The organism is Halococcus sp. IIIV-5B (assembly GCF_003602035.1).
Lineage (GTDB): Archaea > Halobacteriota > Halobacteria > Halobacteriales > Halococcaceae > Halococcus > Halococcus salsus.
Map to the genome: position 1 here is coordinate 1 of NZ_QZWE01000019.1, position 57,671 is coordinate 57,671.

49 protein-coding genes (1 of these 49 running past the window's edge) are annotated in these 57,671 nt (G+C 67.1%); 28 read left to right on the forward strand and 21 right to left on the reverse strand.

Features of this window, described 5'->3' with window-relative positions:
* From D3261_RS12970 to D3261_RS12990, 5 genes are all read left to right on the forward strand, one after another.
* A partial coding sequence (locus D3261_RS12970) for a PH domain-containing protein (RefSeq protein WP_120073026.1) occupies positions 1-1,416 on the forward strand: 1,416 nt, incomplete at its 5' end.
* A gap of 107 nt (positions 1,417-1,523) precedes the next feature.
* A complete protein-coding gene (locus D3261_RS12975; RefSeq protein WP_120073028.1) occupies positions 1,524-3,107 on the forward strand; it encodes an ABC transporter permease in 1,584 nt (527 codons plus the stop codon).
* A 58-nt stretch (positions 3,108-3,165) separates the two neighbouring features.
* A complete protein-coding gene (locus tag D3261_RS12980; protein ID WP_120073030.1) occupies positions 3,166-3,345 on the forward strand; it encodes a hypothetical protein in 180 nt (59 codons plus the stop codon).
* On the forward strand, positions 3,332-4,258 hold the full coding sequence (locus tag D3261_RS12985) for a hypothetical protein (RefSeq protein ID WP_120073032.1): 927 nt from the start codon (positions 3,332-3,334) through the stop codon (positions 4,256-4,258). Before D3261_RS12980 ends, D3261_RS12985 begins: the two co-directional genes overlap by 14 nt.
* A complete protein-coding gene (locus D3261_RS12990) occupies positions 4,255-5,685 on the forward strand; it encodes an RtcB family protein (RefSeq protein ID WP_120073034.1) in 1,431 nt (476 codons plus the stop codon). The genes D3261_RS12985 and D3261_RS12990 overlap by 4 nt, the downstream gene beginning before the upstream one ends.
* Positions 5,686-5,692: 7 nt before the next feature.
* On the opposite strand, the gene D3261_RS12995 is transcribed toward D3261_RS12990, so the two are convergent.
* Both D3261_RS12995 and D3261_RS13000 read right to left on the reverse strand, forming a co-directional pair.
* A complete protein-coding gene (locus tag D3261_RS12995; protein WP_120073035.1) occupies positions 5,693-5,977 on the reverse strand; it encodes a hypothetical protein in 285 nt (94 codons plus the stop codon).
* A gap of 66 nt (positions 5,978-6,043) precedes the next feature.
* A complete protein-coding gene (locus D3261_RS13000; RefSeq protein WP_120073037.1) occupies positions 6,044-7,081 on the reverse strand; it encodes an LLM class flavin-dependent oxidoreductase in 1,038 nt (345 codons plus the stop codon).
* Positions 7,082-7,472: 391 nt separating this feature from the next.
* On the opposite strand from D3261_RS13000, the gene D3261_RS19785 reads away from it, so the two are divergent.
* Positions 7,473-8,093, forward strand: a complete 621-nt coding sequence (locus D3261_RS19785; protein WP_147464976.1) for a hypothetical protein — start codon at positions 7,473-7,475, stop codon at positions 8,091-8,093.
* A 103-nt stretch (positions 8,094-8,196) separates the two neighbouring features.
* Here the strand turns inward: D3261_RS19785 and D3261_RS13010 are convergent, their stop codons facing one another.
* A complete protein-coding gene (locus D3261_RS13010) occupies positions 8,197-10,008 on the reverse strand; it encodes a glycoside hydrolase family 15 protein (protein ID WP_120073143.1) in 1,812 nt (603 codons plus the stop codon).
* A 493-nt stretch (positions 10,009-10,501) separates the two neighbouring features.
* Positions 10,502-11,656, reverse strand: a complete 1,155-nt coding sequence (locus D3261_RS13015) for an NAD(P)/FAD-dependent oxidoreductase (RefSeq protein ID WP_120073041.1) — start codon at positions 11,654-11,656, stop codon at positions 10,502-10,504.
* A 174-nt stretch (positions 11,657-11,830) separates the two neighbouring features.
* Between D3261_RS13015 and D3261_RS13020 the strand changes: the two genes are divergently transcribed.
* From D3261_RS13020 to D3261_RS13065, 10 genes are all read left to right on the forward strand, one after another.
* Positions 11,831-13,348, forward strand: a complete 1,518-nt coding sequence (locus tag D3261_RS13020; RefSeq protein WP_120073043.1) for a DHH family phosphoesterase — start codon at positions 11,831-11,833, stop codon at positions 13,346-13,348.
* Positions 13,349-13,386: 38 nt separating this feature from the next.
* Complete coding sequence (locus tag D3261_RS13025) at positions 13,387-14,193, forward strand: CBS domain-containing protein (RefSeq protein WP_120073045.1); 807 nt, start codon at positions 13,387-13,389, stop codon at positions 14,191-14,193.
* 54 nt (positions 14,194-14,247) lie between these two features.
* The gene (locus tag D3261_RS13030; protein WP_120073047.1) at positions 14,248-15,948 is read left to right on the forward strand and encodes a methylmalonyl-CoA mutase family protein; all 1,701 of its coding nucleotides are present in this window, start codon (positions 14,248-14,250) and stop codon (positions 15,946-15,948) included.
* A gap of 62 nt (positions 15,949-16,010) precedes the next feature.
* Positions 16,011-17,918: an acetate--CoA ligase gene (locus D3261_RS13035; RefSeq protein ID WP_120073049.1), complete on the forward strand. Its 1,908-nt coding sequence runs from the start codon at positions 16,011-16,013 to the stop codon at positions 17,916-17,918.
* Between the two features lie 123 nt (positions 17,919-18,041).
* Complete coding sequence (locus tag D3261_RS13040; protein WP_120073144.1) at positions 18,042-19,691, forward strand: bacterio-opsin activator domain-containing protein; 1,650 nt, start codon at positions 18,042-18,044, stop codon at positions 19,689-19,691.
* A 149-nt stretch (positions 19,692-19,840) separates the two neighbouring features.
* Positions 19,841-21,817 carry an acetate--CoA ligase gene (gene acs, locus D3261_RS13045; protein ID WP_120073051.1) on the forward strand — a complete coding sequence of 659 codons (1,977 nt, stop codon included), beginning with the start codon at positions 19,841-19,843 and terminating at the stop codon, positions 21,815-21,817.
* Positions 21,818-21,830: 13 nt separating this feature from the next.
* Entirely contained in the window at positions 21,831-22,442 is a 612-nt protein-coding gene (locus D3261_RS13050) for an acetate uptake transporter (RefSeq protein ID WP_120073053.1), read from the forward strand.
* A 228-nt stretch (positions 22,443-22,670) separates the two neighbouring features.
* Entirely contained in the window at positions 22,671-22,982 is a 312-nt protein-coding gene (locus D3261_RS13055; RefSeq protein ID WP_120073055.1) for a DUF4212 domain-containing protein, read from the forward strand.
* Positions 22,983-24,842, forward strand: a complete 1,860-nt coding sequence (locus D3261_RS13060) for a sodium:solute symporter family protein (protein ID WP_120073057.1) — start codon at positions 22,983-22,985, stop codon at positions 24,840-24,842.
* A gap of 24 nt (positions 24,843-24,866) precedes the next feature.
* A complete protein-coding gene (locus D3261_RS13065) occupies positions 24,867-25,304 on the forward strand; it encodes a hypothetical protein (RefSeq protein WP_120073059.1) in 438 nt (145 codons plus the stop codon).
* Positions 25,305-25,347: 43 nt separating this feature from the next.
* On the opposite strand, the gene D3261_RS13070 is transcribed toward D3261_RS13065, so the two are convergent.
* The 6 genes from D3261_RS13070 to D3261_RS13095 all read right to left on the reverse strand — a co-directional run bounded on the left by D3261_RS13070 (position 25,348) and on the right by D3261_RS13095 (position 29,531).
* Positions 25,348-25,782 carry a universal stress protein gene (locus tag D3261_RS13070; RefSeq protein WP_120073061.1) on the reverse strand — a complete coding sequence of 145 codons (435 nt, stop codon included), beginning with the start codon at positions 25,780-25,782 and terminating at the stop codon, positions 25,348-25,350.
* A gap of 114 nt (positions 25,783-25,896) precedes the next feature.
* Complete coding sequence (locus D3261_RS13075) at positions 25,897-26,277, reverse strand: universal stress protein (protein WP_120073063.1); 381 nt, start codon at positions 26,275-26,277, stop codon at positions 25,897-25,899.
* Positions 26,278-26,308: 31 nt separating this feature from the next.
* The gene (locus tag D3261_RS13080; RefSeq protein WP_120073065.1) at positions 26,309-26,584 is read right to left on the reverse strand and encodes a cox cluster protein; all 276 of its coding nucleotides are present in this window, start codon (positions 26,582-26,584) and stop codon (positions 26,309-26,311) included.
* A gap of 176 nt (positions 26,585-26,760) precedes the next feature.
* Positions 26,761-28,542 (reverse strand): cbb3-type cytochrome c oxidase subunit I, encoded by a 1,782-nt coding sequence (locus D3261_RS13085; protein ID WP_120073067.1) that lies wholly within the window; start codon positions 28,540-28,542, stop codon positions 26,761-26,763.
* A 150-nt stretch (positions 28,543-28,692) separates the two neighbouring features.
* Complete coding sequence (locus tag D3261_RS13090) at positions 28,693-29,061, reverse strand: DUF6684 family protein (protein WP_120073069.1); 369 nt, start codon at positions 29,059-29,061, stop codon at positions 28,693-28,695.
* A 65-nt stretch (positions 29,062-29,126) separates the two neighbouring features.
* Positions 29,127-29,531 carry a cox cluster protein gene (locus tag D3261_RS13095; protein WP_120073070.1) on the reverse strand — a complete coding sequence of 135 codons (405 nt, stop codon included), beginning with the start codon at positions 29,529-29,531 and terminating at the stop codon, positions 29,127-29,129.
* Positions 29,532-29,664: 133 nt separating this feature from the next.
* Here D3261_RS13095 and D3261_RS13100 point away from each other — a divergent pair, with 133 nt between their 5' ends.
* Complete coding sequence (locus tag D3261_RS13100; RefSeq protein WP_120073072.1) at positions 29,665-30,525, forward strand: heme-copper oxidase subunit III; 861 nt, start codon at positions 29,665-29,667, stop codon at positions 30,523-30,525.
* Between the two features lie 36 nt (positions 30,526-30,561).
* Here D3261_RS13100 and D3261_RS13105 read toward each other — a convergent pair whose 3' ends face one another.
* A complete protein-coding gene (locus tag D3261_RS13105) occupies positions 30,562-31,707 on the reverse strand; it encodes a CBS domain-containing protein (protein WP_120073074.1) in 1,146 nt (381 codons plus the stop codon).
* A gap of 94 nt (positions 31,708-31,801) precedes the next feature.
* Between D3261_RS13105 and D3261_RS13110 the strand changes: the two genes are divergently transcribed.
* Positions 31,802-32,110, forward strand: a complete 309-nt coding sequence (locus tag D3261_RS13110; protein WP_120073076.1) for a lycopene cyclase domain-containing protein — start codon at positions 31,802-31,804, stop codon at positions 32,108-32,110.
* Here D3261_RS13110 and D3261_RS13115 read toward each other — a convergent pair.
* The 5 genes from D3261_RS13115 to D3261_RS13135 all read right to left on the reverse strand — a co-directional run bounded on the left by D3261_RS13115 (position 32,107) and on the right by D3261_RS13135 (position 41,824).
* On the reverse strand, positions 32,107-32,520 hold the full coding sequence (locus tag D3261_RS13115; RefSeq protein ID WP_120073077.1) for a Rieske (2Fe-2S) protein: 414 nt from the start codon (positions 32,518-32,520) through the stop codon (positions 32,107-32,109). The two genes, D3261_RS13110 and D3261_RS13115, sit on opposite strands and share 4 nt — an antisense overlap.
* Positions 32,521-33,555: 1,035 nt before the next feature.
* Entirely contained in the window at positions 33,556-34,695 is a 1,140-nt protein-coding gene (locus tag D3261_RS13120) for a pyridoxal phosphate-dependent aminotransferase (RefSeq protein WP_120073146.1), read from the reverse strand.
* Positions 34,696-34,750: 55 nt separating this feature from the next.
* Positions 34,751-35,239 carry an Lrp/AsnC family transcriptional regulator gene (locus D3261_RS13125; protein WP_120073079.1) on the reverse strand — a complete coding sequence of 163 codons (489 nt, stop codon included), beginning with the start codon at positions 35,237-35,239 and terminating at the stop codon, positions 34,751-34,753.
* Between the two features lie 79 nt (positions 35,240-35,318).
* Positions 35,319-36,929, reverse strand: a complete 1,611-nt coding sequence (locus tag D3261_RS13130; protein ID WP_120073081.1) for a bacterio-opsin activator domain-containing protein — start codon at positions 36,927-36,929, stop codon at positions 35,319-35,321.
* 74 nt (positions 36,930-37,003) lie between these two features.
* On the reverse strand, positions 37,004-41,824 hold the full coding sequence (locus tag D3261_RS13135) for a PAS domain S-box protein (RefSeq protein ID WP_120073082.1): 4,821 nt from the start codon (positions 41,822-41,824) through the stop codon (positions 37,004-37,006).
* An 83-nt stretch (positions 41,825-41,907) separates the two neighbouring features.
* Here D3261_RS13135 and D3261_RS13140 point away from each other — a divergent pair, with 83 nt between their 5' ends.
* The 5 genes from D3261_RS13140 (at position 41,908) to D3261_RS13160 (ending at position 47,683) form a co-directional block, all read left to right on the forward strand.
* Positions 41,908-42,474, forward strand: coding sequence for a thioredoxin family protein (locus tag D3261_RS13140; RefSeq protein ID WP_120073084.1), 567 nt, complete (start codon positions 41,908-41,910; stop codon positions 42,472-42,474).
* A 72-nt stretch (positions 42,475-42,546) separates the two neighbouring features.
* A complete protein-coding gene (locus tag D3261_RS13145) occupies positions 42,547-43,845 on the forward strand; it encodes an ABC transporter substrate-binding protein (RefSeq protein ID WP_120073086.1) in 1,299 nt (432 codons plus the stop codon).
* Complete coding sequence (locus D3261_RS13150) at positions 43,842-44,744, forward strand: FAD-dependent oxidoreductase (RefSeq protein ID WP_120073088.1); 903 nt, start codon at positions 43,842-43,844, stop codon at positions 44,742-44,744. The genes D3261_RS13145 and D3261_RS13150 overlap by 4 nt, the downstream gene beginning before the upstream one ends.
* A 64-nt stretch (positions 44,745-44,808) precedes the next feature.
* Complete coding sequence (locus D3261_RS13155; protein ID WP_120073090.1) at positions 44,809-46,458, forward strand: long-chain fatty acid--CoA ligase; 1,650 nt, start codon at positions 44,809-44,811, stop codon at positions 46,456-46,458.
* A gap of 73 nt (positions 46,459-46,531) precedes the next feature.
* Positions 46,532-47,683: an acyl-CoA dehydrogenase family protein gene (locus tag D3261_RS13160; RefSeq protein WP_120073092.1), complete on the forward strand. Its 1,152-nt coding sequence runs from the start codon at positions 46,532-46,534 to the stop codon at positions 47,681-47,683.
* Between the two features lie 18 nt (positions 47,684-47,701).
* Here the strand turns inward: D3261_RS13160 and eis are convergent, their stop codons facing one another.
* Both eis and D3261_RS13170 read right to left on the reverse strand, forming a co-directional pair.
* A complete protein-coding gene (gene eis / locus D3261_RS13165; protein ID WP_120073094.1) occupies positions 47,702-48,892 on the reverse strand; it encodes an enhanced intracellular survival protein Eis in 1,191 nt (396 codons plus the stop codon).
* A 39-nt stretch (positions 48,893-48,931) separates the two neighbouring features.
* The gene (locus D3261_RS13170; protein WP_120073096.1) at positions 48,932-49,747 is read right to left on the reverse strand and encodes an undecaprenyl-diphosphate phosphatase; all 816 of its coding nucleotides are present in this window, start codon (positions 49,745-49,747) and stop codon (positions 48,932-48,934) included.
* Positions 49,748-49,867: 120 nt separating this feature from the next.
* Between D3261_RS13170 and D3261_RS13175 the strand changes: the two genes are divergently transcribed.
* Genes D3261_RS13175 through D3261_RS13185 form a run of 3 tightly spaced genes read left to right on the forward strand, consistent with a single transcriptional unit; the run spans position 49,868 to position 54,039 of the window.
* A complete protein-coding gene (locus D3261_RS13175; RefSeq protein ID WP_120073098.1) occupies positions 49,868-51,421 on the forward strand; it encodes an O-antigen ligase in 1,554 nt (517 codons plus the stop codon).
* 57 nt (positions 51,422-51,478) lie between these two features.
* Entirely contained in the window at positions 51,479-52,654 is a 1,176-nt protein-coding gene (locus D3261_RS13180) for a beta-ketoacyl synthase N-terminal-like domain-containing protein (RefSeq protein WP_120073100.1), read from the forward strand.
* The gene (locus D3261_RS13185) at positions 52,654-54,039 is read left to right on the forward strand and encodes a zinc ribbon domain-containing protein (RefSeq protein ID WP_120073102.1); all 1,386 of its coding nucleotides are present in this window, start codon (positions 52,654-52,656) and stop codon (positions 54,037-54,039) included. Before D3261_RS13180 ends, D3261_RS13185 begins: the two co-directional genes overlap by 1 nt.
* Before the next feature lie 43 nt (positions 54,040-54,082).
* Here the strand turns inward: D3261_RS13185 and D3261_RS13190 are convergent, their stop codons facing one another.
* On the reverse strand, positions 54,083-54,292 hold the full coding sequence (locus D3261_RS13190) for a hypothetical protein (RefSeq protein ID WP_120073103.1): 210 nt from the start codon (positions 54,290-54,292) through the stop codon (positions 54,083-54,085).
* Between the two features lie 82 nt (positions 54,293-54,374).
* On the opposite strand from D3261_RS13190, the gene D3261_RS13195 reads away from it, so the two are divergent.
* Positions 54,375-54,749 (forward strand): cupin domain-containing protein, encoded by a 375-nt coding sequence (locus tag D3261_RS13195; protein WP_120073105.1) that lies wholly within the window; start codon positions 54,375-54,377, stop codon positions 54,747-54,749.
* Entirely contained in the window at positions 54,742-55,365 is a 624-nt protein-coding gene (locus D3261_RS13200; RefSeq protein ID WP_120073107.1) for a hypothetical protein, read from the forward strand. Before D3261_RS13195 ends, D3261_RS13200 begins: the two co-directional genes overlap by 8 nt.
* A gap of 33 nt (positions 55,366-55,398) precedes the next feature.
* On the opposite strand, the gene D3261_RS13205 is transcribed toward D3261_RS13200, so the two are convergent.
* Both D3261_RS13205 and D3261_RS13210 read right to left on the reverse strand, forming a co-directional pair.
* A complete protein-coding gene (locus D3261_RS13205; protein ID WP_120073109.1) occupies positions 55,399-57,126 on the reverse strand; it encodes a carbon starvation protein A in 1,728 nt (575 codons plus the stop codon).
* A 104-nt stretch (positions 57,127-57,230) separates the two neighbouring features.
* On the reverse strand, positions 57,231-57,671 hold the 3' portion of the coding sequence (locus tag D3261_RS13210) for a TRC40/GET3/ArsA family transport-energizing ATPase (protein WP_120073111.1). It continues 522 nt past the right edge of the window; the window shows 441 of its 963 coding nt (coding positions 523-963); its start codon lies off the right edge, out of view — the gene reads right to left on this strand; it ends in the stop codon at positions 57,231-57,233.

The following is a 57,671-nucleotide window of genomic DNA, read 5'->3' on the forward strand; positions in this document are numbered from 1 at the left end:
GGGATGGGGGGCGGCATCGTCACCGGGCTCGCCATCGTCCTCGTGCTGTTCGTCGTCCAACTAGGGTGGGAGATACTCTACGTCCAGCGGTTCGCCTACCGGCTCACCGACGACAGCCTCGACATCGACTCCGGGGTGCTCTCGCGACGCGAACGATCCATCCCGATCCAGCGGGTCCAGAACGTCGACATCACCCGGGACCCGTTCGCACGGCTCGCGGGGCTCGCGGCGGTGGCGTTCGAGACCGCCGGCGGGGGCGACGACGCCGAGGGCGAGATCCGCTACGTCACCACGACGGAGGCCGAACGCCTCCGGAACGAGATCCAGCGGCTGAAGCGCGCGAACACCGGGAGCGGGTCGAGCGAAACGACCGATTCGATCGACGAGAACCGGACGGAAACGACGGACGAGGACCGAGAGGAACTGTTCGTCCTCTCGACCCGCGACCTCCTGGCGGCGAGCGCGCTCTCGCTCGACCTCAGACCGCTCCTGCCGGTGGCGCTGCTGGTCTTCGAGGGGACGCGGTATCTCCCGAACGGGGTCGCGAGCGCCGTGGTCGGCAGCCCGAGGCTCGGTGTGGTGCTGACCGCCGCCGGGTCGTTCCTCGCGGGCGCGGCCGTGACCTTCGCGCGGTTCTACGGTTTCCGGCTCTGGCGGTCGGGCGACGAACTCCGTTACGAGCGCGGGCTGGTGAGCCGGTACACGGGGTCGATACCGTTCGAGAAGATCCAGCACCTCGTCGTGAGCGAGAACGTCCTCCTGCGCCGGTTCGGCTACGCGGCGCTCGACGTCGAGACCGCGGGCTACGGGAGCCAGAGTGCGGCCACTCGGGGCTCGGAGTCGGTCGTGCCGTTCGCCGAGCGCGGGGCGGTGCTGGCGCTCGCGCGCTCGATAGACGGGTTCGAGTTCGACACGCCCACCTTCTCCCAGCCGCCGAAACGCGCCCGACGGCGCTACGCCGGCCGGTACGCCATCGCGGTCCTACTAGTGACCGGCGGGCTGTTCGTCGCGAACCGACTGCTCGCGTTCGACCCGCTCCGGTGGTGGTTCGCACCGCTCGCGCTCCTGATCGCCGTGCCGTTCGCGGCCCACTACACCTGGCTCCATCGCGGCGTGGCGACCGACGAGGGGTTCGTGCTGACCCGCAACGGCTTCTGGCGACGGACCACCGAGGTGGTCCCCTACTATCGCGTTCAGACCGTGAACGAGGACCACACGCTCTTCCAGCGCCGGTGGAACCTCGCCACGGTCGTGGTCGACACCGCGGGGACGGGAAGCCTGGGTCGCGAGGGCGCACGCGCCGTGGATTTCGACCGACGCGAGGCCGACGCGCTTCGCGAGACCGTTCGACGACGGCTTCGACGAAGCGTGATCGAGCGCCGGGTGGAGCGCCGCCGCCGGTCCAGCGGCTCGTGACGACCCGGTGCGAACGGCTGGCCGCGAAAGTATTGGAGACTCGTATCGGAGAACCGGCATGTTGAAGGTGGTTCCGTCGGCACGAACGGTGAAATGAGGGAGCAGGCGTGAACACGCGGCGGGCGGTCGGCGGAGTCGTCGGGCTGGCGATCCTCCTGGGCGTGGCGTACGTGGCCAGACCCTGGCTCCAGTGGCTGGTCTACGGGCTCTACACGACACCGATCGCGTGGGTGTTCGTTCCGGTCGGGCTCGTCGCCGTGGCCTACTTCGGGGTCTCGTTCGAGTCACGCGAGGCGAACCGGCCGCTCGGGATCGCGCTCGGCCTCGTGGTCGTGGCGGTGATCGTGCTGACCTCGGTCGGCGGGCTCTACGCACAGACGACGCTCGCCGACCGGACGATGGCCGGCGCGACGCCGACCCAGGAGCTCTCGCCCGCCGACGCCGACCACCCGCGGGTCGTCACCCGGAACGTCTCGGACAACTACGCCGCCAACACCCTCCAGCTCTCGCGCTATCGGGTCTCGAACCCGGACGTCACCTTCCGGAACGGCACCCCGTACTGGTCGTACGCGCTCTCGCCGGACGGGGTCCGGAACCACTTCGCACTGAAACAGGACGGGACGGTGCTCGTCAACATGAGCGCCCAGAACGCGAAGGTCGAGACCGTCAGGGGCGAACTCGACGCGGGCATCGGCACCGCGTGGTACAACAACTACCGGTGGAGCGTGCTCAAACAGGGGCAGTACCTCGTCGACTACGGCGACCCGTTCATGGTTCCCCATCGGAACGAGTCGTACATCGCGGTGCCGTACACCAAACCCAGTTTCCACGTTCGGGCGCTCCCGGTCCCGCTACCCTACACCGTGCCGGAGTGGGGTGGCGTGGCGCTGGTCGCGCCGGACGGCAGCGTGACCGACCTCTCGCCCGCGGAGGCCCGCTCGAATCCCGTGCTTCGGGGGCAGAAGCTCGTCCCCTTCGACCTCACGCGTGAGCGAGTGACCGCCACGAAGTACCGCAACGGCATCCTCAACACCCTCCCCGTGGTCGGCTCGCACACCGACGAGATCGAGGTGGCCGCCATGCCCGGCGGCGGCAACGAGCAGCCGTATCTCGTGCCCACGGCGGACGGCACGAAGTACGTGGTCGCGGTCGAGCCGTTCGGGAACGCACAGGGTCTCCGGGAGGTCTGGGAGATCGACGGCCGGACCGGCGAGGCCTCGGTCTATCGCAGCCCTTCAGGCGAGTCACTGTTCGGTCCCCGGAAGGCCGCCGACTACGTTCGGCAGGCGAGCCGAACCACCGACTGGAACCGGTTCTCGCCGGCCGAGCCGCTGCCGGTGGCGGTCGACGACCGGCTCTACTGGATGGTGAAGGTCGTCCCCGAGGGCGGGTCCGGGATCTCGTACGTGGCGTTCGTGAACGCCGAGTCCTCGAACGTGCAGGAGACCGCCCCGACCGCCGCGGTCGAGGAGTTCCTCCGTGGGAATCGGTCGGCGGCGCAGTCGGTGCACGATGGCGGGCCGAACGCCTCGACGAGCGGGCCGCGGAACGCAACGTCGGCCGGCGGAAACGTCAGTCTCGTTGTCGAGAAGCGCGCGCCGAACGGGTCGGTGGTGGCGACCATGGCGGTCTACGAGAACGAGTCGGTCTCGATCGAACCCGCACGGAACGACACGACTGCGGTGGGATAACGGTCGGACGGGCGATGGACGAAGGGCATTAATCGGCTGCCCGGCAAACCAGTTCATCATGACCACGACGATCACCGGCGAACACACGACCGCCGAGGTCTTCCTCGACGAGGTCGACCTCGAAGGCCTCACGCGCGACCAGATCCAGGAGATGGTGGACCACGAGGCGTTCACCGGGCTCGCGTGTGGGTACGCCACGGATTCGCCAGTGAGGGAGATCGAGCGTGCCCGACCGTGACAGTGAGTCCGGTAGATTTCAACCGGACACCGAATGGACGCGTACCGAGCTACTGGAACAGCTCAGGGCGTGTATGGTCGAACACGGACGAGTGACACGCCAGCTAGTCGTTGGCGATCCCACGAACGCAAGTCGAGAGGCGTTCGACAGGGAGTTTGGAACGTTCAGCAACGCCAAGGCGATCGCTGTCGATACTCCCGGTCAGCTGATACTCACGGACGGAGAACGTAGCCACATCGACGACGAACTACGAACTGATGACTACCGGAAGGACCTCCTCATCGGTTTACTTCTCGGCGATGGCCACACGGAACGTCGTGGCGAACGAGCGGTCTTTCGTGTTGGGATGATCAATCGGCGGTTTCTCAAATGGCTCGCGGACGAACTCGGAGACGTGACGGCAAGCGTCCGACTCCGAAATACTGCCGCTGAGTCCGCCTCAAGCGCACGATCGTCGGGTTTCAGACCGGGAGCGAAGGCCGAGAACTACCACGATTTTCATGTTCTCACGACCGTCACACTACCGTGGCTCGGCGAACTCGCCGAACGATTCAGTGGCGCTCCGAAGCGCTTTCCCGATGACCTTCAACTCACACCGACGCGAGCGAAGATGTGGTATGTAGCCGACGGTGGACTCACATCAACGGCGACGCATCAGTACCGCTCCTCGTGTTTCATCAAGTCGAAAAACGAGCGAGAGCGTCCCGAATATCTGAAACAACTGTTCGAACGTTTCGGGTTCGGTCCAGTCTTCCACGCGTCTCACTCGAACGTATCGTTCTCCGTGGAAGATTCACAAGACCTCCTACAGTGGATGGGCCGTGCGCCGCCAGGATTCGCGTACAAGTGGGAAACGGAATCCCACCACCGATACCAAGAACTGAAACGACGAGCATACGAGACTGGATCATGACCGAGGGAAGCGAAGCGAACAGGACAACGATCGAAGGGGAGTACACGACGGCAACGGTCATGCTCGCGCGTGAGAACATCGAAGATCTGACTTTCGATCAGATCGAGGAGATAACGAATCATCCGGCATTCGAAAACGAGATCGTGGTGCAACCGGATTGCCACCCCGGCGCGGGTTGTGTGATCGGATTCACGATGCCGCTCGCCGACCGGGTGGTGCCGAACGTAGTGGGGGTCGACATCGGATGTGGCATGCTCGCGGTCGAGCTCGATTCGAAACCGGACCTCACCGAGGCGGCGATCGACGACCGGATCCGCGAGACGATCCCGATGGGGTGGCACGCACACGACGACCAGACCTACCACGTGGGTGAGGACTTCCCGTGGGCGGAGACGACGGCGAAGGTCGAACGGCTGCAGGCGGGTCGCGACACCGACTTCGCGTTCGACGGCTACGACCTCGAGTACTTCAAAGATCTCTGTGAGAAGGCCGGCGTCGACCTCAACAAGGCCATCGACCAGGTGGGCACCCTCGGCGGCGGTAACCACTTCATCGAGGTCGCCGAATCCGACCGGACCGGGAACTGGTGGCTGGTGTTCCACAGCGGGAGCCGCGCGCTCGGCAACTCCGTGGCCGACTACTGGCAGACCGAGGCGACCGAGCGGCGGAACGCGACCGCGATCGATCCGGTCACCGCCGAGGACCTCCCCGAGGAGGTCCGGGACGCGGGCGGGACGCCCGCGGACGTCACGGACGAGACCGGCCGCCGGATCGACATGGACCGAGTGGCGGCGTTCTGCCGCGAACGCTTCGAGGGGAGCGAGATCGAGGCCAACGTCAATCGACTCAGGCAGGTGCACCACGACCGTCAGGAGGCGTTCGAGGCCGACCGGAACACCGACCTCGACTACCTGGAGGGCGAGGCCGCCCACGGCTACCTCGTCGACATGGCGTTCTGTCAGACCTACGCCTGGGAGAACCGTCGGTGGATGGCCCACCTCGTGACCGACGCGCTCGGGGTCGAGGTCGCCGACTCGATCCACTCGCCGCACAACCTCATCGACTTCGAGGACCTCATGATCCGAAAGGGCGCGACCCGCGCCCACGAGGGCGAGCGGCTCATCGTGCCGTACAACATGGGCGAGGGCTCGGTCGTCCTTCGAGGAAAGGGCAACCCCGAGTGGAACCGGAGCGCCCCCCACGGAACGGGCCGGAGCGGGAGTCGCCGGTGGGCGAAGAAGGAGTTCACGATGGAGGAGTTCGAGGCCGCGATGGACGGCGTGTTCTCGACCTCGGTGAACAAGAACACCATCGACGAGAGCCCGATGGCGTACAAGGACCCCGCGCTCGTCGAGTCCCGGATCGACGAGACCGGCGAGGTCGTCGACCGGCTCCGACCCGTGATCAACTGCAAAGCCGACTGGTAGGCGGCGTTCAGATCGCGTCGTCCGGGTCGTGTTTCTCGGCCATCCGGCTCGCCTCGGCGGCGTAGCGCTCCCTGCGTTCCGGGTCCTCGACCGGCCCGACACTGCCGGGGTCGGCGTCGATCGCCGCGGTGGTCTCGCGAACGTCGGTGAAGGAGGTGAGCGCACGCTCCTTTCTGGAGTAGCGCGTCCCGTCGGTGGTGGCGTAGGTCAGGATCACGAGGTTCTGCTCGTCGTCGGAGTAGGTCCGTTCGACCAGCCAGACGCGTGTCGGTTCGGTCGTGGAATCGGACATGACGGGTCGTAGCCCGCTCGGGGATAAATGGTCGCGGGTGGTGCGGTCGTGCGGCGGTTCGTGCGGCTATCGCGGCGAGAGGTCGAAGGCGTCGGCGAGGAGTGCGTGGGATTCGAGGACGTTCTCGGGGTCGGCGATCTGGTTCTGGATCACGACGTCGTCGACCCCGATCTGGTCGGTCATCGTCTCCAGGATCTCGCGCACCGTCGAGGGACTCCCCGAGATCGCGCGCGGCCACGCACCCGGATCGACCTCGGTCGGGGTCGGCTCGGGGACCCCGCCGAGCTCCTCGACCGCCTCGTCGGCCGACCGGATCGGCGGCCGGTCGATGTCGCCCTGCCGGAGCCGTCGCCGGGAGGCCTCGGTGGTCGCGCGTCGCCGTGCGGCTTCCTCGTCGGTCTCGGCGCAGGTGACGTTCGTCGCGAGCATCCCCCGGGGTTCGTCGGGCCCCGCGCCGAACGGCGAGGGCTCGAAGCGCTCGCGGTAGACCTCGAAGGCTCTGACCGCGGGTTCGGGTCGGATGAACGCCGCGAAGCAGTACTGGAGCCCGAGCTCCCCGGCGACCGCGGCGCTCGACGGACTCGACCCGAGCACCCACATCTCGGGGGCGGTGTCGGCCGCCTGCGGCACGTCGAGCTGGCCGAACTGGTTGTCGTCGTCGAAGCCGTCGTGGAGGTGGGCCGCGACCTCGTGGATCTTTTCCTTGTGGTCGTTCGCCCCGCGGCGCTGCTGGCTTCGGTCGGGCTGGAGCGCGAAGTCGGAGAGCGGGGAGCCGTTCGCCCGGCCGAGCCCACAGTCGATCCGGCCGGGCGCGAGCGAGTCGAGCACGCCGAAGGTCTCAGCCACCTTGTAGGGGCTGTAGTGGTTGAGGAGAACGGTACCGGATCCGACTCGGATGTCGTCGGTCTTGGCCGCGATGTGGGGGATCAGGACCTCGGGCGTGGTGCTGGCGAGCCGGTCGGTGAAGTCGTGGTGTTCGGCCACCCAGAAGCGGTCGTAGCCAAGCTGCTCGGCGTGCTGGGCGCGCTCGACGGTGTTCTCGAAGGCTTCGGTCGCGGATCCACCCTCGGGAACCGGCGCGAGGTCGACGATCGAGAGGTTCACACGAAAAGAAACGTCCGACAGAGGGAAATAGTGAACTATCTGTGAGCGCTCGCATATGGTACTGGCCCCACAATGATGAGCAGAGTGAACTACCTGTTGTCAAATATTCATTAGTTTTCTAGTCGGTGATTTTTAATGATGTCCGCGAGTGTCGAAATTGTGTATTTCTCAGAAGAGGCGTGCGCATGATACGAGACGAAGACCGAAGAGTCATGTTTTTAATAATCGTGATACACGTAACGGCTGTTCTATTGGCAATATGTTATCCATTTGATCTTCCGAATAACTCTAATTTTTGCTATTCAGCACGATTTCGCAATCAATTGCAGCACTTTTTGGATTTACCTTTGCTGGATATGCCTTCTTTCGATCAGAGGCTACTCTGGACGATATGGACGATCCAGAAGCAGACGAAATTTTGAGCCGGCTACATTCAAAAGCACATAGTCGTCTAATAAATTCATCAATACCATCTGGCCTCGCAATTGTCGGAGGTTTGAGTATTATTGCACTGACCAGAGTAAATGCTATTCCTGGTCTCGGGAATGTACAGCGGATCGTGCTAGTCGCCGGAACATTTACATTTTATCAAGCGATACTTGCTGTAATCTTCAGCATGATGTTTGTAACACACGTATCAAGGCCAAACAGAGCACGTAGAGTAGTTATGGAAATTCTCAAAGAAGAATCAATGTCGGGCAAAGACATAGATATCGGAGAATTTATTGAAGTTTTTATCGGCCTTGAAGAAATGCTAAGAAACATCTATTACGACTACGGTGGAACAAAAGAAAGAGTCTCTGCTGGACAAATTATTGAATACTTGTCAAACACCGGCGCATTGGAAGACATTGATACAGGTATGCTTAGAGAAATAACGAGATATCGGAATCTTGTGGTTCACGGCGAGGTTGAGTCTGTAGATCAAGAAGCAATGAACGAACTCCAGAACATGACGGACAGAGTAGAAATGCTTCATGAAGAGGTAGGGCCCCAAGCAGAGCCTGAGTAGTGCTGGAACCGATTCAAAGCTTCTCTAGTATACTAACCAATTGCATCCCCTCTATTTTAATATTGTTCACTCAAAACTAAGCACGATCCACGGTCGCTACAATCTATTTGCCGTCCGTGGCCTCGTTGAGGTAGAGCACGGCGTTGACCAGCCCGATGTGGCTGAACGCCTGGGGGAAGTTGCCGAGGTGCTCGCCGGTCTCGGGGTCGACCTCCTCGGCGAACAGCCCGAGCGGGCTGATGTACTCCATCACGCCCTCGAAGACCTCGTGGGCCTCCTCGACACGGTCCGAGCGCGCGAGACACTCGACCAGCCAGAACGAACAGAGCACGAACGCGCCCTCCTCACCGGGCAGCCCGTCGTCGCCCTCGTAGCGATGGACCAGCCCGTCGTCGGTCATCAGGTGCTCCATCACGGCGTCGATGGTCGCCTGGAAGCGGTCATCGTCGAACGGCAGGAAACCGACGCTCCCGAGCCGGAGCGCGGCGGCGTCGACGGTCTCGCCCGCGAAGGTCTGGGTGAAACAGTCGAGGTCGTCGTCGTAGCCCTCTTCGAGCACGACCTCGCGGATCGTCTCGCGGTTGCCGCGCCAGCGTTCGAGAGGGGCGTCGAAGCCGTGTTCCTCGGCGATCTCGATCCCGCGGTCGAGCGCGGCCCAGCAGAGCACCTTCGAGTGGACGATGTGGCTGGGCTCGCTTCTGACCTCCCAGATCCCGTTGTCCTTCCGGTCCCAGACCCCCGAGACGTACTCGATCATCTCCTTCAGGACCTCCCAGTCGCCCTCGTAGATATCGGCCCCGTAGTCGCTAGCGGTGTAGATGGCGGTCATGAGCTCGCCGTAGGTGTCGAGCTGTTCCTGGTCGCCCGCGGCGTTGCCGACCCGAACGGGCTGTGAGCCCCGGTAGCCCGAGAGGTGGTCGAGCTCCTCTTCGACCATCTCGGGTTCGTAGTGGAGGCCGTAGAGCGGGTGGCCGATCTCGCCGGGGTCGTCCTTGTGACACATCGTGAGACACCAGTCGAAGCCGTTGCGCGCCTCGCGCTCGTGGCCGAGCTCGTGGAGCGCCTGGATGGTGTAGGAGACGTCGCGGATCCACGCGTAGCGGTAGTCCCAGTTACGGATCCCGCCGATCTCCTCGGGGAGCGAGGTGGTCGGCGCGGCGGCGATGGCGTGGGTCTGCGGGTTCATCAGCAATCGGAGCACGAGCTCCGAGCGAACCACGTAGTCGTGGTACGGTCCCTCGAACGCACAGCCCGACTCGTCGGGGCACTGGTGGGTCCAGTCCTGCCAGAAGTCGATCGTCTCGCGCAACAGCCCGGCGCAGTCGGCGGCGTCGATCGGTTCCCGGTCGTTGTACTGGAGCACGAACCAGTCGGTCTCGTCCGTGTCGAGGGTCTCGGTGGCGGTGGCGTACTCGATCGTCCCCTCGGTGGTCTCGAACGGCGCTCCGCCCCAGAGGTAGCACTGCTCGCCGTTGCCACGCCCGAGGACACCCTCACTCGTCGTCTCGACGGTGGTCCCCACCCGATCGTAGTCGAACCGGGGGTCGAACTCCAACTCGAACTCGACGGACCCCTCGACGCAGGTGACCTTCCGGTAGATCGCGCTCACGGTGTGGCCGAGCTCCATGCCGTCGACCACGGGCATGAAGTCGGTGACAACCATCGTCCCCGAGTCGGTCTCGAAGGTGGTCCGGAGCACGTTGGTCCGGGTGATGTAGGACTGTTCTGACGTGTACTCCTCGGCGGGCTGGATGCTGAAGTGCCCGCCACCGTCGTCGTCGAGCAACGCGGCGAAGACGCTCGACGACTCGATGTGCGGAAAGCAACACCAGTCGATCGAGCCCTCCTCGGAGACCAGCGGACAGGTTTCGAGGTTGCCGATGACTCCGTAGCCCTCGATCGGTGTGAATTCCATACGAAACTCACGACGGACCCCCATATAGTACCCCGTACCCTGGAGCCGCTTACCGATCCACTACCGGAGGGTTGGCGGTCGCGGCCGGTGCGCCGCGGTGGTAGTGGTGGTGCGGCTGCGGCGGCGGTGGCGGTAGCTGTGGCGGTGGCGGTAGCTGTAGCGGTGCGGTGTCTCGGCGAACGACAGTGAGCCGAGACGGGCGGTTGCGGGGCGGTAGCGGTATAGTCCCTGGCGTCTCGGCGAGCGGAAGCGAGCCGAGGCTCAGGAGAGCTGCGCTCTCCTGGCGGATGAAGGGCGAGGATGCGACGCATCCGAGGGCTTCGGCGGTGCGGGACAGAGGCAGTGCTGTGCGGTTGCGGGATGTGAAGGAGTCGTACCGTGAGCGAGTGAAACGAGCGAGCGGGCCGACGATTGACCGAAGGGAAAGAGGAGGCTTTTGATCCACATTTTGCCAGGGAGGCCGCTTCGCGGCCGACCGCAGCAAAAGGTGGGTTTACATATCGGACCAGGCCCGCGCCGCCCGCCCCGGCCCCGTAACGTCGTTGATCCAGCGCGCGGCGATGGCCTTCTTGATGAAAACCGCGGCGGGGCCGCTGAAGGTGTTGAGCGGGATGCCGACCACGTCGTGGGCCACCGCCTTCTCGCCGATCGAAACGAGGGTGCCCTTGTCCTCGTGGGTCCAGCTGTCGAGGGGCTGGCCGTGGAGCGCGCGCGCGACGTTCTCGCCCGCGACCTCGGCGGCCTGCCAGGCGGCCTGTGCGGTCGGCGGTGCGGGCCCGTCGGGCTGGTCGACGATCGCCGAGTCGCCGAGCGCGAACACGCGGTCGTCGTTGGTCTCGAAGGTAGCCTCGGCGTTGACCCGGTTGTGTTCGTTGTCGAGGCCCGAGTCGTCGATCGCGTCCTGGCCCGTGATGCCGCCGGTCCAGACGAACACGTCGTGTTCGAGCGTGTCGCCCGAGTCGAAGTGGATCGCGCCCGCTTCGGCCTCGGTGATCGGGTCGTTCGTCGAGATCTCGATGTCGCGCTCTTCGAGCCGCTTTCTGAGCGCGCCCTGGAGTTCGGGGTCCATCCCCGGGAAGACGTTGTCGAGCGCCTCGACCAGCGTGATATCGATCGGCGCGTGGTGCATGTCGCGGAACTCGGCGATCTCACCGGCGCTCTGGATACCCGAGAGCCCGGCCCCGCCGATGGCGACGTGGGCGGGGTCGTCGGCCGTGGCCTCGCGCGCGGCTTCCTTGACCTGGTCGTGGATCGTGAGCGCGTCGTCGAGGCTCTTGAGGGTGAGCGAGTGCTCCTCGAGCCCGTCGATCCCGTAGTAGGCGGTCTGGGAACCGAGGGTCACGAGGAGGTAGTCGTAGGAGACCGTCGAGCCGTCCGCGAGTTCGACCGCCCGGTCGTCGCAGTCGAGCCCCGAGACCTCGCCCTGGATGAACCGCGTGCCCGGCGATTTGATCTCGTCGACCGGGATCGTGACCTTGTCCTGAACGCTCGGGTCGCGGATACACCGATGGGACTCGTGGAGCACGAGGTGGTGGTCGTGGTCCGAGACCCACGTGATGTCGGCTTCGTCGCCGAGCGTCTCCTCCAGTTTCTTGATTGCGCCCGCCCCGGCGTAGCCCGCACCGAGAACGACGACAGTCTCCGTCATAGGCGCACGTGTGTGGGCAGGCGTTACAAAGGCTTTGAAACGATATCGGATGTGAAACCGACGAGTTCGGCCGGGAGTCGCCGATACGGTGGCGCTTCGGCTCGTTCGGCGTCGCCCGGTTCGGGCGGGAGCCGACGCGCGGGGTTTTAATTCCCGTGGAGCCAACCCGACTCCATGGTTTCGCGGTTGGTGTTGGGCTGTGGGTCGGTCGGGCGGACCATCGTGAGCGCGCTCGCCGACCGGCCGGGCGACGTCCTCGTGGTCTGTGACAACGAACACCGGATCGAGACCCTCCGGAGCGACCGCATCGACACCCACCGCGCCGACCCGACCGACCCCGCGACGTTGGACGAGGTCGACCGGCCGATCGACGTGCTCGTGGTCGCGAGCGACGACCCCGACATCAACCGGGCCGCGACCGAAACCGCCCGGGAGGCCTACCCCGAGGCGTTCGTGCTGGCCTACACCGGCAAGGAACCCTCGATCGAGTGTCGGCTCGACATCGAGGCGAACGCCGACCGGGTCGTCGAGTCCGCCGGCACCGCCGCCGACGACCTGATCGAGCGTATCGGCGAGGAGAGCATGCGCCCGCGGCGGCTCTGGCGCGTCCTCCGGTCGATCGCGGGTCGGCTCGCGGTCGTGACCCACGACAACCCCGACCCCGACGCGATCGCGAGCGCGTTCGCGCTGAAGAAGATCGCCACCGCCGCGGGCTGTGAGACGGACATCTGCTACTACGGCACGATCACCCACCAGCAGAACCGCGCGATGGTCAACCTCCTCGACCTCGAGATGCGCCAGCTGGAGGGCGACGAGACCGAGGAGTACGACGGGATCGCGCTCGTCGACCACTCCCGACCGGGCGTCAACGACCAGCTCCCCGAGGAAACCCCCGTGGACGTCCTGATCGACCACCACCCGCCGCGCGCACCGGTCGAGGCCCGGTTCGTCGACCTCCGGAGCGACGTCGGCGCGACCTCGACCCTCCTCGTGGAGTACCTCCGCCAGCTCGGTATCCGGGCCGACGAGACCGTCGCGACCGCGCTGCTCTACGGTATCCGAGTCGACACCAAGGACTTCCGGCGCGAGGTTTCGACGGTCGACTTCGAGGCCGCCGCGTACCTCCTGCCGTTCGTGAAGGATTCGGTGCTCGAACAGGTCGAGACCCCGAGCATGAGCGCCGAGACCATCGAGACGATGGCGCGGGCGATCCGGAACCGGGAGGTCCAGGGTTCGGTGCTCGTGAGCTACATCGACGACCTCCACGAGCGCGACGCGCTGGCCCAGTCGGCCGACCAGCTCCTCGACATCGAGGGCGTCAGAACCACGCTGGTCTACGGGATCATCGACGGCACCGTCTACTGCTCGGGTCGGACCCGGGGGACGAACCTCGACCTCGGCGAAGCCCTCCGGGACGCCTTCGAGCAGATCGGGAGCGCCGGCGGCCACGCCGACATGGCGGGCGCACAGATCCCGCTGGGGCTCCTCGGGGACTCCGACGAGTCCGAACTCTCGAACATCGTCCACGACGTCATGGCCGACCGGTTCTACGGCGCGCTCGAAACCCGGGACGAGGGCCGACCCGCGCCGGTCGAGACCGACGGTGGCGAGGGCGAGAGCGGTGACGGGACGCCGTCCACGGAATCGGCCGATGCCGACCCCGGAACCGACGAATCGGAGCTGGACGGCTGAACGAGGGGTTTTTGTTCCGGGCTGCCGACCCGTTCCCAATGGCCACCGAGAACGAGAAGCCCCGGGTTTCGGAGTACATGACCCCGGACGTCGTGACGGTCTCGCCCGACGACACGGTGGCGTCGGTCGCCGAACTCGTCGCCGAGAACGACGCCCACAGCGGGTTCCCCGTCTGTGAGGGTCGCCACTGCGAGGGGTTCGTCACCGCCCGCGACCTCCTGCTCGCCGACACCGACGACGCGTTGGTCTTCACCGTCATGTCCGAGGACCTCGTCGTCGCCCACCCCGAGATGGCGATCTCGGACGCCTCGCGCGTCATCCTCCGGTCGGGGATCCAACAGCTCCCGGTGGTCGACGACGCCGGCAAACTCGTCGGGATCATCTCGAACACCGACATCGTCCGGAGCCAGATCGAACGCGCCACGCCGGGGAAAGTCGCCAAGCTCTCGCGCACGCTCGAGAACATCCACGACGTCGAGACCCGCGAGGAGCGCCGGTCGGTGGCGCTCGCCGACCTCACGCCCACCCAGTCGAAGGTCTACGCCGACGAACTCGAAGGCCGGCGCTACGAACTCGAACGTGGCCTCGCCGAGCCGCTCGTGGTGATCGACACCAAGGACGAGAAGCTCCTGCTCGCCGACGGCCACCACCGGGTGAAGGCCGCCGCACGCGCCGGGATCGAGGCGATGGACGCCTACGTCATCGCGATCGACGAGCCGATAGAGCTCGGGATGGCCGAGACCGCCCGCAAGGAGGGGCTCGCCACCATCGACGACATCACGGTCGTGGACTACGCCCACCACCCGCTGGTCGAGACGATCGAGCGGCTCCAGGACCCCGACTGAACCCACGATCGGGGCGTCGGAACCTTCATTGACGACCGTCGCAAAAGTTGCCCGATGTACGACGCCGACGACCTCGACGCCATCCGGGAGGGAAAGGAGCGCTGGGCCGACGACACCCTCGACCCGGTGCGCTCGCGCCACGGCGAACGCAAGGACCGCTTCGCCACGGTCTCGAACCACGAGGTCGATAGGGTGTACACCCCCGCCGACGTCGCCGACCTCGACTACGAGGCGGACCTCGGCTTCCCCGGCGAGGAACCCTACACCCGCGGGGTCTATCCCACGATGTACCGCGGCCGGACGTGGACGATGCGCCAGTTCGCGGGCTTTGGCACCGCCGAGGAGACCAACCAGCGGTTCAAGTATCTCGTCGAGGAGGGCCAGACGGGGCTCTCGACCGCGTTCGACATGCCGACCCTGATGGGGATCGACTCGGACGATACGATGGCGATGGGCGAGGTAGGGAAGGAAGGCGTCGCGGTCGACACCCTCCGCGATATGGAGGTCCTCTTCGACGGCATCGACCTCGAAGCCGTCTCGACCTCGTTCACGATCAACCCGAGCGCCCCAGTGATATTCGCGATGTACGTCGCGCTCGCCGACCAGCGGGGCGTCCCACGCGAGAAGCTCCGGGGGACGATGCAGAACGACATGCTGAAGGAGTTCATCGCGCAGAAGGAGTGGGTAATTCCCCCGGAAGCGTCGCTCGACCTGGTGACGGATACAGTAGAATTCGCGGTCGAGGAGACCCCGAAGATCAAACCCATCTCGGTGTCGGGCTATCACATCCGTGAAGCCGGCTCGACCGCGATACAGGAACTCGCGTTCACGCTGGCCGACGGCTTCGCCTACGTCGAGGACGCCATCGAGCGCGGTCTGGCGGTCGACGAGTTCGCGCCACAGCTCTCCTTTTTCTTCAACTCCCACAACTCGATCTTCGAGGAGGTCGCGAAGTTCCGGGCCGCCCGCCGGATCTACGCCCGGGTGATGGACGAGTGGTACGACGCGGAGAGTCCGAAATCGAAACAGCTCAAGTTCCACACCCAGACCGCGGGCCAATCCCTCACCGCCCAGCAGCCGCTCAACAACGTCGCGCGGGTCACGATCCAGGCACTCGCCGGCGTGCTCGGGGGGACCCAGAGCCTCCACACCAACTCCTACGACGAGGCGCACGCGCTGCCCTCCGAGGACGCGGTGCGGGTCGCGCTCCGAACCCAGCAGGTCATCGCCGAGGAGTCGGGCGCGGCCGACATCGTCGACCCGCTGGGGGGGAGCTTCGCGGTCGAGGCGCTCACCGACGAGACCGAAGAGGAGGCGATGGAATACATCGAGGAGATCCGCGAGATGGGCGAGGGGTCGGTCCGCGACGGCGTGCTCTCCGGGATCGAGGACGGCTACTTCCACCGCGAGATCCAGGACGCCGCCTTCGAGTACCAACAGCGCGTCGAGCGCGACGAGGAGACGGTGGTCGGCGTGAACAAGTACGCCAACGAGGCCGACACCAGCCCCGACCTCCTCCACGTCGACGAGACGGCGGAGGAACACCAACGCGAACGGCTCGAATCGGTGAAGGCCGACCGCGACGACCGGGCGGTGCGCGAGGCGCTGTCGGAACTCGAAACCGTCGTCGAGGCTGGTGAGAACACCATGCCGGCCATCGTCGAGGCGGTAAAGGTCGGGACCACGATGGGCGAGGTCATGCAGGTGTTCGAGACGCGCCACGGCTCCTACCGCGAGACGGTGACCCTCGCGTAACGGCGGATCCCCCGTTCGGTGAGGCGAACCCTTTTCTCCGCAACCGACGGAGCTTCGAGGCGATGGAGGGCGACGACGTGGTCGAGCCGAGCCCGGCGTTCCGCGACCGTGCGAACTGCCGGACCGACCCCCGCGACCGGTTCGCCGACGACTGGCCCGGTTCCTGGGCCGCCGCCGGCGACCTGCTCGACTGGGTCGAACCCTACGAGTCGGTGCTCGCCGGCGACCGACCGCCGTTCGAGTGGTTCGCCGGCGGAACGCTCAACGCCTGTCACGAGTGTCTCGACCGCCACCTCGCCGAACGCAAGAACCACCTCGCGCTCCGGTGGGAGGGCCAGCTCGGCGAGCGCCGGAGCCTCACCTACCTCGACCTCTACCACGAGGTCAACGCGTTCGCGGCCGCGCTCCGGGACCTGGGTGTAGAGGAGGGCGAGGTCGTCACCCTCTACATGCCGGTCATCCCCGAACTCGTCGTGGCGATGCTGGCGTGTGCCCGCCTCGGCGCGCCGCACTCGGTGGTGTTCGCGGGCTTCTCGGCCGACGCGCTCGCTGACCGGATGGACCGTGCCGACTCCCGGTACCTGATCACCTGTGACGGCTACTACCGCCGCGGCGACGCGATCAACCAGAAACGCCGGGCGGACAACGCCCGGCTCGCCATCGACCACGCACTGGCGGCGACCGTCGTGGTCGAACGGCTCGGCGGCGCGCGGCTCGGGGCCGACCAGCACGACTACCATGCGCTGGTCGACGACCACGTTGGTAGGGAGATCGCCCCGGTCGCCCGCGACGCCGGCGACGTCCTCTTTCTGATCCACACCTCCGGTACCACGGGCCGACCGAAGTCCGTCGCCCACACGACCGGGGGCTACCTCGCTCAGGTCGCCTGGACCGCCCGGAACGTGCTCGACATCACCCCCGGCGACACCTACTGGTGTTCGGCCGACATCGGCTGGGTGACGGGCCACTCCTACATCGTCTACGGGCCGCTCGCGCTCGGCACGACCACGATGCTCTACGAGGGGACCGCCGACCACCCCGAGAAGGACCGGATCTTCTCGCTGATCGAGCGCAACGCCGTCGACGTGTTCTACACCGCCCCCACGACGATCCGGTCGTTCATGAAGTGGGGCCCGGAGTATCCCGCACGTCACGACCTCTCGAGCCTCCGCCTACTGGGGACCGTCGGCAAGCCGATCGACCCCGAGGCGTGGCACTGGTACCACGACCACGTCGGCGGCGGCTCGTGTCCGGTGGTCGATACCTGGTGGCAGACCGAGACGGGCGCGATCCTCGTCTCGACCCTGCCGGGCGTGGACGGGATGAAACCCGGCGCGGCGGGACCGCCCTTACCGGGCATCGACGCCGCCGTTCTCGCGCCGGACGGCACCGAGTGTCCGACCGGCGAGGTGGGGACGCTCGCAATCCGGTCGCCGTGGCCGGCGATGCCGCGCGAGCTCGCGACCGGGACCGACTGGGGGAGCGCCGCCGTCAGCGACGACTGGCAGTACCGCTCGGGTGACAAGGCGGTCGTCGACGCCGACGGCTACATCCGGGTGCTCGGGCGGGCGGACGACGCGATCACCGTCCCGGGTCGGCGGGTCGGCGCGGCGGAGATCGAGGGCGCGGTGGTCGGGGTCGACGGCGTCGCCGAGGCCGCCGTCGTCGGTGTGGAGCATCCGACGCGGGGAACGGCGGTCCACGCCTACGTCAGCCCCGAAGCCACCCGGACGGCCGACGACGCGCTTCGCGAGGCGGTGCTCGCGGCGGTCGAGACCGCCATCGGGCCGATGGTTCGACCCGAACGGGTGGTGTTCACGCCCGAACTCCCGAAGACCCGCTCGGGCAAGATCATGCGCCGGCTCCTGAAGGACGTCGCCAACGGCGAACCCTACGGCGACATCAGCGCGCTCCGCAACCCCGAGGTCGTCGGCGAGCTCGAATCCGGCGACGGTGTTTCGGAAGAATAGAGAATTCCGAAACGCTGTCACCGGTCCAGGGCGGTGGTTTCGGTCGTCGTTCGGGAGGTTCGGTCGGTTCGGTCTGTACGGACGGAAGAGCTATTTCGGAAGAGCGGATACGAACGAAACGAGATGGGGGAGATGGCCGCGTTTCTCTGCGAGCGGGGGTACGAGGGGCTCCGCCGGGCGACCCGGACCCACCGGGCCGACCTCGTCGTTCGACTCTGTGGTGAGGTGGGACTCCGGCCGAGCGAAATCGTCGCGGTCGGGATCGACGACCTCCACGAGGTCGACTCGGTCGAGTTTCTCGCCGTCGACGGGCGCGAGGCGTTCGTTCCGGAGGCGGTGGGCCACGCTCTCCGGAAGTACGCCAGCACCGTCGACGACGGCCCCCTGATCGACGTCTCGCCGCGCCGGGTGCAGATGCTGGTTCGGGAGACCGGCGAGCGGGCGGCCGAGGCGACCGGCGACGACCGGTTTCGCGGGGTGTCGACGCGCGACCTCCGGGCCGCCCACGCGCGTCGGCTCCTATCCGACGGGACCGACCCCCGGGTCGTGCTCGCGGTGACCGCCTACGAACGGCTGTCGGCGCTCGAACCCCACCTCGCGGCCCCCGACCACGAGGCGGTCGCCGCGGCGTTCGCCGACGACGGGAGCCGGGCCGAGCGCCCACCGGCACGGCTCCAGCGGGCGGTGACGGTCGCGGCCGACGTGGGCGAGGCGCTCGCCGCCGCTACCGAGCCGTCGGCGATCCACGAGACCGTCTGCGCCCGGCTGGCCGACACCGACGGCTACCGGTTCGCGTGGACCGCGACGGTGACCGGGGACGACACCGCGGTCCACGCGCACGCGGGCGTGGCGGCCGACACCGTCGAACGGACCCTCCTCGACCGGACGGAGCTCGTGGAGGAGGCGCTCGACGACCGAACGGTCCGGACCGAGGCGGGCGAGTCGTCCACGCTCGTCGTCGTCCCGCTCGTGAGCCAGGAACCCACCCGGAGCGTGCTGGGACTCGGGGTCGCGAGCGGGGCGGTCGTCCCGCTCGAACGCGATCTCCTCCAAGTGCTCGGCACACAGGTCGGCCACGCGCTGGCGGCGGTCGAACGCAGGCGGCTCCTGCTCGCCGACAGCGTGACCGAACTCCGTTTCGACGTCGACACCGAAGCGGCCGTTCTCCCGCGGATCGCGGCCGGGCTCGACTGTACCTTCGAGCTGGTGGGGGTCGTCCCCACGGACGAGGGGTTGTTGTGTTACGTCGCGGTCCGGAACGCAACCCCGGACGCCGTCCTCGAACGGGCGACGGCCACCGACGCGGTCGGGGACGTCCGGTTCGTCGGCGACGACGAGGACGGGGTGGTGCTCGAAGTCACGCTCCATCGCTCCCCCCTCCGGACCTTCGTGACGGCGGGCGGCTACGCCCGGTCGTACGAGGTCGACGCCGGTGGCGGGACGATCGTCGGCGAACTCGCCCCCGACACCGACGTTCGTGGCGTCGTCGAGGCCGTGGCCGACGCGTTCCCCGGCGTCCACCTCGCGGCGAAGCGGAAGGCCGACCACGAGGTCGCGACCGGCGGGGGCTTCCGGGGACCGCTCGCCGACGACCTCACCGACCGCCAGGCCGCGGTGCTCCGGGCGGCGTTCTTCGGCGGCTACTTCGAGTGGCCGCGCGACTCCACCGCCGAGGAACTGGCCGACTCGCTCGACGTCTCGCCGCCGACCCTCCACCACCACCTCCGGGTCGCCCAACAGAAGCTCCTCCGGGCCTTCCTCGACGACACGTGACCGGCGACGACCGGCCTCGGTCGGTTTCGGCCGGACCGTCCACTCCGCGAAACCCGGTGACGGCACGCGGTTCGCACCGCGTCACGGGCGGTCGTTACGATAATTAGCTAGTTGGCTTATGAAGAATGGTGTAGAACGTGGGGTCGGGTATGAGTGACCAAGACATCGAACTCGAATCCCGACTGACCGAACAGGAGTACTTCGAGCCACCGGAGGAGTTCGTCGAGCAGGCGAACGTCTCGGACCCGGCGGTCTACGACCGCTTCGACGAGTTCCCGGAGGGGTTCGAGGAGTACGCCGAGATGCTCGATTGGGACGAGGAGTGGGACACCGTCCTCGACGACTCGAACCCGCCGTTCTACGAGTGGTTCGTCGGGGGCGAGCTCAACGCCTCCGCCAACTGTATCGACCGCCACCTCGACGACCGCGGCGACGAGACCGCCATCCTCTGGGAGGGCGAGGAGGGTGAGACCCGACACATCTCCTATCGCGAACTCCACGAGGAGGTCAACGAGATGGCGGCCGCGCTCCGGGCGTCGGGCGTCGAGGAGGACGAGGTCGTCACGATCCACATGCCGATGGTCCCGGCGCTCCCGGTCACGATGCTGGCGTGTGCCCGGATCGGCGCACCGCACTCGGTGGTGTTCGCGGGCTTCTCGGCCACCGCGCTCTCCGACCGGGTCAACAGCGCCGACTCCGACCACGTCGTCACCATCGACGGCTACTACCGGCGGGGTGACTTCCTGAACCACATCGAGAAGGCCGACGAGGCGATGGGGAACGTCGACCACGACCCCGAAGTACTCGTCTGGACGCGCCACGACGAACCCGAGGTCGACGTCAGCGACGACTACACCCTCGTCTCGGACCTCCTCGCCGAGCACGAGGGCGAGGAGGTCGAGCCGGTATCCCGGGACGCCGAGGACCCGCTGTTCCTGATGTACACCTCGGGCACGACGGGCCAGCCCAAGGGCTGTCAGCACCGGACGGGTGGCTACCTCGCCTACGCGGCGGGGACCTGTAACTACGTCGAGGACATCAAACCCGAGGACACCTACTGGTGTTCGGCCGACATCGGCTGGATCACCGGCCACACCTACATCGTCTACGGCCCGCTCGCGCTCGGGACTACTACTGTCATGTACGAGGGCGCGCCGGACTACCCGGACAAGAGCCGGACCTGGGAGATCGCGGAGGCCTACGACGTCGACATCTTCCACACCTCCCCCACTGCAGTGCGCCAGTTCATGAAGTGGGGCACCGAGCACATCGAGGGCTACGACTTCGACTTCCGGCACATGACCACCGTGGGCGAGCCGATCCAGCCCGAGGCGTGGCTCTGGTACTACAAACACATCGGCGACGAGGACGCGGTGATCGTCGACACCTGGTGGCAGACCGAGACCGGCGGCCACCTGATCACCAACCTGCCGGCGATCCAGGACATGAAACCCGGGAGCGCGGGGAAGCCCGCACCCGGCATCCAGCCCGCGATCTACGACGACGACGGCGAGCCGGTCGACGCCGAAACCGGGCAGGCCGGCAACCTCGTGATCGAGCGACCGTGGCCCGGCATGCTTCAAACCGTCTACGGCGACGACGAGCGGTTCATCGCCGAGTACTGGGAGCGCTTCTCGGACACCGACTCGAACGACTCCGAGGACTGGGTCTACGAGGCGGGCGACGGTGCAGTCCAGGCCACCGACGGCTACTACCGTATCCTCGGGCGGCTCGACGACGTGATGAACGTCGCCGGCCACCGGCTCGGCACCATGGAGCTCGAGTCCGCGGTCTCAGAGGTCGACTCGGTCGCCGAGTCCGCGGTGGCCTCGCGTGAGGACGCCGAGAAGGGCGAGGTGCCCGACGTCTACGTCACCCTCAGGGAGGGTGTCGAGGAGTCCGAGGAGGTCCGCCAGGAGATCGTCGAGTCGATCGAGGAGGGGATCGGGAAGTTCGCCAGACCCAACGAGGTGATCTTCGTCGACGACCTCCCGAAGACCCGCTCGGGCAAGATCATGCGCCGGCTGCTGGAGAACATCTCGAACGGCGAGGAGCTCGGCAACACCACGACGCTCCGGGACCCGAGCGTCGCCGAACGCATTCGCGACCAGATCCACGCGAACTGAGGAGACCCCCAACATGCCACTCGACACCGACATCGGCGATCCCGCACCGCTCGGTCTCGTGAGTTTCGGGCTCACCACCGTCCTGCTGAGCCTCGTCAACGCCGGCCTCCTGCCGAGCGCCGGCGAGGCGGTCGTGTTACCGCTGGCGCTCGTGTTCGGCGGAACCGGACAGCTCGTCGCGGGCGTCCTCGAATTCCGTACTGGGAACACCTTCGGCCAGACCGCCTTCTTCAGCTACGGGGCGTTCTGGTGGTGGTTCGGCCTGCTCCTGCTCTTCGACGGCAACGGCTGGCTCTCGATCCACACCCAGACCCTCGGGGCGGCGCTGCTCCTCTGGGGCGTGTTCACGTTCTACATGTGGATCAGCACGTTCGCGCTCAACTGGGGGCTCTGGAGCGTGTTCCTCACGCTGTGGGTCACGTTCGCGCTCCTCGGGTTCGGCGACCTCCTGGGCATCGACCTCCTCCTGATACTCGGCGGCTACGTCGGCATCCTCTCGGGCGCGCTCGCGATGTACGTCAGCTTCGCCGAGGTGGCGAACTGGTCGTTCGGCCACACGGTCGCCCCGCTCGGCGACGCGCCGATGGGGAGTAGCTCGACCACCACCGCCGACACCGCCGACTGACCGCCACGACCACGCGCCTCACCCCGTGCGCCCGTCGACCGTGCGGGGATAAGCGGCCTCGATTAGCGGCGTAACTCATCCGTAGCATACCAGAAACCTACACAATCTTTATTAACACTCCCGTCACTGGCACAATCATGGCAGATGTAACAACCTGTCCGTGTGACGTGGCGTCGCGTCGTTCACCGTTCCGAACCGTCCACCCGTCGCCGTCGGAGGTCGGTGGGCATGGGTGAATCCGAGACGGGAACGAAGTCGGACGGCGAAACCCGGAGCGGGACGGGTATCAGCGAGGCCAACGCCAAGGAGTACTGGCGGCGGAACGTCAAGCTGATCGCCGGGCTGTTCGTCGTCTGGTTCGTCGTCTCGTTCCTCGTGGCGATCATCCTCGCGGAACCGCTCTCGACGGTCAACATCGGGGCGGTTCCGCTGCCGTTCTGGTTCGCCCAGCAGGGGTCGGTCATCGTCTTCGTGGCGCTGATCTGGATCTACGTCTGGCGGATGAACAAACTCGACCGCGAGTTCGGGGTGCAAGACTGAATGGTCGGACCATCGACCGCACTGGTCCCGGCCCAGCTCGGGCTCGGGATCGACACGTGGAGCCTGATCCTGATCACCCTCTCGATCGTTCTCTACTTCGGCATCGCCGTCGTGATGCACGTCGGCGACACCGACGACTTCTACGTCGCGGGTCGAACGATCCCGGCGTGGGCGAACGGTACGGCGGTCGCCGCCGACTGGATGTCCGCCGCGTCGTTCATCTCGCTCGCGGGCCTCGTCTCCTTCCTCGGGTACGACGGCACCGTCTACCTGATGGGCTGGACCGGGGGCTACGTGGTGCTCGCCCTGCTCATCGCGCCATACCTGCGCAAGTACGGTGAGTACACCATCCCCGACTTCATCGGGGACCGCTACTACTCGAACACCGCGCGTGGCGTCGCCGCGCTCGCGACGCTGTTCGTCTCGCTGACCTACATCGCCGGGCAGATGCGCGGCGTCGGCATCGTGCTCAGTCGATTCCTGGGTGTCGACATCAACCTCGGTATCATCGTCGCGCTCGGACTCGTCGCGCTGATCGGCGTGCTCGGCGGGATGAAGGCGATCACCTGGACCCAGGCGGCTCAGTACTTCATCCTGATCTTCGCGTTCGTCCTCGTCACGGTCGCGATCTCGCTCAACCTCACGGGCAACCCGTTCCCACAGGGGGCGCTCGTGACGAGCGACATCGCCGAACGCCTCGGCCAACTCCAGGCCGACATCGGTGCCGGGGAGTACTTCTTACCCTTCCAAGAGTACTCACAGATTCAGGTATTCGCCATTGCGATGACGCTGATGCTCGGGACCGCGGGGCTCCCGCACGTCATCATGCGCTTTTACACCGTCCCGAGCGCCTCGGACGCGCGCCGGTCGGCGGGGTTCGCGCTGCTGTTCATCTCGATCCTCTACCTGTGTGCGCCCGTGCTCGCGGTCTTCGCGAAGTTCAACCTCATCAGCACGCTGAACGGCGCGTCCGTCGCTGAGGCCCAAGCCATTCCCTGGGTCAGTCGGTGGTCCGAGACCGGCTTGCTCACGATACAGGACCTCAACAACGACGGCGTCATCCAGATGGCGGGTGGCCTCGGTGCGGCGGGTAGCGAGGTCGTCGTCGACGCCGACATCATCGTGCTCTCGACACCCGAGGTCGCGGGCCTCGCGCCGATCGTCATCGGCCTCGTGGCCGCGGGCGGGCTGGCTGCGGCGCTCTCGACGGCCGACGGCCTCCTGATCGCGATGTCGAGCGCCGTCTCGCACGACATCTACTACAAGATCTTCAACCCCGAGGCCTCCGAGCGCCAGCGCCTCCTCATCGCGCGGGTCGTCGTCATCGTCGCCGCGGCGGTCGCGGCGTACCTCGGCATCAACCCGCCGGGCTTCGTCGGAGAAGTGGTCGCGATCGCCTTCGGGCTCGCGGCCGCCAGCCTGTTCCCGGTGATCCTGCTCGGGATCTTCGACCCACGGATGAACCGCGAAGGGGCCATCACCGGCATCCTCGTCGGGTTGGTCTTCACGCTCGTCATGGTCGTGTTGATGACCTCCGATTCGATCTTCGGGACGGCGGATCCGATCCTCCCGACCTTCCTCGGGCTCGAAGCCCAGGGTATCGGGCTGGTCGGGACCATCCTCAACTTCGTGGTGGCGTTCGCGGTCTCGCGGGTCACGCCGCCGCCACCCGAGGAGATCCAGAACCTCGTCGAGGACATCCGGCTGCCTCAGGGCTCGCGGACCGGCAGCGAGACGGCCACCGACGGCGGCGAGGTCCAGGCGGACGGTGGCGAGGTCCGGACCGACGGCGGTGCCGACCTCGCGACGGCCGCCCGCGACGCACGAACGGACCCCCCGAACCGGGACGAAACGAACTAACGTCGTGACTCGTTTCGTTTTCGAATGAACCGGCCCGCCAACACCGAACTCGCGCTGCTCGCGTTCCGCCGAGCCATCGGTCTCTGGGCGGGACTGTCCGTATTCTATCTCGCGGGCTACTACCTCTTCGGCTACCCGTTCCCGACGCCGGTCGACCTCGTCGCGATCCTCGTGGTCGTCTGTCTCGGCGTGGTCCTCGGGGTCGCGTTCAGCTTCGCCTCGCCGCTCCCGCGCGAGACCGGCCTGCCACGGATCGTCCGGACCGCCCTGATCGCGATCCCCGCCCTCGGGATCGGCATCGCGCTACAGCTGTTCATCGAGGGCCCCCAGGGCGACCGGGCCTACTACGCCATGTTCGCGCTCGCGGCCTGGCTCGGCTCGACGTTCATCACCGAGGACGAGACCGACGAGGAGGAGGGAGCGGACACGTCCGACTTCGACGTCCTCGACCTGGGTCGCTGACGCTCGCTCGAACACCGACGCCGGAAAACGGTTCGGCCGCGGTTCACTCGGTCACGCGAACGAGCAACACCGGCACCGTGGTGTGTCGCAACACGTTCTCCGCGACGCTGCCCAACAGGACGTGGCTGAGTCCCGTCCGGCCGTGGGTCCCCATCACGACGAGGTCCACGTCGTCGTGGTCCTCGACGTACTCGGTGATCCGCTGATGAGGCGTTCCCCGTCGGGTGGCCGTGGTCGTTTCGAGCCCCGCCCGCTCGGCCGCGTCGCTGACCGCCTCGACGGCGCGCTCGCCGCGGGCTTCGAGACGGCGCTGGATCCGTTCGCGGTCGTCGACGTCGAGGGTCCCGATCGTCCCCATGTTGGCGACGTAGAGCGCGTGAACGCTCGCGTCGTACTTTCCGGCGAGGTCGACCGCCCGCTCGATGACCTCGTCCATGAGTTCGCTCCCGTCCGTCGGCACCAATATCCCCTGATACATGGGTGACGTGACGTGGCTCGATTATTTATTTTTATCGACCATTATAGTTCGTCGGGAGACGGAAAGACGGTCGGGGTGCTGGTGGTGAGGGTTGTCAGAACGATATCGGGAGGTTCACTCGTTCGGTTCGCCCGCGACCAGCACCGGCCGGTCGGTGTTCAAGATCACCGACTGTGCGCCGTCCCGGAGCTGGATCTTCCCGGCGGGCGAGTGACGACGACCGCCGACGCACAGCAGGTCGGCGTCGTACTCGGCCGCCGCCGTGACGAGGGCGGTCGGCGGGGCGGACTCGACCGCCTCGACCGTGGTTTCGACCCCGTTCTCACTGAGGAGGTCGGTGACCCGTTCGACCGCGTCGTCGACCGTCCCCGGCGTGTCGGTGGCGTGGACCACGACCACGTGGAGGTCGTCGGGTGCGGCGGGCAGGTCGAGGATGGCGCGGGCGGTCGTGAGCGCGCGGTCGTGGTCGCCCGCCCCCATGACGGCGGTGTACATGGGGGCGAATAGACGTGCTCGGGCTTACCGATTACGCCGTGTAGTGTCGGGAGACGTAGCCGACGGCCAACAGCACGACCCCGAGCCCGACACCCAGGGTGAGCATACCGTAGACCGCGAGCCCGACCGGCGTCGGCTGGATCTCGAAGAGGAAGAACAACGAGACCGACTGGAGGTCCTGGATCCCGAGGGCCCCGAGGAGATAGCCCCAACAGCCCGCGATGGCGACGACGACGACGTAGACGAACAGCACCACGCTCCGACCGTCGTAGCCGGCGATGCGCCCGGCCGTCGGGTTCTCGGACATACGTCGTCTATCGGGCGCTGGAGGATTAGCCTTTTGTCCGCGCGTCCCCGAACGGTGCTATGGCCGAAAAGGAGTACCTGCTAGCTATCCTCGTCGGGATCTCGGTGTCGATGGTCGTGCTGACGTTCGCGCTGGTCATCAGCTGAGGACCGCCGGTCGAAGACCAAAAAAACGCCCTATTCTTCCGCGTCGGTCGTCGTGTCGTCCTCGACGTCCACAGCTTCGCCGCCGTCGGTTCGAGCCGCTTCCTCCTCGCCGCCGTCGGTGAGCGCGGTCTCGATACGGCGCTCGTTCCAGCGCCACTCGTGGGTGAACTGGTTGGTCTCCTTCAGGTTCCACGGGTCGGTGTCCTCGATGGTGGGAGCCTCGAACCACGACTGGACGAAGTTCCAGAGCCAGATCGCCTGGCCGACGAGGATCAGGAACGCCCCGAGCGTGGCGACCTGGTGGAAGATCTGCATCATGCCCTGCGGGCCGATCGAGAGGCTGTACGTTGCGTAGCGCCGGGGCATCCCGAGATAGCCGAGGAAGAGCATCGAGAAGAACGTGAGGTTGGTGCCGACCATCGAGAGCCAGAAGTGCCAGCGTGCGAGCGTCTTCTGGTACATCTTCCCGGTGTAGAGCGGGAACCAGTAGTAGAGCCCCGCGAAGGCCGCGAAGCCGATCAGCCCCATCACGATGTAGTGGAAGTGGCCGACCACGTAGTAGGTGGCGTGGAGCGTGAGGTCGACGGGCACCGCCGCGAGGAACACACCCGTCACGCCGCCGATGATGAAGTTCGAGACCGCCCCGATACTGAACAGCATCGGCGCGGTGAGTCGGATGTCGCCGCCCCACATCGTGGTGATCCAGTTGAAGGTCTTGACGGCGCTCGGAATCGCGATGGCGAGCGAGACCGCCATGAAGCTCGCGCGGAGCCGGGGGTCGATGCCCGTCGTGAACATATGGTGGGCCCACACGCCGAACGAGAGCACGCCGATCGCGAGCGTCGAGTAGACGACGAACTTGTAGCCGAAGAGTTTTCTCCCACTAAATTTCGGGATAATGAGGCTCAGCAGTCCCATCGGCGGGAGCGCCAGGATGTAGACCTCGGGGTGGCCGAAGAACCAGAAGAGGTGTTGCCAGAGGATCGCGCCGCCGCCGACGAAGAAGGTCGTCCCGAAGTTCCGGTCGAGCAGGAGCATGACGAGCGCGCTCCCGAGCACGGGGAACGCGAAGAGGATCAGGCCGGCCTGGGTCAGGACGGTCCAGCTGAAGATGTCGAGGTTCGCCCAGCTCACGTCCTCACCGCGTTCGGTGAAGACGGTGGCGATGAAGTTGATCGCGCCCATCGTGGTGGCGATCCCCGAGAGGTGGAGGCCGAGCAGCATGTAGTCGACCCCGAGCCCGGCGGTGCCGGACTGAGTACCGCTCCCGACGCCCGCCGAGAGCGGGGTGTACATCGTCCAGGCGGTCTGGGCGGGCTGGATGTCGGTGAAGGGCACCACGATGAACCCACCCCAGATGAGGAGGGTCGCGGGCGGGAGCATCCAGAAGGCGATGGAGTTGAGCCGCGGGAACGCCATGTCGTCCGCCCCGATCAGGAGCGGGATGAAGTAGTTCCCGAATGCGAAGATGATCGGCGTCCCGAACAGGAACAGCATCGTGATGCCGTGGCTGGTGAGCATCGAGTTGTAGAACTGCGGCCCGATGATCGCCTCGCTCGGCGTGAGGAGTTCGGTCCGCATCAGCGTCACCATCAGCCCGGCGACCACGAACGTGATGACCGCGAAGACACCGTAGAGGATACCGATGTCCTTGTGGTCGACGGTCGTCAGCCACCGGATCAACCCGCTGGGTTTCTCGTTGGAGTAGCCGGACTCGCGACCCACCGCGCCGCCGCCACCAACCGGGGTGTACGAGCGCCAGTCCTCGAGCCGGGAGAGCCACGCCGCCACCCCCACGAGTAACAGCCCCATTAACACCGTCAGTACTAGCTGCGCGTCTGCCATGGATCGTGGGACGAACCACGGGGTAAAGAACCCTTAGATCTCGGCCACACCCTTCCCCCGGGTCCGTGTTCGGCCGCGGTGCTGTCGAACCGTCGAAAACCGCGGCCGCGGAGTGACTCAGTTCGTGTCGTCCTCGTCGGGCTCGGCGTCGAGGGTGTCCTCGACCATCTCGTAGTCCTCGCCCGCCTCCTCTTCGGGTTCCTGTTCGGAGAGCGTGGCGTCGGTCGACGAGAGGTCGACCTCGCTGTCGGCCTCGCCCGTCGTGCCCTCGTCACGCGAGATGATGCGACCCGAGAAGTAGGTGAGCGCCGCCAACGCGACGAACGGGATCACCAACAGCCCCATGCTGACGGTCTCCATGTAGAGGTTCGGCCCCCACGGCTGGACCGCGAGAAACACCACCACGAAGAACAGGATGATCCCGAGCGGAATGATGTTGACCGTGAGGTCGAGGAGGGTTTCACGGTCGAAGGTGCGCTCTGCCATTGCCCCACCCTCGCGGCGCGCGAATCAATAGGCTGTCGGTTCGTCGGCAGTCGAGGGGGAGGTCGTCAGGCCGAGCCGGCTTCCACGAACCGGCCGCTCGCCCCCGCGACCGCGACCACGACCCCGGCGATCAGCATCTCCGCGCCGCGGCCGACGATCCCGTTGGGCTGGGTCAGGACCGCGACGAGCGCGTCGACCGAGACCGCATCGAGCTGGGTCGCGGTGAGCGCGCCGCCGAGCACCACGAGCACGACCCCGAACCCGAGCAGAACGTTCCACGGCCGTTTTGCGTAGCCGGATTCGAGGAGGATCCCCGCGACGCTCCCGACGAACAGGAGGAGGCCGCCCACCGCGACCGGGAAGACGTTGAACAACAGCCCCAGCTCCGAGAACACCAGCCCGAGCACCACGATGATCGGCCACGGGCTCGACATCCGGTACTGGTCGCTGAGACCAGGCTGCTCGTCCATATCGGGAGGAGGGTCGCGAGCGTAACAAACCCATCGGAAGCGGTCGTCGCCGTCGGTCGGGGGCGGTCGTCGCGGAAGCGGCGACCCCGAACGGTGTAGGAGGACTTTTACTGGTCGGTGTGCAACCGCCGCCATGGGAACAGCGGACGATACGAGCGACGACGGCGGCGGACATCACCTCCCGGCGGTGACGGACTTCCCGCGCGGGTTCGGCGAAGCCAGCTGGTGGCCCTACATCGCGTCGGTCGGCGCGGCGGGGATCTACATCGGCGCGGCCCTGTTCTTCATGGGCCACAACGGGGCCTCCATCGTGCCCGCGATCGCGGGCCCCGCCGTGTTCGGGGTCTCGGTCGTCGTCACGCTGGCCGGTATCTTCGGCTGGCTCTACCACGCCTTCGTCGCCGACTACTGGGAGCGCACGCCTGACGAGCACTCGGGGAACATGCTCCGATTCGGGATGTTGTTGTTCCTCTGTACCGAGATCTTCACCTTCGGCGCGGGCTTCGTCTACTACTTCTTCATCCGGACCGGGAGCTGGTCGGGTGCTGAGATCCCCGCCGAACTCCTGAGCCCGCTCGTCGCCGCCAACACCGTCCTGCTTGTCGTCAGCAGTTTCACCTTCCACTTCGCCGAGATCGAACTCAGAAAGGACAACCACCGGCGGTTCACCGCGCTGCTCGGGGTCACCCTCCTGCTCGGGCTGGTCTTCATCGGCGGCCAGATCTACGAGTACAACCTCTTCATCATCCACGAGGGCTTCACGCTGACCTCCGGCATCTTCGCCAGCGCCTTCTTCGGACTCACGGGCCTCCACGGGCTCCACGTCTCGATGGGGGCGGTCCTCATCCTCATCGTGCTCGCGCGTGCGCTCATGGGCCAGTACTCCGCCGAGCGCCACACCTCGGTGAGCACGGTCTCGATGTACTGGCACTTCGTGGACGTCGTCTGGCTCTTCCTCGTCGCCGTGATCTACATCGGCGCGGTCGCGCCGTGACCCACCACACGTAACGTTCGAAAACCGAACCGCGGCTCAGATCTCGTTGAGCTTTCTGAGGATCTGGCCCCGGCGCTGTTCGTCCGCCCGGATACCCTTGCGTTCGAGCACGTTGCGTTCGAGCTTGTCGAGCGCCACCCGGAAGGCGCTCTCCGCGCCGTAGCCCTCGCCCGTGCCCGCGACCTGGCCCTTGTCGGTTCTGAGCCGGATGCCACACCGGACCAGCGGCATCCCGCGGAGTTTCTCCTTGTGTTCGTGGAAGCGGACGTGGGCGTGTTGGACCTGCATCTCACCGAACTTGTCGGCGACCTGCGTCACCGACTCGCGAACGCCGTCGCGGGTGATGGTGTCGAGCAGCGAGATGTTGGTGATCTGGACGTCGATGTGGTCCTCCTCGGTGAAGGTGAGCGCCCGGAGTACGTCGGTCTTGGTGAGGACGCCCGCGACGTGGCGGTCGTCGTCGTCGCCGGGCGTGACGATGACGCCGTTGTAGTCGTTGTCGAGCATCTTCGCGACCGCCTCGCGAACCGTGTCCGCACCGGAGACGGTCTCCACAGGTGAATTCATCAGGTCGTAGACCGGGATGTCGAGCATCCGCTGTGAGTCGCCCGAGCGCTCACCCTCGGTCGGCTGGTTCATGTTCCGGACGACGAACTCCACGAGGTCGTGGGTGGTGAGCACGCCCGTGAGGTAGCCCGCGTCGTTGACGACCGGCAGACGTGAGATGCCGTGTTCGCGGAGGCGGTTGATCGCCTGGCCGACGCGGGCGTCCTCGGCGATCGTGACCACGTCGTCGGTCTTGATCTGGGAGACGGTGAGTGCGTCGAGGTTCTCGAGGACGGCGTCGAGGATCCCGTCGGCGGTGACGATCCCCCAGAGCTCCTCGCCCTCGACGACCGGCGCGACCTTGGTGTTGCCCTCGACCAGCATCCGGGCGACCTCGCGAACGTCGGCGGTGCGCTCGATCCGTGGTGCCGAGTTCATCACCGCGCTGACCTTCGTCGAGTCCTCGACGTGGGACTGCATCAACGAGCGCTGGGTTATCACGCCGGCGTACGAACCGTCGTCGGTGACGATCAGTCCCCGCGGGCTCTCCTCGTCGAAGGCCGTCCGCACCTTTCCGAGGCGTTCGTCGGCGCTCACCGCGGTGTAGTCCGTGGTTGCGATATCGGCGATATCCATCGTGCTCACCCCGTAGGGTTGGACGCCGGGGCTAATCAAGACTGTGCCCCGTGTGACCGCCAGAGCCTTGTCCACACCGCGAGTAGGCCTCCGAATGGTGCCCGACATCGACGTGTTCGGTCGGTACACGTATCTCGTGACGGAGGTCGTCTTCGGCGCGTTCGCCTACTGCCTCCTCTCGGCGACCGGCGCGCTCGGTCGTGCCGCCAAGACCGTCGTCGCGCTCTACCCGCTGGCGTACGTCTGGGACCGCTACACCCTCGACGTGGGAGTCTTCCAGATCAACCTCCGCACCGGCAAGGAATTTCTGGGGATCCCCATCGAGGAGCACCTCTTCATGGTCGTGGTCCCCTCGCTGGTGGTCGGCTTCTACGAGGTCGTCAACCCACGGGACGACACCTAAAACGAGAGGTGTGAACTCGAAGACGGCCCGTCGTCGCCGGTGCCGCCGTCCCGGAGGTAGTCGTAGTTGTCGTCGGTCAGCACCACCTCGCCGTCGGTGACGGCGACCTCGACACCGGGCAGCGTCGTCCCCGCCGCTTCGCCGTTGTCGCACTCCCCCGAGCAGGTGTCGAACAGCGAGCCGTGTTTCGGGCAGATGATCTGCCCGTCGCGGATCGGCGCACCCGAACCCCGGTCGAACCGCTGGGTCTCGTGGGTACAGGTGTTGATCCACGCCTCGATGCCGGGCTCCTCGTCACAGTGGACCAGGATGACCTCCTGTTCGTTCGTGAAGGCGTCCTCGGCGGTGAAGAGGTACGACCCGCCCTCGGGAACGTCCGAAACGTCCGCGATACGCGTTCCGTCGACCATGTGGGTTGCATGGGATCGGGCGGTAAAGCCGTGATGCTTCGAGGACTGTTCGGGACCCGTCGTTAGCTAGCAGAGGCGTTTTGGTTGGCAGCTCCAGACACACCGGAATAATTGACACATTACTTACCAGAAATTTTGGTAATGCGCAACCGAGTACTATCGTCAGTGATTCTCGTGACGTTGCTTTGCCTTGGTGGGTGCTCAGTTCCTCTCTTTGAAGATGAACAGTCGAAGCTGGTGGAAGTAAGAGTAGAAAACAGTGATGACAGTCCACACACAATCCATACTATTGTGGAAAAGGACGGAAGCATCATTAGTTGGACCTCACACCGACTGAACGCAACTGAAAAAGGGAGATACGTCAGTAAAGACGTAAATAGGTCGTGGGGAAACACGACGGGTCACTATACTGTCTACATGAGACTGGACCAGAACACCACGTGGAAAGACGTGAATACTTCTGATTCGGGATGTTATGGATTCTACTATCACGTTAATCCTGAGTCAAGCCAAGGATATCCAAACAGGTTAGGGAAATATCCGCGAACGGTTCTTCAAGAGCAGGTAGGATGCAGCAACTTTGAGTTTTAGCTGTTCGTCAGTGCTATCTCGCATTATCGTTGATATATAGACCTATGCTATACGAAGTGTCCTCCCGCAAACCACAAGCCGGCACCGAGCCCGCCTGCTACACTGAAGTAAATTCCGTAGGTTGTGTACCTTCTCCGCCCGAAAACTAAGCCCGCACCATGACCGATGATCCATCCAGACAGAAACACACTCGCGAATAGCGTTAAAAGCCAGAACCAGAATCCGGCCGGCTCTGAAAAACTGGCTGTCCAAGTGACTGGAAGGGCTGCTAACCCCAGCCCTCCCAGAATCGCTAAACCACCGGCCACTCTGACTACTGTTCCATACATGGGGTTCGGTATACTCAGTCTGCCGATGAGTCGTTATTCCATTTGTCAATCAAAACGTAGCATTGGGTGATAGCTCTGCCCTATCAGATATATCCAGTCGAAGGGCGCACCACACTCACTCCAGAAACGCTTCGATCCGGTCCATCGCCTCGCGCAACTCGTTCAGTCCCGTCGCGTACGAAACCCGAAGGTGGCCCTCGCCGCCCGCACCGAAGACGTCGCCGGGAACCATCGCCACGCCGCACTCTTCGAGGACCGCCTCGGCGAACGCTTCGGCGTCCTCCCACGGGCTCTCGGGGAAGACGTAGAACGCGCCGGTGGCCTCGAAGCAGTCGATGCCCATCTCCGCGAATCGCGAGAGCACGAACCGCCGCCGGCGGTCGTACTGGGCGCGCATCTCCTGGACGTCGTCGTCGCAGTGTTCGAGCGCGTCGAGCGCGGCGTGCTGTGCGGTCGTCGGTGCCGAGAGCATCCCGTACTGGTGGATCCGGTTCATCGCCCGGATCGCTTCGGGCGGCGCGAGCGCGTAGCCGAGCCGGAGCCCGGTCATCGCGTAGGCTTTCGAGAAGCCGTTGAACACCACCGTTCGCTCGCGCATCCCCGGCAGGGTGGCGATCGAGGTGTGGTCGCCGTCGTAGGTCAGGTCGGCGTAGATCTCGTCGGCAAGCACAGTGAGATCGTGCTCGCGGGCGAACGCGGCCACGGGTTCGAGGTGCTCCTCGCGCATCGTCGCGCCGGTGGGATTGTTGGGATAGCAGTAGACCAGCGCCTCGGCTTCTTCGGCCCCAACCTCCCGGAGCACCTCGGCCGTGAGCCGGAACTCGTCGGCCTCGCGGGTCGGTACCGGCAGGGGCTCCCCGCCCGCGAAGATCACGCCCGGCACGTACGACACGTACGACGGCTGGGCCACCGCGACCGTGTCCCCCGGGTCGCAGAACGCGCGGAACGCCGCGTCGATGGCCTCCGAAGCCCCCGCCGTCACCAGGATCTCCTCGTCGGGGTCGTAGTCGAGGTCGTACTGGCTCGCCACCCGACCCGCGATGGCCTCCCTGAGCTCCGCCATCCCCCGGTTCGCGGTGTAGGAGGTCTTCCCCCGTTCGAGCGAGTCGATGGCGGCCTCGCGGGCACTCCACGGTGCGGTGAAGTCGGGTTCGCCCACCCCGAGCGAGATCACGTCGTCCATCTCCTCGGCGAGTTCGAAGAAGCGCCGGATGCCCGAGGGCGGGACCTGCTCGACTCGTTCGGATATCTTCACGCGAGCCACCCCCGGTGGCGAGGGTGAGCTCGAAACGGCTTCGCCGTTTCGGTGTTCATGGCGAAACCGACAGCCGGTCGTCGTCCCGGTCGCCGTCGAACTCGATGCCGTGTTCCTTGTAGGACTCCATCAGGTAGTGGGTCACGGTCTGGGTTATTTCGGGGACTGGCGCGACCTTCTCCGAGACGAATCTCGAGACCTCACCCATCGAGTCGGCCTCGACGGTCATCGAGAAGTCGTACTCGCCGCTCACGAGCCGGAGGGATTCGACCTCGGGAAAGCCCACGAGCCGCTTCGCGATGTCGTCGTAGCCCGTCTCGCGGTCGAGGGTGACGTTACACTCGACCAGCGCGCGGACGGGTTCGTCGTCGGTGTTCCGCCAGTCGACCACCGCGCCGTACCCGCGGATGACCCCGTCGGCTTCGAGCGCCTCGATGGTCGATTCGACCTCGTGCTCCTCGGCCCCCGTCATCCGGGCGAGGTCGGCGGTCGTGTATCGGGCGTTCTCGCGGAGCAACGACACCAGTTCCGCGCGGGTGTTCATACCGCGAGGTACGGCCACTGTCGCAAAAAGGTTGCTCCCGACCGGTTTTCGCGGCGGGCCGGTTCGGACGTCGTCCGAGCTACCCCTCCTCGTCGAGGAACGCGGTCAGGAGCTTTCGTTGGGCCTTCCGGAGGTGGCTGTGAAGCGTCGGCGAGGAGATCCCCATCGAGGCCGCGAGCTCCTCGGCGGTCGAGCCGCGCGGCCAGTCGTAGTAGCCCGCGAAGAACGCCGCCCGCACGGCCGCGCGCTGTTTCTCGGTGAGTCGGTCGTCGACCGCCTGCCGGAAGCCCGCCTCGGTCCCGACGGGGAGTTCGACCGCGCGTTTCGAGAGGAACGCCGTTCCGGGGTAGGCCGCCTCGAAGGCGTCGACCACCCGTCGGACGTCCGTGTCGGCGGCGACCTCACAGACCAACCGCGCCTCGCCGTCCTCGGCCGTGAGCCGTCGGACCGTCCCGCCCATGTCGATCGCGATATCGGCCGGCCCCTCGGTGGTGGCGAACTCGAACAGCCCGTCCTCCTCGCCACCGGAGACGAGACGTGCCTCCGCGATCCCGGGGAACGTCTCGGCGAGGTCGAGCACGGATTCCGGCGGCGTTCCCTCGATCGTGACGTACTGGAGGACGGTGTCGTCGGCCGCCGGAACCATGCCGTCGAGGCTGTAGCGGCAGTCGAACCGGTCGGTGACCGCGACGGGGAACGCGGTGTCGTCCGTCAGGCGGAGGGTGACCGCGACCGCCGTATCGGAGAGCAGGAGCTTCATGTTCTGGGCGGCGCTGATCGCGAAGCCCGCGACCTCGCCGAGCACCGTGAGCCCCGCGCGCTCGCGCTCGGCGAAGGCGTCCGGGTGGGTCGCCGAGAGCCCGAGCACGCCGTAGACGACCTCCCGATAGGAGAGGGGGACCATCGCCATCGGTCCGGAGCTGCCGTGTGCGTCTGCCATCGAGGGGGACGGCTCCTCGACGACTTGGACCGTCCCGGTTTCGAGCGCGCGAACGCCCGGGTCCGCCAGCCCGCCGTCGGTGGCGACCGCCGCGATGTCCTCGACCCCCGCACCGGTCTCGACAGCGAGGCCGCCCGTCTCGTCGCGTTCGGCGATCCACGCGACCCCGTAGAGGTCGGAGGCCGCGATCCGCTCACAGACCGTGCGTTCGATCTCCTCGCGGGTCGCGGCCCCGACCAGCCCGCGGATGATCCCCTGGATCACGACGTTGATCCGGTCGAGCCGGGCGAGTTCGTCACGCTGGCGTTCGAGCCGGCGCTCGCGTTCGGCCAGCGCCTTCTCGGCGCGACGCTGGCCCACCGCGTTCTCGACCCGGTTGGCGAGGAGTTCGTACTGGTCCACCCCGCCACCCTTCCGGAGGTAGTCGGTGACGCCCATCGAGATCGCCTCGCTCGCGGCCTCCTCGCTCCCCTTGCCGGTCGAGAGGATGAACGGGAGCTTCGGGTGGGAGTCGCGAACCGTCGCGAGGAGTTCTAGTCCGTCGGTTCCCGGCATCCGGTAATCGCTGACGATACAGTCGACCGAGGCGTCGTCGAGGTGGTCGAGCGCCGCCGCGGCGCTGGTTTCGGTCTCGACGACGAACCCGTCGATCCCCCCGAGCACCGTCGCGGCGAGCGAGACGATCGCCGGCTCGTCGTCCACGAACAACACCCGGATCGGGTCGGCATCCGCCGCCGCGGATCGCTGCATCGCCACAATACATATCTCTACATCGGGAACTACAAAAAATATCGCCTCTCGGTCTCGTACGTGACGTCGTCCGACTACGTCGTGACCTCGAAGCGAGCACCGTCGGTCCCGTCGACCGCACGGACGTCCCAACCGTGGGCCTCGGCGATGTTCCGGACGATCATCAGGCCCAGCCCGGTCCCCGATTCGGTCGTCGAGTAGCCGTGCTCGAATATCTTCTCGTGTTCGCCCTCGGGGATCCCCGGTCCGTCGTCGGCGACGTAGAAGCCGTTCTCGAGCGCCCCGACGACCACCGACGCCTCCTCGCCGGCGTGGTCGAGCGCGTTTCGAAAGAGGTTCTCGAACAGCCGCGTGAGGCGGTCGGGGTCGGCCTCGACGGTGTCGAGCGCCTCGACGGTGAGGCTCGCCGTCTCGGTGCCCGCCGTCCGCCACGCACGCTCGGCGACGTCCTCGAACGCGACGGGTTCGGTCTCGCCGATGACCTTCCCCTGACGAGCGAGGGTGAGGACGTCCTCGATCAGGGTGTCCATCCGGTCGAGCGCCCACAGCGCGTCCTCGTGGTGGTCGGAGGAGGCCTCGGCCTCGGCGAGTTCGACCCGGCCGCGCGCGACGCTCATCGGGCTCCGGAGGTCGTGGCTGATCACGCTCGCGAACTCGTCGAGGAGTTCGTTCTGACGTTCGAGCTCGCGCTCGTGGCGCTTCTGCTCGGTGATGTCGGTGTAGAGCGAGTAGCCAGCGAGGTTGCGCGTGTCGGGTTCGAGCGGGACGATGTGGAGCAGGAAGTCCCGAACCCCGTCCGCGGTCCGTCGACGGACGGTCGTCTGGAGGCTCTCGCCCTCGATGAGCGCCTCGTTGAACGTGTCCGCCTCGGCTTCGTGCTCGGCCGGGACGATGTAGTCGTCGATGTTCTCGTCGATGACCTCCTCGCTGGGGTAGCCGAAGATCCGCTCGAATCGGGCGTTGACCCGTCTGGCGATCGGTTCGCCGTCGACCAGTTCGTAGCTCACCGCGGCGTCGGTGACGTTCTCGAACAGCGCGGTCAGCCGGTCGCGTTCGGTCACGAGCTCGTGCTGTCGCTCGCGGAGGAGGTGTTCGCGCTCGGCACGCTCCATCGCGGCCCCGGCGTTGGTCACCAGCAGCTTCGCGAGCGAGAACTCCCGGTCGGAGAAGGCCCCCGGCTCGACCGACCCGACGATCAGTACGCCGTACTCATCGAAGGGAAGCATCATCTCGCTCCGCATGGTCGTCTCGGTGTTGTAGACGCCCGGTTCGTCGTCGACGTGGTCGTAATAGCGCGGTTCCCCCGTCTCGTACGCCTCCCACGCGAGACTATCGGTCCCCTCGAAGGTCGGCTGGGTATCGAACAGATCGTGGCATCTGTCCGACATCATCATCGGCCGGAGCACCTCCTCGTCGTCCTCGTAGCGCCAGACCCCGTTCATCGGGATATCGAGCACGTCCTCGACCGTCGCGACGGCCGTCTCGGCCACCGCGTCCCGGTCGACCGCCGTCATCATCCGTCGGGTCGCGTCGTGGAGGGCTTCGAGGTCGTGTTCGTGTTTTCGGCGTTCGAGCTCGCGGCTCGCCCCGCGGGCGACGAGGTCGACGAAGCCCTGCTCGGCGCTCGAGAACGGGTCGCGCGGGTTCGGGTCCGCGAAGCAGAACGTCCCGTAGACCTCGTCGTCGACGGTGAGCTTCCCGCCGATGTAACTATCGAGGTCGAACGACTCGCGCGCGGGGTCGCCCTTCCACCCCGCCGCGACCGCGTCGTTGACCGCGAACGGACCGTCGGTCTCGACCGTCCGTCGGCAGTAGACCGACGACAGCGGACACTCCGCCCCCGCCTCGATGGCCTCGTGCGAGCCGCGCGCCGCCTCGATCCGGAGCGTCCCGTCCTCGATGTGGGTCATGAACCCGACCTCGGCGTCGAGATACGCACAGCCGAGTTCGAGCAGCCGGTCGATCCGCTCGTCGAAGTCGAGCCCGCTGCTCGACGTCGTCTCGTAGAGCTTCCGCCGGTACCGCTCGTTCTCCTTCTTCTCCGAGATGTCGCGGATGACGCCGACGCTGCCCTCGTACTCGCCGTCGGTCCGGAGCAGCGTGACCTGGGCTTCGCAGGGCCGGAGGCTGCCGTCGGCCAGTTGAACCTCGAACTCGAACGAGGCGGTGTCGCGCTCGGCGTCGTGGCTGAGGAGTCGACGGACGACGTCGGTGCCCGCCTCGATCGCCTCCCCATCGAGGATCGCCGAGATGTGCTCGCCGATCAGCGCCTCGCGGGTGTAGCCCACGACGTCGAGGAGGCGGTCGTTGGCTGCCATGAACCGGCCCTCGGTGTCGAGCGCGTAGATGCTGTCGCCGGCGGTGTCGAGCATCCGACGGTAGCGCCGGAGCTGCTCCTCGCGCGCGAGCCGGTCGAGCGCGGTCGCGGCGTTCGCGGTGAGCATCCGGGCGAGTTCGATGTCGGCGTCCCCGAAGTCCCCCTCCGTCGAGACGATGCTGAGGGTCCCGTGGTCGCCGATCGGGACGTAGAGCGCGCTCTCGACGTCGACGCGGGTGTCGATCACGGCGCTCCCCGAGGCAACGATGGGCTGTTCGGCCTCGAACGCACGCCACGGGAACCCCTCGTCGCGGTCGTAGCTCGGTCGGTCGCCGTGTTGCTCGGCACCGCTCGGCGTCAGCGCGACGGGGTCGAGGGTATCGGTCTCCGGGTCGTAGAACCGGACCGCGGCCAGCGAGAAGCCGAGGACGTCCTCGACGGCCGCCGCGGTGGCGTCCGCCACGTCGGGGCGGCCTTCGGCGCGCATGAAATCCCGGGTCGCCTCGTGGAGCGCGGCGACGGTCCTCGCGCGGTCGCGGCGCTCGGTGGTGTCGCGGATCGCACCCGCGACCCCACGGAACTCGCCGTCGGCGAGTCGGAGCGCGAGGTGATCCTCGCACGCCACCCGGTCGCCGTCGGCGGTCCGGATCTCGAACTCGACGGTCGTCTCCTCGGCACCCGTCGACAACATCTCGCGGACGAGCTCCTCGAACATCTCCGCGGTCTCGGGGTCCTTGATCTGCTCGACGCTCTCGCCGAGGACGTCCGCGGCCTCGTAGCCCGTGAGGTCGGTGAAGCCCTGGTTGACGAACTCGAAGCGGCCTTCGCTGTCGAGCACGTAGACCGCGTCGTCGACCGCGTCGGTCGCCGTCCGGTACCGTTCGGACTCGCGCTCGCGGGCCTTTCGGTCGGTGATGTCGCGCCCGGTGCCGACGGCCCCCTGGAACTCCTCGGTCACGATCTGTGCGCCGCTGAACTCGTGAGGAACGGTCTCACCGGCCTTCGTCACGAACGCCGACTCGACGGTGACCCGCTCGCCACGCTCGACCACCGCCTCGATCTTCTCCCGGAGCAGCGCGTGGTCGGCCGGCGGGATGAACTCGAGGCAGTTCATGCCCGCTATCTCCTCGGTCGAGTAGCCGACGACCGACTCGAAGGTCTCGTTCCATCTGAGCATCCGGCCGTCGGCGTCGAAGGCGTAGATCGGGTCCGGCGTGGCGTCGAACAGGCTCTCGATGACCGCCCGTTCCTCGTGGAGTTCGCGTTCGCGCGCCCGCCGCTCGGAGATGTCCCGGAACACCCCCTGTATCAACCGCCGGTCGTCGAGTTCGACGATGCTCGCACCGACCTCCACCGGGACGTGCTCGCCGTCGGCACGTTCGACCACCAGCGGTGACCCGTCGGGAACGCCCACGGACCGTTTCCCGTCCACGAACGACTCCTCGTCGAAGAGCTCCCGATACCGTTCCGCCTCGTCCTCGGGGTAGATCGCCGTGTAATCCGCGCCGAGGAGCGACTCGCGGTCGCGACCGAGGAGCGCCGTGGCGGCGGCGTTGGTCTCGACGACCTCCCCCGTGGCCGCGTCGACGACGAGGACCGCGTCCGGCCCGGTGTCGAGCAGCGCCCGGTACTTCCGTTCGGACTCGGCGAGCGCGCGTTCGCGGCGTTCGAGCTGGCCCCGCGTCTCGGCGGCGTGGATCGCCTGCGCGATGGTGCCGGCCAGCTCCGTGAGCGCGTCGCGTTCGTCGGCCTCGAACGCCCGTCGGTCGGCGTATATCCCGAGCACACCGTAGGACGCCTCGTCGTACGACAGCGGCAACGTGATGACCGAGTCGAACTCGTGGTAGTCCACCGTCTCGCGCCACGACTCGAACGTCCCGTCCTGGCCGTCGTGATAGACTTGGGGTTCGCCCGTGCGCATCGCCCGACCGATCGGACCGTCGTCGAGCGTCGCGTCGTCGGTCGGGCGGTCGTCGAACGCCGCTCCGTCGCCGGCGCGTTCGCGAACCGCGAACCCGTCGTCGTCGGTCGCCGTGGCGATCCACGCCTGGCTGTACGACGCGGAGCCCGCGAGGCAGTCACAGACCCGTGTCTCGATCCCCTCGCGGGTCGACTGGCGAACGAGTTCGCGCTGGACCTCCGCCACGACGGCGTTGATCCGGGCGAGGTCGGCGGCACGGTCGGTGGCGCGGTCGGCCTCGACGGCGTGTTCGATCCGGTTGGCGAGGAGTTCGTACTGTTCGCTCCCGGTGCTCTTCCGGAGGTAGTCGGTGACGCCGGCCGAGATCGCCTCGCTCGCGGCTTCCTCGCTGCCCTTGCCGGTGAAGAGGATGAACGGCACTGCCGGATGGGAGTCGCGAACCGCCGCGAGGAATTCGAGCCCGTCCATCCCCGGCATGGTGTAGTCGCTCACGATACAGTCGACCGCTCCCGGCGCGCGCTCGAAGCGTTCGAGCGCCGCCGAAGCCGACGTCTCGGTCGTCACGTCGACGCCGTCGAGGAGGCGGTCGAGGTGGGCCGCCCCGAGGTCCGCGACCGAGCGCTCGTCGTCAACCCACAACACCGAGATCTCGTCCATCGATATGGTCGAATGATGCCGTACTGAGAAAAAGCTTCCTCGGGGCGGAAACACCTTTGCGTCTTCGGGGGTTCGAAGGGCGTATGACGCTCGAAGAGTCCGCACGCGACCTCGAACGCGGCGACAGCGCGCCCGGCTTCGAACTCCCGGGGACCGACGGCGCGAGCCACGCGCTCGTCGATTACCACGACCACGACGCGCTCCTCGTGGTCTTCACCTGCAATCACTGTCCCTACGCCCAGGCGAAGATCGAGGCGCTCAACGGGCTGGCCGAGAGCTACGAGGAGGTCGCGGTCGTCGGTATCAACGCCAACGACGCCGAGGAGTACCCCGACGACTCCTTCGAGCGGATGCAGGAGCTCGTCGAGGACGGCACGGTCCGCTACGACGCCTACCTCCGCGACGAGTCCCAGGAGGTCGCGCGGGCCTACGGCGCGGTCTGCACCCCCGACCCGTTCCTGTTCGCGAAGCGCGACGGCGGCTTCGAGCTCGCCTACCACGGCCGCCTCGACGACGCCACCGGCCCCGACGAGGAGCCCTCGGGCGAACACGGCTTCGAGATGGCCGGCGCGATCGAGTCGGTATTGACGGGGGTCCCCGTCGACCAGCAGTTCCAGCCGTCGCGTGGCTGCTCGATCAAGTGGAAGTAGGTTCGGAATCCGCCCAAACTTCGGCCGGCCGAAAAGGAAAACGGCTTTATATCTTAGGCTGGCCTAAACCGTATGGCGAGCGACGAGACGGGAGACGGCGTATCGACGCGACGCGACTACGTGAAGTACGGCGGCGCGCTCATCGGCGGCGGGCTGTTCGCCGGCTGTACCGGTAGTGGAGGAAGCGGCTCGAACGGTTCGGGTGGTGCGAACGGATCGTCGGGCTCGACCGGGACGCAAGCCGACACCGCCTCGGGCGCGTCCGGTGACGGCACCGAGACGGGAGGCGGGACGAACGAAACCGACGGGACGACGAGCGGGGCGGCGAACGCGTACTCGGTGACGATGGCCCCGATGGGCGAGGTGACGTTCGAGGCGGTCCCGAAGACCATCTTCACGCGGTTGACCCACCTCGCGGGGATGGCGTTCGCGCTCGGGCGAGGGAACGACGTCAACGCGATGCACGCGCCCGACTACTACGACGCGCTCTGGAACCAGTTCACCCCGCGCCTGCCGGGGGTGTCGCTCGACTGGTCGGGGCTCTACTCCTCGTGGGAACCGAGCAAGGAGAAGCTCTACGAGCTCGACAGCGACGTGCACCTCGCCGACCCCGCGAGCGTCTTCGCGGTCGAGGGCTGGAACGAGAGCGACCTCGCCGAGATCGAAGAGAACGTCGCGCCGTGGTTCGGGAACCAGTACAGCGACACCCACGCGACCCCGCCGGAGGCCTACCAGAACCAGTACCGCTACTACTCGCTCTGGGACATGTTCGAGAAGGTCGCGGCGGTGTTCCAGGAGCAGGAACGGTACCGGGCGCTCTCGTCCATCCACTCGGACCTGCGCGACACTATCGAATCGGAGCTCCCGGCGAAGGGCGAGCGGCCGACGGTGGCGCTGCTCGGCCTCAGCGACCTCGAAAGCATCTACGCCTACAAGGTCAGCGTCCCCGGCTTCCTGGTCGCGCACATCCGCCCGCTGAAGCCGGCCGAGACGTTCGGCGACGACGTCTCCTCCGGTGATACGGTCGATACGGAGACCCTGCTCGCGGCGGACCCCGAGGTGATCCTCGCGCTCGGCGGGATGCACCCCGACACCGACATGCCCGGCATCCGGAGCGGGCTCGCGGACGACCCGGTTGCGGCGGACGTCACGGCGGTCAAAGACGACCGAGTCTACGCTCAGGGCGCGCGGTATCAGGGCCCGATCCTCAACCTCTTCCAGCTCGAGATGAGCGCGAAACAGCTCTATCCCGAGCGGTTCGGCGAGTGGCCGACCTACGAGAAAGGCCCGTACCCGGAGATCCCCGCGAACGAGCAGCTCTTCGACCGCGAGCGCGTCGCGAGGATCATCACCGGCGGGGGAACGACGTGAGCGAGACGGTGCCCACCGAATCCGACGTCGTCGTGGTGGGCGGCGGGCCGGCGGGCTGTTCGGCGGCGGTGTTCACCGCGCGCTACGGGCTCGACACGACCGTCTTCGACCGCGGGCAGTCGTCGCTCCAGCGCTGTGCGTACCTCGAGAACTACCTCGGCTTTCCGGCGGGTATCGACGTCGCGACGTTCTACGACCTCATCCACGACCACGCCGAGACGGCGGGGGCCGACCTCGTCCCGGACATGATCCAGTCGGTCGAGCGCGCGACCGACGGCGGGTTCGTCGTCGAACCACAGGAAGGCGAGCCCGTCCACGCGAAGCGGGTCGTCGCGGCGACCCGGCAGGGCGCGGACTATCTCCGGCCGGTGGTGGGGGAGGCGGCCTTCGACGAGTACGTCCACGACGGCGAGACCTACGAGCGCTTCGACCCTGACTACGCCGACCGCGACGGCAGCACGACCATCGACGGGCTCTACGTCGTCTCTCCGGGTGGCGAGGCCGACGTCCAGGTCGTCGTCGCGGCCGGTCGTGGCGCACACGTCGCCCGCACCGTGCTCGCGGACGCCCGCCGCGAGCACGGCTATCCGGACGACCTCGCGGCGCACTACGACTGGCGGCGACGCGAGGCCGAACTGACCGGGGAGTGGGCGGACCGCGACCGGTGGCGGGAGCTGTTCGCGGAGCGAACGCCCGACGACCACGACCTCGACGCGGAGCGCGCCGTCGAGCTCCGCGAGCGCGAGATCGACCGGCGGTTCGGCACCTATATCGACGACGAGACGGTCGCGGATCGAATCGAACGCGGCCAGGACCGACTGCTGGCACACATCGACGACGATCGGATCCTCGCCGCCGCGCGCGAGATCGAAGCCGAGCGCGCGACCGACTCGGATTGACGACCCCGTTTCGCACGGCTATCTGTGGCGAAGAATCATTAGCAAGGAGTGCCTCTACGAGGGTATGCCCGGAGGCACCGACCAGACCATCCGGCCGTTCCGCTGGCGCGCGGAGCGGTTGTACCCCGACACCGAGATCGTCTCGCGAACCCACGACGGTATCGAGCGCTACGACTACGCGAAGTATGGAAGACGAGTCGCGCGACTGGCGCACGCCCTCGACGACGCCGGTATCGCCGACGATGCCAGGGTAGGAACGTTCTGCTGGAATCATCATCGGCACTTCGAGGCCTACTTCGCGGTGCCGGACTCGGGCCGCCAGCTCCACACCATCAATCCATTACTACCCGACGAACACATCCAGTACATCGTCGAGAACGCGGGTGACGAACTCCTGTTCGTCGACCCCTCGCTGGTCGAGAAGCTCGACGCCGCCTTCGACCCCGACTCGTTCGACTCGGTGACGCGGTTCGTCGTGATGGGCGAGGACGTCCCCGAGACGGACCTCGACCCGGTGGTGGATTACGAGTCGTTCATCGAGGGCGGGAGCGACGAGTACGACTGGCCGACGCTCTCGGAGGACCGCCGGGCCGGGATGTGTTACACCTCGGGGACCACGGGGCGGCCGAAGGGCGTCGAGTACACCCAGCAGATGCTCTGGTCGCACGCGATGTCGACCATCAGCCCGCAGGGGCTCGCGGTCGACGACGCGGACGTGGTGATGCCGGTGGTGCCGATGTTCCACGTCAACGCCTGGGGGATGCCCTTCTCGACCACCGCCGCCGGCGCGAAGCACGTCTATCCGGGCCCGTCACCCACGCCCGAAGACCTCGCCCACCTCATCGAGTCGGAGGGCGTGACCCTCACCGCGGGCGTTCCGACGGTCTGGTTGGGGTTGCTCGAATACATGAACGACCACGAGGTCGACCTCTCCTCGCTCGAGGAGATCGTCATCGGCGGGAGCGCCGCGCCGAAGTCGGTGATCGAGCGCTTCGACGACCTCGGGGTCACGGTGCTCCACGCGTGGGGCATGACCGAGATGAGCCCCATCGGGTCGGCGGCGCGGCTCAAGACCGGTATGGAGTCGTGGGAGGCCGACCGCCGATACGAGAAACGCGCCACCCAGGGGCTGATGATGCCCGGCCTGGAGTTCAAAGTCGTCGACGATGCGGGTGAGGAGGTGCCGTGGAACGGTGAGGACTTCGGCGAACTCCTGGTCCGCGGGCCGTGGGTCACCACCGAGTACTTCGAGCGCCCGGAGGCCAACGAGGAGGACTTCGAACATGGATGGCTCAAGACCGGTGACGTCGTGAGCGTCGACGCGGACGGCTACATCAAGATCGTCGACCGCGCGAAGGACGTCATCAAGTCCGGCGGCGAGTGGATATCGAGTGTCGAGCTCGAAAACGCGCTGATGGCCCACGACGAGGTCTCGGAGGCCGCGGTCGCCGGGGTTCCCCACGAGAAGTGGCAGGAGCGGCCCGTGGCGTTCGTGGTGCCCGCGGCCGGTGCCGACGAGGACCGACTCACCGAGGAACTCCTCGACAGCATCGCCGCCGACTACCCCAAGTGGTGGGTGCCCGACGAGGTGGTCTACATCGAGTCGGTTCCCAAAACGGCAACTGGCAAGTTCTCGAAGAAGGACCTCCGCGAGGAGTTCTCGGACGAGTCCCTGGTCGAGGGCCGTGCCCCCGAGGAGGCCGCCCCGGAGTAGTACACAATAAACGGTTCACAAACGACCCCCGGTTTACACGAACTATTTGGGGGCCGCGACCGAAACGTGTGCCATGGAGTTACTGGACGAATCCATCGTGCCGGAGGACGTCCGCGAGGTCAAGCGAGAAGCCCACGAGTTCTCCGAGGAGCACATCATGCCGAACGCCGAAGAGTACTACGCCAGCGGCGACTACCCCTGGGAGATCCTCGAAGCGGGCCAGGAGGCTGGCCTCGTGGCCCAAGACATCGGCGAGGAGTATGGAGGAAAAGGCTACGGGCTCCACGAGATGCTCGCCATCGCCGAGGAGTTCTATCGAGCCGACGCGGGCATCGCGCTCACCCTCCAGCTCGCGAGCTTCGGGGCCGAGATCGTCGAGGAGTACGGCAACGAGGAGCAGAAGGAGGAGTACATCGCACCCGTCGCGGCCTGCGACCAGATCACTGGTCTCGCGGTCTCGGAACCCCAGACCGGCTCGGACCTGGCGGGAATGACGACCTCGGCCGAGAAGGACGGCGACGAGTGGGTTCTCAACGGCGAGAAGTACTGGGTCGGCAACGCGGTCGAGGCCGACTGGCTCACCGTCTACGCCAAGAGCGGTGACGGCGACGATAGGTATGGCAACTACTCGATGTTCATCGTGCCCACGGACGCGCCGGGCTACGAGGCCGAACACATCCCCGAGAAGATGGCCTACCGCGCCTCGAAGCAGGGTCACATCGTCTTCGACGACTGCCGGATCCCCGAAGAAAACCTCGTCGGCGTCGAGGGCGCGGGCTTCTACATGCTCGCGGAGTTCTTCAACCAGGGCCGCGTCGTGGTCGGCGGCCACGGCCTCGGGATGGCGGCGGCGGCCATCGAGGAGGCCTGGGAGTTCGTCCACGGTCGGTCGGCGTTCGGGCGCGACATCAGCGAGTTTCAGGCGGTCCAGCACGACCTCGCGGAGATGCTGATGGAGTTCGAGCGGGCGCGGGCGCTCAACTGGCGCGCCGCCGACAAGGTCGCGAACCAGGACCAGACGGGCTACTGGGCTGCGCTCGCGAAGGCGACCTCCACCGAGGCCGCCGTCGAGTGCGCCGAGCGCGGGATGCAGCTCCACGGCGGCCGCTCCGTGCTGACCGAGAACCGCATCGCGCGGGTCTACCGCGACTGCCGCGTCCCGGTGATCTACGAGGGCGCGAACGCCGTCCAGCGCAACCTGATCTACCGCCAGCGGCCCACGTAACGCGGCTTCGGCTCCCCCTCAAAATCCTTCGCTGAGACACACCTCACGCGGTGGGAACAGTTCGTCGAGGAGTGCCTCTGTCGATTCGGATTCCACCGTGAGATCCCCGACGAGCGTCGCGCGCTCGACCGAGAAATGACCGACGAACAACTGTGAGAGGGTCGTGATGGAGACGTTCGCGTCCGCCGGCTCGTCCACGCGCGTGCAGGTCGCCTCGCCGGCCCGCACGTCGAGCGCGAACGTGTCGTCGTTCCAATCGGCGACCGGGTCGGCGACGGAGAGCACGAGACGACCCTCCACCTCGGGATAGTCGAGCGCGGCGAGGGCGGCCTCGACGTCCACGATCCGGACCATCCCGCCGGGCGTGAGTTCGTAGTCGAGGGCGCGCGGGTCGTCGACGAGGTCGAACAGGAGGGTGTCTGGTCGGCTCCGGATACGGACGCGTTCGACCTGTGAGTCGTGATAGGAGAGGAATCGGAGGAGGTCCAGGGAGGCCTCGTGGTCGAGCGCGTTGCACTCGCGGACCCGCATCGTCCGGCCGTCGTCGTTCTCGACCTCGTAGACGACGTAGCCCCGGAGCTCGCCCTCGCGCTCGACGCCGTAGACGTATGGGTCCTGCTCCCAGCCTTCGAAGACCCGGTTGCGCCACCACTCCTCGGTCCGGCGGATCCAGAGCGAGACGCCCTCGCCCGCCGCGTCGAGAACGGGATTCAGCCGCTCGAAGTCGTCGGGCCCGAGTTCGCGGAACCGGCCGCCGTCCGCGTCGGCGGCGAACGACAGGACCTCGGGGTCGCACTCGACGGTCGCGGTGGTCCCCGCCCGCGCCCAGCCGTACCGTCGGTAGAAGGCGTAGGCGAACGGCCAGAGCGCCGAGAGGTAGTACCCCTCGTCGCGGTACTCGACCAGCGACTCGCGGAGAAGGTCCGCGACCAATCCCCGATGGCGGTTCTCGGGCGGTGTCGCGACCCCCGAGAGCCCCGCGAGCGGGTGGTCGGCGTCGCGGACGGTGGCCGTGAACCAGTGGTGGACGGCGGTACAGAGCAGGTCGTCGCCGTCGAAGATCCCGCGACGGACGCCAAGCCGTGCCGGACCCGGAAGCTCCTCGACGGAGTCGTAGTGTTCGGGGGCCTCGTCGGGACGGAAGGCGTACTGGAGGATTCCACGAAACTCGTCGATCCGGTCGTCGGGGACCGCTCGGTAGGTGGGCATGGGTCGATCGGCGACGCGGCCGGTGAAAGCTATCCCGAATCAGACGAGGAAGACGGTGCTCCCGAGGATGGCGAGCAGCCCGAGCACCACACAAACCAGCCAGAACGAGACCCGCTCGACGATCCGCATCAGCGCGCCGATGGTGAGGTAGCCGACGACCGCGCTGGTAACGAGCGCAACGAGCGCAGTCGTAGGGGCCAACGCGGGCAGCCCGTCGTCGACGACCCCGAGGAGTGCGCCGCCGAGCGCCGCGGGTATCGAGAGCACGAACGAGAGCCGGAACGACGAGGGACCGTCGTGGCCACGGAGGAGGAGCGCGCTGGTGGTCCCGCCCGACCGCGAGACGCCGGGCAGCACCGCGAACCCCTGGAAGAGCCCGACGAGCACGGCGTCGAGGAGGTCCGGGTCGGTTCGGGTGCCGCCCTCGTCGCGCGCGAGCCGTTGGAAGAGCCCGGTCGCGACGAGCAACACGCCGATGACCGCGATGAACACCCCGCCGCCGAGGCCGGTGACGAGTTCGCTCAGCGCGACGTAGGAGCCGATCGCGACGACGCCCGAGACGACCGTCGCGACCGCGAAGAAGGAGAGCTCCGCGGTGTCGTGGGCGAAAGGGTCGGTGGGTCGCCAGTCGGGGACGTCCCGGAGCACGTCGGCGATCACGCCGCGGTAGTAGAGGATCGCCGAGAGCGCGGTGCCGGCGTGGAGGAACAGCGAGAGCTGGACGGCGACCGTCGCCGGGAGGTTCTCGATCACCCGGAGGTAGATGGTGATGTTCCCCTCGCTCGATATCGGGAGCCACTCGAAGATCCCCTGGAGCACGCCGACGATGAACGCCACCACGACCGACAGGTCCATACGAACGCCGCACAGCGCCCGGATAAAACCGATCCGGTCGCCGCTCTTCCCGCACGCCGTTTCGTGGAAGAAATCGGCACAAGTATTATCATACGTACCGTACCGTATCGAAGTACTGCCGTGATCGAACTCACCAGGGATCGGTTCGACGGGGTCGACAACGCCCTCTCCGCACGCCCCTCCGCGTCCACCCCCTTCGTCCGGACCGCGGCGCTGCTGACGGGGCTGCTCGCCATCGGCGTCCCGGCAGTCGCCGCGGCGTTCGACCTCCCGACCGCCGCCGTCGTCGTCGGTGCGGGCCTGTGTTATCTCGTGGCCGTGGTGGCGACCGGCCGGGCGTTCGAGGGGTTCGCGAGCGCCGTCGTCGTCCTGGCGGTGTTCGACATCGGTGCGACGCTCGTGACGGGCCCGGGGATCGCCACCCTCGACCTCGTCGCCGTCGACCTCGTCGCGATACCGCTCGCGGTGTTCCTGGTTGCCGACGCGGTCGAGGACGGTGCCTCGGTCGGGTTGAACGCCGGGTGGCTCGCGGCCGCGTGTCTCGCCGGCTTCGTCTGCTGGACGGTCGCCGCGGGGGCCGTCGCGAACGGCGGCTCCGAGACGGCCGGGCTGATGTACGGGGTCGAACAGCTCCGCTATCTCGTCGTGTTCGGCGTCGCGGCGCTGGTGGCGCGCCGGACGGACGTCTGGTGTGTGGTGACGCCGTTCGTGGTCGCGGTCGCCGGGAACCTCGTCGTCTCGCTCGCCCAGGTCGTGAACGGCGGAATGCTCGGCTTTCCCTTCCTCGGCGAGCCACCCGACCGCTATCTCGGGGCGTTCGCGTTTGGCCCCTACGAGGTCGCCACCGGTTTCTACGCCGGCGGGTTCGTCGGCCACGGCCGCGAGCTGACGATGCTGTTGTTGATGGTCATCCCGTTGGCGGTCGCGGTCGCGGCCCGGCGGTCGTGGCCCGCGCTGCTCGCGGTCGGTGTCGGGATCGTGGGCGCGGTGCTCTCGATACGGGTCGCCGACACCGACGCGGGCTGGGCGACGCTCCTGCTGTTGGGCGCGTGTTTCGGGCTCTATCTCCTCGGAACGCTCGCGGTTCGGACGAAGCGGCGCTACTCGACGCTCGCCGCGCTGCCGGTCGTCGGCGCTCTCGTGGTGGGACTCCTCGCGCTCGCCCGCGTCGTCCAGTGGATCGTCACGTCGGCCGACGGTGGCGCGCAGGTGTTCCGCACGAGTTCGCTCGACATCCGACTGGAGGAGTACGCCGCGGCGATCCGGCTCGCCGGGCAGTATCCCTGGTTCGGGATCGGTGGCGGGAACTTCTACATTCGCTCGGAGCGCTACATCGGGGAGGCGGACATCGGGGTCCACAACACCGTCCTCGCGAACCTCGCCGCGACCGGCTACGTCGGGTTCGGGCTCTACGTGCTCGCCGTGGTGGCGGTGCTCTGGGTCGCGCTCCGGCTCGCCGTGGCGAACGGCGGGGCCGACCGCCTGCTGTGGGCCGCGGTGCTGGCCGCGACATGCGCCTTCTGCGCCTACTCATCGTGGATGTCCTCGTACAGCTGGGTCGTCGGCAACACCGGGTTCTGGCTGCTCGCGGGGGCGACGGTCGGTGCGACGGCGGGCGGCTACGGGACCACGAAGCGGGAGATAAGTCAGCCCTCCGGACAGCTCGGTTCCTGACGGTCCGTCGTACCCGGTCGAACGTGTTGTTTTACCGGCGGCCCCCATTGATGGGATATGCGCGACGCCTACGTCATCGGCGCGGGCCAGTCCCCCTACGGGTCGTTTCCGACCGAGACCTACCGCTCGCTGTTCGCGACCGCCTTCGACCGCGCGCTCGACAGCGTTTCGGGTTCGTTCGACCCGGACCGCATCGACGAAGCGTTCTTGGGCACCCTCGGCGTCGGCGGTCGGCAGATCGGGCTCAGCGGCCCCGCCGTCACCGAACACGTCGGACTGCACTCGGTCCCCACGACCCGGGTCGAGAACGCCTGCGCCGCGGGCGGCTACGCGTTCCGGTCGGCGGTCACGGCGGTCGAGTCCGGTCGGGTCGACGTCGCGCTCGCGGGCGGCTACGAGGTGATGACCGACACCAGCGCCGACGGCACGCGGTGGTGGCTCGGGGTCTCCGGGGACACCGAATACGAGCGGCTCTCAGGCACGACCTTCGCGGGCGTCTACGCCCAGATGGCGAGCGCGTATCTCGATAGCTACGACGCGACCGGCGAGGACCTCTCACGGGTGGCCGTGAAGAACCACGCCAACGGCGCGGAGAACCCCGACGCCCACCTCGGCTTCGCCTGCTCGATGGACGACGCGACGACCGCGCCGACGGTGGCCGAGCCGTTGAATCGGTACCACTGCTGTCCGATCTCCGACGGCGCGAGCGCCGTGCTGGTCGTCGCCCCCGAGGTCGCGGCGGAGTTCGAGTCGGTGCGGGTCGCGGGTCTCGGCGCGGCGAGCGGTCGGGTCGGGCTGTTCGAGCGCGACACCCTCACCTCGGTCCCCGCGAGCGTCGCCGCCGGCGAGCGCGCCTACGACGAGGCCGGCGTGGAGCCCGCGGACCTCGACGTCGCCGAGGTCCACGACTGTTTCGCGATCGCTGAACTCCTCGCCTACGAGGACCTCGGTTTCTGCGAACGCGGCGGCGCACCGCGACTGCTTCGAGCGGGCGAGACCGACCCCGACGGCCGACTGCCGGTCAACACCTCGGGTGGCCTGAAATCCAAGGGCCACCCGATCGGCGCGACCGGCGGCGGCCAGGTCGTCGAACTGTTCGAGCAGCTCCGAGGGACCGCGCACGTGCAAGTCGAGGAGCCGGAAGTGGGGCTCGCGCACAACGTCGGCGGCAGCGGCGGCGGCGCGACGGTGACGATCCTCGAACAGGTCGACGAGACCGGGGGTGAGGCCTGATGCGCGGTATCGACGCGGCGGGAGTGTATCTGCCGCACTACCGACTCGAGCGCGACGAGATCGAGGGAGCGTGGGGCCGGAGTCCGCACGCGAGCCTCGCCGTCCCGGCGGCCGACGAGGACGCGCTGACGATGGGGGTCGCGGCGGCCGAATCGCTGTTCGAAGGTCGGGATATCGAGCGTGATTCGGTCGACCTCGTTTGTTTCGCGAGCACGACGCCGCCGGTCGAGGAGGGGATGTGCGCCCCGCGGCTCGGGCGCGCGCTGGACCTGAAGCGAGGGGTCGAGACCGCCGAGCACACCCAGTCGACCCTCGCGGGGGCGGAGGCGCTCGCTCACGCGCTGGACGCGGACGGGTCGGCGCTGGTCGTGGTCGCCGACTGCCCGGCGGGCGATCCGTCGGATGGCTGGGGCGCGGGTGCGGCGGCTTTTCTGGTGACCGACGACGCCGCCGTCGGCGTGTCGGATCGGACGTGGCACGCCGACGAGTATCCCGGCGTTCGCTTTCGCGAACGCGGGGCCACCGCGGTCGACTCGCTCGACATCACGACCGACGAGCGGGCCGTCGTCAGGGAGAGCATCGCGAACGCGGTGGCGGGACTCGACGCGGACGGGTTCGACATCGCTGCACTCCACCAGCCAGACGGACGGATGCCGGGGCGGGTCGTCCGTGGCCTCCCCGGCGCACCCGAAACCGAGGTCGGGACCGTCGTGAACCACGTTGGGGACGCCGGTGCGGCTACCCTCCCCATCGGGCTGGCTCGCGCGCTCGCACACGCCAGGTCGGATGACAGCACGCTCGCGGGCTTCTTCGGAGGCGGCGGTGCGGGGGCCGCGTTCGCCTTCGAGGGATCGGTACCTGTCTCGGGGCTCGACGACGGCGACTTCCCGACGGGGGAGTCGATATCGTACGCGAGCGCGCTCAGGAAACGCGGCGTGGTCACGGACGAGGCGGTCGCGGGCGGCGGGGCGCAGGTCAGCCTGCCGTCGTGGCGGCGGAGCCTCGACCAGCGCTACCGGCTCCGTGCCGGTCGCTGTCCTGACTGTTCGACCCTCGTCTTCCCGCCCGAAGGAGCGTGTGCCGACTGCGGATCGAGGGAGGCGTTCGAGCCGGTCGACCTCCCGCGGACGGGTACTGTGGAGGCGAAGACGGTGGTCGGACAGGGCGGTGCGCCGCCGGAGTTCGCCCCGCTCCAGCGCCGTGGCGGCCCCTACGGGGTCGCTATCGTCGGGTTCGAGGCCGACGGCCACGCGGCGCTCCCCGCCCAGCTCACCGACTGCGACCCGGAGTCGGTGGCGGTCGGTGACGAGGTTCGAGCCGTGATCCGACGGATCTACGTCCAGGAAGGGGTCGTCCGCTACGGTGCGAAGTTCGTACCGAGATGAGGGCCGCGGGGAGTCGAGAGCCGACCCCGGTGCGGGGAGCGGTCTACCGACCGTAGGTGAGTCGGCGACCGAAGTCGGTCAGCCACTCCGAGAGCCGCCCGAGCGCGATGACGTGGCTCGACACCGCCCGCGCCTCGCGGTCGTCGACCTCGATGTGGCCGCCCTCGTACGGGTCGGCGCTCACACCCGTCGCGTCGACGACGGTGCTCGTCGCACACCGGCCGCAGGACTCGACGTCGTCGGAACTACCCATGCCCGATCGATGGTGTTCGATTCACCTATAGCTTTGCCCGCGGCGCGACAACGGCTTTACTCGTGGCCGTCTTCCGGGTGATGTGAGCTACCACGTCATCGATCCAGCGGACCTCGACCCGACTCCGGACCGCGACGCCGACCGCCGAGCGGTAGGGGAAGCGGCTGGCCTCGAGAACGTAGCGCTGAACGTCTACACGGCCGAACCGGGCGAGACGGTGCCCCTGAAGTACCACTACCACGACGAGCAGGAGGAGGCGTTCGTGGTGCTCGACGGGACCCTCCACGTCGAGACGCCCGAGCGCGAGTACACCGCCACGACGGGCGAGGTGTTCGTCGCCGAACCCGAGAGCCCACACCGGGCGTTCGTGCCCGCGGACGCCGACGCGGGCGTTCGGGTAATCGCGGTCGGCGCGCCCGCGGTCGACGACGCCCACGCCTACGAGGCCGATGGCTGAGGGTCGTTCCGAAGCGACGCCCGACGAAGCCCGATCGACGGCCAATCCGGACGAGACGCGGCCGACGTGGGACGACGCGTATCTCGACGAGGTGGCGAGCCGTCTCGAAACCTCCTACGACCTCGAAGCCGACTACCCCGTCGAGGGGACGAGGTGGGCGCTCTACGGCGAGCTCGTTCTCAAACGCGAGAAGTACTTCCTCCACCCGACGCTCTCGTACGGCCAGCACGACTCCGACGAACACCTCCTCGTTCGGCGGGCGGGGACGGTCGATCCGGAAACCCTCGGTTCGCTTGTCGAACTCGGTCACCGACTCGCCGACGAGTGGGTCGTGCCCGACGAGCGCCACTACAGCACCGAGTTCACCTTCGTGCTCGTCGCCCCCGATATCCCCGACGCGGTCGCCGAGTTCGTCGACGGGTTCCGGGACCGAACCCTGCTCAAGTACGGCTACTTCGGCCACTACGAGGTGAACCTCGTGGTGGTCGCGCCCGAAACGGAGACCCTCGTCGCGAGCGAGCAGGCCGACGTCGCCACGGCGTTCCGGACGTGGGGCGACCCCCCGGCGAGGGAACGGGGGCCGTTCGGTCGGCTCGCGGATGCGATCTTCGAGTGAATCGGGCCGCGAAAAGCCGATTTCGACCGTCGGCTACTCGTCCGTGCCGCCGTCGGTGGCGGTCGCCGTCCCCCCGCGCGTGCTCCGGATGTTGCCGATACCGAGTCTGAGGAGCGCGAGCGCCAGGAACATGAGGGCCGTCCCGATCACGATCTGGAGGACCAACGACCACGCCGCGGTCTCGGCGTTGCCGAGGATCAACCCCTGATAGAGGTTCTGGTAGTACTCGAGGTAGACCAGCGCGCAGACGGTGATGACCGACATCACCGCCATCGGCACGCCGGTACTGATGAGCTGTTTGCTCTCGTCCCAGTTCGCGAGCCAGACCGTGGCGGTGAGGAGCGCGAGCGCGGCGAGGAGCTGGTTCGCGCTGCCGAAGAGCTGCCAGAGCGGCGTCCAGGTGCCCGAGGCGATCAGGACGTAGGCGACGACGCATTGGAAGAGGCTGTTGGCGTAGCGGTTCGAGGCGACCTCCTCGGCGGTGTTGTCGGGCGTGCCGACGATCTCCTCGAACATATATCGACCCAGTCGGAGCGCGGTGTCGGTCGAGGTGAGCAGGAAACTCACCATCACGAGCGCCATGAACGGCGCGCCGAAGGAGGTCGGGATGCCGAGGCTAGAGAGGAAGATCCCGCCGCCGGTGGCGAACTTCGGGAGCGCGAGGCCGACCCCGCCGGTGGCGTCGCCCGCGGTGACGCCGACGACGGCGACCGCCGAGAGCGCGACGATGGCGAGCAGGCCCTCGCCGAGCATGCCCCCGTAGCCGATCAGCCGGGCGTCGGTCTCCTTGTTGAGCTGTTTCGACGTGGTGCCCGAGGAGACCAGCGAGTGGAAGCCGCTGATCGTTCCGCACGCGATGGTGACGAACAGCATCGGGAACAGCGGGCTGGCCGCGCCGAGGGCGCTGTTGCCGCCGAAGCTCGTGAAGGCCGGGATGTTGGTCACGAGCGCCTGGTCCGCGGTGCCGAACACCGTGCCGACGATGATGGCGATCAGTGCGCCGCCGACCCCCGCGTACAGCAGGAACGACGAGAGGTAGTCACGGGGCTGGAGCAGCGTCCAGACCGGGAGGACGCTCGCGATGAAGGCGTAGACCAGCACGATCGGAACCCACTGGCCCTGTGAGAGCTGGATCGGGTACTCGATCCCGACGAAGACGCTTGCGAAGACGAGGATCACGAAGACGACGGTACCGGGGATGAAGGGGAGGTCGAGCTGGTAGAGGTAAACCCCGAAGACCAGCGCGAGCGTGATGTAGAGCAGGCTCGCGGTCGCCGCGCTCGGGTATTCCTGAAAGACCAACGCCACGACGAACGCGAACACCGCGACCACGAGGATGATGGTGAGGAAGGCGAACCAGAGCAGGAGGTTCTTGCCCTCGTCGCCGATGTACTCGCCGATGATCGAGCCGATCGAGCGGCCCTCGTGCCGGAGACTGCCGCTGAGGGAGACGAAGTCGTGGACCGCCCCCATCAGCGGGTTGCCGATCGCGATCCAGAGCACGGCTGGAAGCCACCCCCACAGCAGCCCCGCCGTGATCGGGCCCACGATCGGCGCACCGCCCGCGATACTCGAGTAGTGGTGGCCGAGGAGCACCGGCTTCTTCGCCGGGACGTACTCCTGGCCGTCCTCGTACTTGTGGGCCGGCGTCTCGGCGTCCGCATCGAGCCCGACGAACGACGCGAGGTAGCGCGAGTAGCCGAGGTAGCCGACGCTGAACAGGACGAGGATACCGACTACCAGCCAGATGAGTGCGACCATAGGACATGATCTACTATCGAAGTGGGAACATAACGGTTTCCCTCGATCCTCGCTTTCCGCGGGACAGCGGCCATTTCTGCCGGCGGATCGAGGAACGGAGCGTCTCAGGGCGACGGGGTACGAACCGCGAGTTCGGCCGCGACCGCGTCGAGCACGTCGGGGGTTATCTCGCCGCTGCGGGCGGCGATCCGGGCGACGACGGGCACCGAGAACGTGGTCTCGACCTCTTCGACCCGCTCGCGCTCGCGCGCACACCGTTCGCGGAGGTAGCGCGCGCCGGTGCCGTCCTCTTCGGGGTCCGGTTCGGGGGTGAGCTTGTTCACGACGAGGCCCGCGACCGCGAGCTCGTGGGCCTCGAGGTGCTCGACGGCCCGTCGGGTCTCGGCCACCGAGAGCTCGTCGGGGTTGCAGACGAGGTAGAAGACGGCGTCCTCGCGGAGGGTACGGCCCGCGAACGCGAACCGCTCCTTTCGCTCGCGGAGGCGTGCGATGATCGGGTCGGTCGTCGCGTCGACGCGGGGTTCGGTGTCGCCGATGGCGGCCAT

Bases quoted from the DNA above. Each gene is read 5' to 3' on its own strand.
- D3261_RS12980 (WP_120073030.1), top strand. From the start codon at position 3,166: ATGACCACGACGATCACCGGCGAACACACGACCGCCGAGGTCTTCCTC.
- D3261_RS12990 (WP_120073034.1), top strand. From the start codon at position 4,255: ATGACCGAGGGAAGCGAAGCGAACAGGACAACGATCGAAGGGGAGTAC.
- D3261_RS12995 (WP_120073035.1), bottom strand. From the start codon at position 5,977: ATGTCCGATTCCACGACCGAACCGACACGCGTCTGGCTGGTCGAACGG.
- D3261_RS19785 (WP_147464976.1), top strand. From the start codon at position 7,473: ATGGACGATCCAGAAGCAGACGAAATTTTGAGCCGGCTACATTCAAAA.
- D3261_RS13010 (WP_120073143.1), bottom strand. From the start codon at position 10,008: ATGGAATTCACACCGATCGAGGGCTACGGAGTCATCGGCAACCTCGAA.
- D3261_RS13015 (WP_120073041.1), bottom strand. From the start codon at position 11,656: ATGACGGAGACTGTCGTCGTTCTCGGTGCGGGCTACGCCGGGGCGGGC.
- D3261_RS13020 (WP_120073043.1), top strand. From the start codon at position 11,831: ATGGTTTCGCGGTTGGTGTTGGGCTGTGGGTCGGTCGGGCGGACCATC.
- D3261_RS13025 (WP_120073045.1), top strand. From the start codon at position 13,387: ATGGCCACCGAGAACGAGAAGCCCCGGGTTTCGGAGTACATGACCCCG.
- D3261_RS13030 (WP_120073047.1), top strand. From the start codon at position 14,248: ATGTACGACGCCGACGACCTCGACGCCATCCGGGAGGGAAAGGAGCGC.
- D3261_RS13035 (WP_120073049.1), top strand. From the start codon at position 16,011: ATGGAGGGCGACGACGTGGTCGAGCCGAGCCCGGCGTTCCGCGACCGT.
- D3261_RS13040 (WP_120073144.1), top strand. From the start codon at position 18,042: ATGGGGGAGATGGCCGCGTTTCTCTGCGAGCGGGGGTACGAGGGGCTC.
- acs (WP_120073051.1), top strand. From the start codon at position 19,841: ATGAGTGACCAAGACATCGAACTCGAATCCCGACTGACCGAACAGGAG.
- D3261_RS13050 (WP_120073053.1), top strand. From the start codon at position 21,831: ATGCCACTCGACACCGACATCGGCGATCCCGCACCGCTCGGTCTCGTG.
- D3261_RS13055 (WP_120073055.1), top strand. From the start codon at position 22,671: ATGGGTGAATCCGAGACGGGAACGAAGTCGGACGGCGAAACCCGGAGC.
- D3261_RS13060 (WP_120073057.1), top strand. From the start codon at position 22,983: ATGGTCGGACCATCGACCGCACTGGTCCCGGCCCAGCTCGGGCTCGGG.
- D3261_RS13065 (WP_120073059.1), top strand. From the start codon at position 24,867: ATGAACCGGCCCGCCAACACCGAACTCGCGCTGCTCGCGTTCCGCCGA.
- D3261_RS13070 (WP_120073061.1), bottom strand. From the start codon at position 25,782: ATGTATCAGGGGATATTGGTGCCGACGGACGGGAGCGAACTCATGGAC.
- D3261_RS13075 (WP_120073063.1), bottom strand. From the start codon at position 26,277: ATGTACACCGCCGTCATGGGGGCGGGCGACCACGACCGCGCGCTCACG.
- D3261_RS13080 (WP_120073065.1), bottom strand. From the start codon at position 26,584: ATGTCCGAGAACCCGACGGCCGGGCGCATCGCCGGCTACGACGGTCGG.
- D3261_RS13085 (WP_120073067.1), bottom strand. From the start codon at position 28,542: ATGGGGCTGTTACTCGTGGGGGTGGCGGCGTGGCTCTCCCGGCTCGAG.
- D3261_RS13090 (WP_120073069.1), bottom strand. From the start codon at position 29,061: ATGGCAGAGCGCACCTTCGACCGTGAAACCCTCCTCGACCTCACGGTC.
- D3261_RS13095 (WP_120073070.1), bottom strand. From the start codon at position 29,531: ATGGACGAGCAGCCTGGTCTCAGCGACCAGTACCGGATGTCGAGCCCG.
- D3261_RS13100 (WP_120073072.1), top strand. From the start codon at position 29,665: ATGGGAACAGCGGACGATACGAGCGACGACGGCGGCGGACATCACCTC.
- D3261_RS13105 (WP_120073074.1), bottom strand. From the start codon at position 31,707: ATGGATATCGCCGATATCGCAACCACGGACTACACCGCGGTGAGCGCC.
- D3261_RS13110 (WP_120073076.1), top strand. From the start codon at position 31,802: ATGGTGCCCGACATCGACGTGTTCGGTCGGTACACGTATCTCGTGACG.
- D3261_RS13115 (WP_120073077.1), bottom strand. From the start codon at position 32,520: ATGGTCGACGGAACGCGTATCGCGGACGTTTCGGACGTTCCCGAGGGC.
- D3261_RS13125 (WP_120073079.1), bottom strand. From the start codon at position 35,239: ATGAACACCCGCGCGGAACTGGTGTCGTTGCTCCGCGAGAACGCCCGA.
- D3261_RS13130 (WP_120073081.1), bottom strand. From the start codon at position 36,929: ATGCAGCGATCCGCGGCGGCGGATGCCGACCCGATCCGGGTGTTGTTC.
- D3261_RS13135 (WP_120073082.1), bottom strand. From the start codon at position 41,824: ATGGACGAGATCTCGGTGTTGTGGGTTGACGACGAGCGCTCGGTCGCG.
- D3261_RS13140 (WP_120073084.1), top strand. From the start codon at position 41,908: ATGACGCTCGAAGAGTCCGCACGCGACCTCGAACGCGGCGACAGCGCG.
- D3261_RS13145 (WP_120073086.1), top strand. From the start codon at position 42,547: ATGGCGAGCGACGAGACGGGAGACGGCGTATCGACGCGACGCGACTAC.
- D3261_RS13155 (WP_120073090.1), top strand. From the start codon at position 44,809: ATGCCCGGAGGCACCGACCAGACCATCCGGCCGTTCCGCTGGCGCGCG.
- D3261_RS13160 (WP_120073092.1), top strand. From the start codon at position 46,532: ATGGAGTTACTGGACGAATCCATCGTGCCGGAGGACGTCCGCGAGGTC.
- eis (WP_120073094.1), bottom strand. From the start codon at position 48,892: ATGCCCACCTACCGAGCGGTCCCCGACGACCGGATCGACGAGTTTCGT.
- D3261_RS13170 (WP_120073096.1), bottom strand. From the start codon at position 49,747: ATGGACCTGTCGGTCGTGGTGGCGTTCATCGTCGGCGTGCTCCAGGGG.
- D3261_RS13180 (WP_120073100.1), top strand. From the start codon at position 51,479: ATGCGCGACGCCTACGTCATCGGCGCGGGCCAGTCCCCCTACGGGTCG.
- D3261_RS13185 (WP_120073102.1), top strand. From the start codon at position 52,654: ATGCGCGGTATCGACGCGGCGGGAGTGTATCTGCCGCACTACCGACTC.
- D3261_RS13190 (WP_120073103.1), bottom strand. From the start codon at position 54,292: ATGGGTAGTTCCGACGACGTCGAGTCCTGCGGCCGGTGTGCGACGAGC.
- D3261_RS13200 (WP_120073107.1), top strand. From the start codon at position 54,742: ATGGCTGAGGGTCGTTCCGAAGCGACGCCCGACGAAGCCCGATCGACG.
- D3261_RS13205 (WP_120073109.1), bottom strand. From the start codon at position 57,126: ATGGTCGCACTCATCTGGCTGGTAGTCGGTATCCTCGTCCTGTTCAGC.